Raw genomic sequence first — 45,578 nt, 5'->3', positions numbered from 1 at the left:
CGTGGTCACCGAGCCGGGCCGCAAGCTGAACCCCATGGACTCGCCGACGCTGCTGGCGGGCCTGGTGCGCCGCTACCGCCTGCGCAACCTCGTCCACGCCTACAGGCACTTCGACGACGAGGCGTTCGCCGTGGCCGTCGTGAACCTGTTCGGGGAGGGCGGCGCGTCCGCGGCCGCGGAGGCCGTGGAGGCCGCGGCGAGCGTGGCGCGGGGCTGACCGACGTCCTAGCGCGCCGGCGGGACCCGGCAGCGCGCCGTGGCGCGGACCCGAACGGCGCCGGCCGCGGGTAGCGCCGCCGGGACCCAGACGGCGCCGGCCGCGGGGGCGCGGACCCGACGAAGGCGACGACCCTACGCGGTCGCCAGACGTCCTCTGTTGCGTTCGCGATGCAGGATGCTGCCATGGCAACTGCGGTGGCGCGGAAGCAGGAGGAGCTGTTCCGGCAGGTGTTCGACGCCGACTACGGCTCCGTGGTGCGGGCGATCATCGACCACCGCCTCATCGGCGACCAGGACCTGCTCAAGGTCGTCGACGGCCTGCTGCGGGTCTTCGACGTCAGCAAGGCGGACGTCTACGAGCTGCTCGGGGTCTCGAGCAGCCGCGTGAGCAGGCGCCCGGTGATGGACGTCTCGACGCTGGACCGCGGCAGCGCAGCTCTGAAGCTCTTCGCGCGCGTCGCGGCCATCATCGGCGATGAGGCCGCCTCGGACTGGTTCCGCCGGCCGCACGAGCACCTCGGCGGCAAGCGCCCGTTCGACCTGCTGCGGACCAGCCTGGGGCAGCAGGAGCTCGCCAGCATGATCACGGCGCTCCAGGACGGGGCCTACCTCTGAACCTGGCCTACCGCCTGGCCCTCACCGACTCCCTCGCGCAGGCGTTCTCCCCGCAGCGTGTTCCTGCGCGTGCCGTCGGTGGTCGCCCCCGCCAGCCTCGACTACCTGATGAACCCGGACCATCCGGACTTCGGTGCCGCGCTCAGGCGCAGGTCGTCGCGTCCCTGCGGTCTCGATGAGCGCACGAGGGACCTCGTCACCCCGGCCCGCTCGACCACGGCGCCGTGGGCAGCCCCCAGCCGCGGTGGATCGCCATCATGCGCAGGAAGAAGCAGAGCCCGGCGCCGACGACGAACGTCGCCAGCCACGGCCAGCCGAGCGCGTCCCCGACCACGACGACCAGGCCGGCGGCCAGCGCCGCGATCGCGTAGAGGTCGCTCTTCAGCACCGCCGGGGTCTCGTTCACGAGCACGTCGCGCAGCATCCCGCCGCCGATGCCCGTGAGCATGCCCATCACCGGCGCCATCACCGGGCCCAGGCCCACCGAGAGCGCGGCCAGCGTGCCGGTCACGGCGAAGAGCGCCAGGCCGCCGGCGTCGAAGTAGAGCACGAGCCGCCGGCGCCGGTCGATGTCGGGGTACCAGAGGAAGACGACCACCGCGGCCAGCACCGACACCGCCAGGTAGCGCCAGTCGCTGAGGCTGCCGGCCGGGAACCTGCCGAGGATCATGTCGCGCATGATGCCGCCGGCGTTGCCGGCGGCGAAGGCCAGCACGGCGAGGCCGAACAGGTCCACGCGCCCCTTCACGCCCGCCACCCCGCCCGAGAGCGCGAACACGAACGTGCCGACGAGGTTGGGGACCAGCACGGCCTGGCTGAGGAGGACCGCCGTCATCCGCTCGACGCCATGTTCCACGGCTGACCAGGCTATACGGCGAAGCCCTGGGGCCGCCGTAGGGCGGACGAGCCGCAGTCGCGGCGCGCCCCTCGCCTGCACCCGCGCCCTGACAGGCGATAACCTTTCGCATGCCACAGGCGCCCGCGACCGACCCGTCCGCGAACCACGCCACCGCCGGACGTCTCCGCTCACCGCTGCCCTCCCCCCGCACCGTCGCCGACCCTGGCGCCCTCGAGCGCGACCTCAGGGCGTCCGTGAGGGGCGAGGTGCGCTTCGACGCCAAGGCCCGCGCGCTCTACGCCACAGACGCCAGCCCCTACCGCATCGCGCCAGTCGGCGTGGTCGTGCCCCTCGACGAGGACGACGTCCGCGCCGCCGTGCGGGTCGCGGCCAAGCACGGCGCGCCGATCCTGCCCCGCGGCGGCGGCACGTCCCTGGCCGGCCAGACGGTCGGGGAGGCGCTGGTCATCGACATGTCGAAGCACCTCACCGCGGTGCTCGATGTGAACCCGGAGGAGCGCTGGGTGCGGGTGCAGCCGGGCGTGGTCCGCGACCAGCTGAACCGCGTCCTGGCGCCGCACGGCCTGCAGTTCACGCCGGACGTCGCCACGACCGACAGGGCGAACGTCGGCGGCATGGTCGCGAACAACTCCTCCGGCACGCACTCGATCAAGTACGGCAAGACCGTCGACCAGGTCATCGCCATGCGCGTGCTCCTGGCCGACGGCACCGAGCTCGAGCTAGGGCCCCTGAACCGCGCCGAGCTGGCCGCCAAGACGGCGGACCAGGGACGCGAGGGGCGCCTCTACCGCGAGGTCGTCCGGATCGTCAGGGAGAACGAGGACGAGATCGCCGCCCGCTACCCGAAGGTCATGCGGCGCGTGGGCGGCTACAACCTCGACGAGCTCGTCGGGGACGGGCCCTTCAACCTCGCCAAGCTCGTCTGCGGCAGCGAGGGCACGCTGGCGCTGATCCTCGAGGTGAAGCTGGCCGTGCACCGCCTCCCGCCCAGGCGCGTGCTCGACATGCGCCACTTCGACACGCTGGAGAAGGCGCTGACGGCCGTGCAGTACATCAACCGGCACGGACCGGCCGCCGTGGAGCTCCTAGACCGCGACCTCTTCGAGCTCGGCAAGCACAACCCGCACATCGCGCCGCTGACGTCGTGGGTCGAGGGCGACCCGGCCGCCGTGCTGCTCGTGGAGTTCGACGGCGAGACCGACGAGGAGCTCGACGCCCAGCTCGCCTCCCTGGCGGACGACCCCGAGGTGAGCGCGCTCTCCTACGCCTCGCACGTGGCCAGGCACCCCGCCGAGCAGCGCGACATCGTCGAGCTCCGTCGCGCCGGCCTGGGCATCTACGCCACGATGAAGGGCAGGCACAAGCCCACGCCGTTCATCGAGGACGCCGCGATCCCCGTCGACAAGCTGCCCTTCTACATCCCCGAGGTCATCGAGGTGTGCCGCCGGCACGGGGCGCGCACGGTCATGTACGCGCACGCCTCGGTGGGCGTGATCCACGTGCGGCCGCTCATCGACCTCAAGTCGGGCGCCGGCGTGGAGGCGTACCGGCGCATCAGCGAGGAGGTCTTCGAGCTCGTCGTCAAGTACGGCGGCTCCTGGAGCGGCGAGCACGGCGACGGCCTGATCCGCTCCTACCAGAACCGGCGCCTGTTCGGCGACAGGCTCTACCAGGCGTTCATCGAGGTCAAGCGCGCCTTCGACCCCGACTGGCTGATGAACCCGGGCAAGGTCGTCGAGGCGCCACCGCTGACCGAGAGCCTGCGCTACGGGCCGGACTACCCCGAGGTCGCGGTGGCCACGACCCTCGACTTCTCCGACCAGGAGGGGTTCCTGGGCGCGATCGAGGCGTGCACCGGCGTCGGCGCCTGCCGCAAGGTCGGCGTGGGCACGATGTGCCCGAGCTACATGGCCACGCGCGACGAGGACCACTCGACGCGCGGGCGCGCGAACGTGCTCAGGGAGGCGATCACCGGCGGCCTGCCCGGCGGGCTCACCAGCCGCGCGGTCTACGAGGTCCTCGACCTCTGCCTCGAGTGCAAGGCCTGCAAAGCCGAGTGCCCCAGCCAGGTGGACATGGCCAAGCTCAAGTACGAGTGGCTGCAGCACTACCACGACGAGCACGGCGTCTCCCTGCCCACGCTGGCCTTCGCGAACGTCGGCCGCGTGGCGCCGCTCGGCCAGGCGCTGGCGCCCGTGGCGAACGCGCTGCTGCCGCTGAAGCCGGTGCGGTGGCTGCTCGAGAGGACCGTGGGCGTCGACTCTCGGCGCACGCTGCCGCGCTACGCCGGCGAGCGCTTCGAGCGCTGGTTCGAGCGGCGGCGCGGAGCGGGCCGCGGGGGGCTGGTCGGCGACCGGCGCGCTCACGAGGACGCCGCGGACGATGAGAACGGCGCGGACGACCCGGAACGCGCCGCCGCCACCGGGACGAACGGGCGCCGCGTCGCGCTGTTCGTCGACACCTGGACCCGCTACAACGAGCAGGGTCCCGGCAAGGCGGCCGTGACGGTCCTCGAGGCCCTCGGGTACGACGTGGAGCTCGTGCCCTACGGCTGCTGTGGGCGCCCGCAGCTCTCGAAGGGCCTCGTGCGCCGCGCGCAGAGCATGGCGCGGGAGAACGTGGCCAGGCTGAGGCGCTACGCCGACGAGGGCGTGCCGGTGCTGGGCCTCGAGCCGTCGTGCGTGGCCGCCTTCCGCGACGACTACCCCGACCTCGTGCCCGGCGCGGAGACGGAAGCCGTGGCCGCGAGCGTGCGCATGGTCGAGGAGTTCCTGGCCAAGGAGTGGACGTCGGGGCGCCTCAAGCCCGAGCGGTCCTTCGCCCGCGCCGAGGGGCGCCTGCTGTTCCACGGTCACTGCCAGCAGAAGGCCGTGCTGGGCACGAGCTACGCCACGGCCGTGCTGGGCTGGGTGGCCGACGAGGTCGAGCCCCTCGACGCCGGCTGCTGCGGCATGGCGGGCTCGTTCGGCTACGCCCACCACGACGTGTCCATGGCCATCGGCGAGCAGCGGCTCTTCCCCGCCGTGCGCGAGCACGATGGCGTCACGGCCGCGCCCGGCTTCTCGTGCCGCCACCAGATCGTCGACGGCACCGGGAAGCGGGCCCTGCACCCCGTGGAGGTGCTGGCGGCGCGGCTCAAGGCGGGCGGTGCCGACGCGGAGGGCGACGCGCCCGGAGCGTGACGCCTGAAGCCACGGCGCGCGGCGGCGCCCTTAGCATCTGGGGCCATGGTCGTCACGCGTAGCTCCACGGCGGCGCCCGCGGCGACCGGCCAGGACGAGTCGCCGCTGCGCGTCTGCTTCGTCAACGACACGTCCCGCAACCCGAACTGGGGCTGCCGGGCCACCACGGGCGCGCTCAAGGACGCGCTGGCGGAACGCGGCGCCGAGGTCGTGTCGACGATCTACCTCGAGGAGATCCTCTCGTTCGCGCCGCGCGACAGCCGCCGCTGGCGCCGGGCGGCCGCGCGGCTCGACGCCTGGCTGCCGCGCCGGCCGATCGTCCGCGAGGTCGCGCGGCGCGCCTTCCAGAAGGTCGCGCCGCGCATCCCCGACGTCGTGCCCCTGGACGCGCGCGGCCTGGGGGACGCCGCCCTGGCGATGGCCCACGGGGAGATACTCGAGTTCGCCGCCGAGCGCCTGGCCGCCGCGGACGCCGTGCTGATCAACGGCGAGGGAGCGATCTACGACCTGCAGCGCAAGGGCCGCGCGCTGCTGCTCATGGCCCACTTCGCCAAGCGGCACCTGGGCAAGTGGGTGGGGCTTGTCAACCACACCGCCGACCTCTCCCACCCCGGCATGCGCGCCTTCGCCGAGGCCGTCTACCCGGAGCTCGACGACGTGACGTTCCGCGAGGCGCGCTCGCTCCACGAGTGCGCGGGGTTCGTCGCCGGTCGCCTGGTCCCCGACGCCGCCTTCGCCTACGAGCCCGCCGCGAGGGAGGCGTGGGCGACCCTGGCCGGCAGGCCGGGCCATTACGACGTCTGGCCAGACAGGGCGCGGTTCGACCCGAGCAGGCCCTACGTGGTCGTGGGCGGCAGCGCCCAGTTCGCCTGGGCCAGGAGGCGCGACCCCCACATGCCCGATGCCCACCCCACCGGCGACCCCGTGCCCGGCTTCAGGAGCCTGGTGCGGGAGCTGAGGGACCGCGGCCACCAGGTGGTGCTCACGGCCTCCGACAGGCCGGACGAGGCGGCGTTCCGGTCGCTGGCCGACGAGCTGGCAGCGCCCCTGGTCGCCACGGCGACGCCGGTGCTGCAGGCCGTCGACCTCATCGGCAACGCCGCGGCTTACGTCGGGGGACGCTGGCACCCCGCGATCTTCGGCCTCAGGGGCGGCACGCCGTTCGTGCCGCTGTCGAGCAACTCGTTCAAGCTCGCCGCCCTGGCCGACATGGTGGGGCTGGAGAGCCCCTCGTTCGACGCGATGGACCTGGCCGCTTCGGTGGGGCAGGTGGTGGACCTCGTCGAGCGGCACGTGGCCGCGGGCGCGGCGCTGCGGACGCGGCTGCGCGAGCAGGCCGCCGGCTTCGCGTCCGCGAGCCGCGAGCACGTCGCGCGGCTGCCGGTCCCCGCGCCGGCCTGAGCCTTGGGGACGCGGGTCCCAGCCGGCGCGGACGGGCCCGACGCCCGCGGCTTCGCGGCCTTCGCCGACGAGCTCGCCGCCGGCTACCCGCCCGCCTTCGCTCACCTGGCCTGGCAGCTCTACCGCCTCACGCGGGGCGACTCGCCCGTGGGACCGCTGCGCGCCAGGCAGCGGGCCTTCGCGCCGTTCACCCTCGAGTACCTCTTCGCCGCGCCGCGCCCGCCGCTGCCTGAGGACCGTCGCGCCGACGTGCTCGTGACCTTCTTCCCCGCGCGGCCCGACTACGCCGGGCTGCTCGCCCCCGTCGCCGCGGAGCTGACGCGGCGCGGCGTCGCCGTGGGCACGCTCCTGCCCACCGAGTCGGCGGACCCGGGCCTGCCCGGCCCGGCGCTGCGCCTGGGCTCCTACGCCGGACCGCGCGCGTACGCCGCGGCCAGGGCGCGCTGGGCGGTCCTGACCGGCCACGCCCGCCGCTTCGCCGCGCGGCACGGCCTCGACGCCGAGGGCAGGGCGGCCCTCGCGCTCCTGCTGCACAACTACGCCTGGCAGGAGGCGACGTCGCGGGCCGCGCTGGAGGACGTGCGTCCGCGCGTCGTGCTGGGCCTGCACTTCATGACCGACCCCGGCCTGCGCGCCGGCGTGGAGACGACGCGCGCCCGGCCGAGGCCGCGGGTCGTGCTGCTGCAGCACGGGCTCTTCAGCGGCGAGTGGCCGACCCACGACTTCCACGGCGCCGACCTCGTGATGCTGTGGGGCGAGGCCTCGCGCGAGGAGCTGGCGCGCTTCCCCGACCCGCCGGCGGCGGTCGTGGTGGGGAACCCGCGGCTGGCCGGCGCCGGGAGGGTGGGCCCCGCCACCGTCGACGACGCCCCCGTGGTGCTTGTGGCCGGCACGAACGGCGACCCCGAGGTCTCCCGACGCGCCCTGAGCACGGCGCTGGGGGCGCTGAGGGAGCTGCCTGGCGTGAGGGTCCGCGTGAGGCCGCACCCGCGCGAGCCGCGCTCGGTTTACGAAGGCGCGCGGGCGGACGGCCTCCTCACCGACGACATGCTCGACGCGTCGCCCGACCCCTACGACGCCGTACGGGGGGCCAGCGTGGTCGTGGGCACCTTCTCGACGCTGCTGCCCGAGGCGATCGCGCTGGGCGTGCCGGCGGTGCAGGTCGTCGAGGACGGCGCGGACCTGTGGTGGACGGGCGGCATGGCCGCCGCCGCGAGCCCCGCCGACCTGCGCGCCGTGGTCGCGCGCCTGGTGAGCGACGAGGCCTACCGCGCCGACGTCCTGGCCCGCGAGGCGCCCACGGCGCGCGCGGCGTTCGGGGAGCACGCGCGCGCCGCGTCCCTCGCCGCCGACGCTGTGCTGGACGAGATGGAGCGGGGCTAGCGGACCGCCGGACGCGTCCTAGCGGCGCGTGCCGGGCGCCCGTGCGCCGCGAGGCCGCTCGGGACGCCGCGCCCGGCTACTCGGGCAGCTCGGGGGCCTTGCGGCGCCTCGCGCCCTCCAGCGCCACGGCGAGGCCGGCGCCGGCGGCGGCGAGCATGACCAGGGCGATGATGTTGAGGACCAGCTTCGAGGGTGACGGCTCGAACGGCAGCGCCGACAGAGCGAACAGCAACCCGAGGACGCCCAGGACGGTGGGAACCAGGAAGCGGCCGTCGCCCAAGCGCGGCCGGGGCTCGTTGTCCATGTCGGGCATCATACGCCTCCGTCCTCCCGAGCCGTGCCCCCGATCGCGGGGCCGGTCCGCCTCACATCTCCTCCGGCGCCCGCACCCCCAGCAGGCCCAGCGTGGCCTCCAGCGTGCGCCGCACGGCGTCGACGAGCAGCAGCCTGGCCTCGCGCAGCCCCGGCTCGGCCCGCAGCACCTGCGTGTCCGGCCGTCCGGCAGCGTCCTTGTGGTTGTAGTAGGCGTTCCAGGCCGTGGCCAGGTCGAGAGCGTACTGCGCGACCGTATGAGGCGCCAGCTCCTCGGCGGCCGCCTCGACGACCCGCGGGTAGCGCGCCACGACCTGCGCCAGGCGCACCTCGAGCCGCCCCATGGCGCCGAAGTCCGCCGACCTCTCCGCCTCGGCCAGGGTCAGGCCGGCCGACTCGGCGGCGCGGAGGATGCTGCAGGCCCGGGCGTGGGCGTACTGCACGTACGGCGCCGAGTCGCCCTGCAGCGAGAGGGCCTGGTCCCAGCGGAAGTCGATCGTCTTCCTGGCCTCGGTCTTGAGCATCGCGAAGCGCAGGGCGCCGATGCCGACGGCGCTGGCGACCTCGTCGACGCTGGCCAGTCCGGGGTTCTTCTCCTCCACCACGGCGCGTGCCCGCCGCGTCGCCTCGACCGTGACCTCGTCTATCGACAGCGTGATGCCCTTGCGCCCGCTCATCGGCCGGCCCTCGAGCGTCACGACCTCGTAGGCGAGGTGGTGCGAGTTGCGGTAGGCCTTCTCGGCGCGCGGGTCGCCGGCGAGGGCGAGGGCGGTGCGGACGATCGTCTGCGGGTGGCTCTGGCGCACGTCGACGACGTTGATGATCTCGTCCGCGTGCGCGAAGGTGCGCCCGTCGGGGTGCGGCTCGCCCAGTGGGCTCGAGGAGTAGAGCGGCGCGCCGGACGGCTGCACGGCGAAGCGCGTGAAGGTGAGCCCCTCGAACAGGCCCGCCTTCCAGAACTGGTACCCGATGTCCTTCGCCACGTACATCGCGTTGCCGTCGGAGCGCACGAGGACGACGTTCGGCTCCTCGAGGCCGGGCAGGAACGACGAGACGTCCATGACCAGCGCGCCCGCGTACTTGCCCTCGGTGGGCCTGTGCGTGTAGCGGCTGTTCTCGAGCACCTCGAGGCCGCGGTGGAGGAAGCCGGCCTGGACGACGTCGGACTCCCAGACGAGCAGGTCGTACTCGGCGCCCAGCGCGTTGAACGTCTCGAGCTGCGCCCTCACGACCCTCTCGACCTCGTGCCGCAGCTCGCCGCGCTCGAGGCGGTGCATGACCTCGTTGACGCCGCGCTCGATCGCCTCGCCGTCGTGCTCCTTGGCCTGGCCGAGGCGCACGTAGAGCTCGCCGAGCCAGTGGTCGTACTTGCGCTGCGGGGAGCTGCCGGGGGCGTCGTGCCTGGCGTTGAAGTAGGTCACGGCGAAGATGCTCTCGGCTGCCTGACGTCCCGTGTCGTCGATGTAGTTCTGGACCTCGACCTCGTGGCCCACCGCGCGCAGGATGCGGGCCGTGGCGTCGCCCAGCACGATGTTCCTCAGGTGGCCGACGTGGGCCTCCTTGTTCGGGTTCACGCTGGTGTGCTCGACGACGACCTTGCGCCGCTCGGCCGCCTGAGGGGCGCGCGGGCCCGCCGCCACCTCGGCGACGAACGCCCCCGGGTCGAGGACGAAGTTGATGTAGGGGCCCACCGCTGCGGCGGACGCGACGCCCTCGGGCAGCTCGAGCCTGGCGACGATGTCGGCGGCGATCTCAGGCGGCGGACGCCGCAGCGTGCGGGCGAGCGCGAAGGCCACCGGGGTGCCGTAGTCGCCGGGCTTGTCTGCCGGCACCTCCTGCAGCGGGACGTCGCCCTCGAAGCCGGGCGCCAGCGTGTCGATGACCGTGCGAAGCGAGCGGGACAGCGCCCCTAGGGCGTCCTTCATGACGCGCCAAGTTACCACGGGGGGTTATAGTTCCCTGCGCCCGCCCGTCGGCGGGGCACCCCAGCGACGGGCGTGTCGGGCGCCCCATATCTGAGTCAGTTGCATCTAGTAAACTTGAGCCGTGCGCGCTCAAGTGACTCCGGCCGCAGCGCCTAAGGGCGGCGCCAACGCGCCGGGGCGACACCGTTCTTCCCAGCCCGTTCGGATAAGGTGACCAACATGGCCGAGCCAGGCACTGACTTCGAGTTCCAGCAGCCCGTACCGGTCTGCCCGGTGCGCGGCTCGGTGCTCTACCCGACGATGGTCATGCCGATCGACGCCGGCAGGCCCGTGAGCATCAGGGCGATCAACGCCGCCCTCGACCGCGACCGCACGATCATCATCGTCAGCCAGAAGGACAGGGACGTCGAGGAGCCCACCCCGGACGACCTCTTCCAGGTGGGCACCGCCTGCAACATCATGCGGATGAAGAAGAACCCGGACGGCACGATCCAGATGCTCGTCAGGGCCTTCGCCCGCGTGACGATCCACGAGTACAAGCACGAGGGCGGGCTCATCGAGGCCGTCGTCTCGACCCGCGAGGTGCCCGACGGCAACGAGGTCGAGCTCGTCGCGACCTTCCGCGAGCTCCGCGAGAAGTTCAAGGACCTCGTCGAGTCCGGCAGCCGCACGGTCCAGAGCGAGGTCGCGCAGTTCGTCATGAACCTCGAGGACCCCGGCCAGTTCGCCGACTACGTCGCGTACCACCTCGACTTCAAGCTGGCCGACAAGCAGGCCGTCCTCGAGGCCCCGACGGTGACCGAGCGCCTGCGCAAGGTCCTCATCCTCATCGACACCGAGATCGAGCTGCAGGAGACGCAGCGCCGCCTCCAGCGCGAGGTCAAGGACGAGATCGACCGCAACCAGCGCGAGTACTTCCTGCGCGAGCAGATCAAGGCGCTCCAGAAGGAGCTCTCCGGCTCCGACGACGAGGAGGACGAGGTAGAGGCCTTCCGCGAGAAGCTCGAGGCCCTCGAGCTCCCCGAGATCGTCATGAAGGAGGCCCAGCGCGAGCTGAACCGGCTGGCGCGCATGCACCCCGACTCCGCCGAGGCGTCGGTGATCCGCACCTACCTCACGACGATCGTCGAGCTGCCGTGGAACAAGCGCACCGAGGACCGCCTCGACCTCGCCGAGGCCGCGCGCATCCTCGACGAGGACCACTACGGCCTCGAGAAGGTCAAGGACCGCGTGCTCGAGTACCTCGCCGTGCGCAAGCTCAAGGCCGAGCGCGCGCAGCGCGGCGAGCTAGACGCCTTCGAGGTCAACAAGGGCCCGATCCTGCTGTTCGTGGGCCCCCCCGGGGTCGGCAAGACCAGCATCGCGCAGTCGATCGCCAAGGCCCTCGGGCGCGAGTACGTGCGCATCAGCCTCGGCGGCGCGCGCGACGAGTCCGACATCCGCGGGCACAGGCGCACCTACATCGGCTCGATGCCCGGCCGCATCCTCCAGGGCATCAGGCAGGCGGGCGCGAAGAACCCCGTCTTCCTGCTCGACGAGGTCGACAAGCTCGGCTCCTCGTTCCAGGGCGACCCGTCCTCGGCGCTGCTCGAGGTGCTCGACCCGGCGCAGAACGCGAACTTCGTCGACCACTACCTGGGCGTGCCTTTCGACCTCTCCGAGGTACTGTTCATCGCCACAGCGAACTACGAGCAGCAGATCCCCGAGGCCCTCTACGACCGCATGGAGGCCATCGAGTTCTCCAGCTACATCGAGCAGGAGAAGCTCGAGATCGCCAAGCGCTACCTGCTCCCCAGGCAGCTCGTCGAGAACGGCCTCAAGCCCGAGCAGGTCACCATCACCGACGGCGCCATCAGCCGCGTGATCACCTCGTACACGCGCGAGGCCGGCGTCCGCAACCTCGAGCGGCTCATCGGCACGCTGGCCCGCAAGGCCGCGCGGCGCATCGCGCAGGGCGAGGCCAAGCGCGTGCGCATCACCGAGCGCAGCCTCGAGCAGTACCTCGGCGCCCAGCGCTTCACGCCGGAGTCCGAGGCCGACGACGACCTCGTGGGCGTCGCGACCGGCATGTACTACACGCCCGTGGGCGGCGACATCCTCTTCGTCGAGACGTCGATCACCCCAGGCAAGGGCGGCCTCGTGCTCACCGGCCAGCTCGGCGACGTCATGAAGGAGTCGGCGCGCGCCGCGCTCACCTACGCGAAGTCGAGCGCCGACCGCTTCGGGATCTCCACGAAGGACCTCGAGGAGCGCGAGATCCACATCCACGTGCCCGCGGGCGCCACGCCCAAGGAGGGTCCGAGCGCCGGCCTGGCCCTCGCGACCTCGCTGATCAGCGCCCTCACCGGCACGCCCGTCCGCAAGGACGTGAGCATGACCGGCGAGATCACGCTGCGCGGACGGGTGCTGCCCATCGGCGGCCTCAAGGAGAAGATCCTGGGCGCGAAGCGGGCGGGCATCAAGCACATCGTCTTCCCCGAGAAGAACGAGGCCGACATGAAGGACATCGCCCCGCACCTCGTGCGCTCGCTCGAGCTGCACCCGGTCGAGGACATCGACCAGGCCCTCGACGTCGCCCTGGTGGGCGGCCTCGCCGCGCTCGAGAAGCGCGGCCGCCAGCTCGGCCCCAGCGGCAAGCCGCGCCCGCGCCAGCGGCGCAAGGAGGAGGCCGGCGTCGTCGCCTGAGCTCGGCGGCGATGAGCCCCATGCAGAGCGGCGCGACCCTCACCGGTCGCGCCGCTTCCCCTTGGCCGAGGGGGGCCGTGGCGCGGACCCCTCGTCGGCGAGGGGGCCGCTTCGACGCGAGGCGCCCCGCGGAGGGCCGGCAGGTGGTCGGCGAGCCCCACCCCGGTCGGCCGACGGGCTAGCCTCTGGGTTATCGTCACCCCCATGCGCCGGCCGCTGATAGCGGGCAACTGGAAGATGCACAAGCTGCCCAGCGAGGCGGCCGCCTGGACGCGCGAGCTGCTGGCCGGGCTGGAGGCGCTGGAGCCGCTGCCCTGCGACGTCGCGCTGATGGTGCCGTACACGCACCTGCCCGGCATGGCGCGGCTGACCTTCGGCACCGCCGTCGCCCTGGGCGCGCAGGACGTGTCGGCGCACGAGGAGGGCGCCTACACCGGCGAGGTCTCGGCGGCGATGGTCGCCGACACCGGGGCCGCCTACGCGGTCGTGGGGCACTCCGAGCGCCGGCAGTACCACGGCGAGGACGACGAGCTGGTGCGCGCCAAGGTGCGGTGCGCCCTGGCGGCGGGGCTCGTCCCGGTGCTGTGCGTGGGCGAGACGCGGGAGCAGCGCGACGCCGGGGAGGCCATGGGCGTGGTGCTGGGCCAGCTCCGCGGCGCGCTGGAGGGCCTCGTCTTGCCGTCCCCCGACCGCCTCGTCGTCGCGTACGAGCCCGTGTGGGCGATCGGCACGGGCCTCAACGCCACCGCCGCCGACGCCCAGGAGATGTGCGCGGCCGTGCGCGCCGAGCTGCGCGAGCTGCTGCCCGGAGGGGGCGACGTGCGGGTGCTCTACGGCGGCAGCATGAAGCCCGCGAACGCCGCCGAGCTGCTCGCCCAGCCGGACGTGGACGGCGGCCTCGTGGGCGGCGCCAGCCTCTCGACCTCTGACCTCCTCGCGATAGTCGCCGCGTGCGGCCAGGAGAGACCATGACCATCGCAGACCCTGCCAAGGCCCACGTGGACGAGGCGCTCGACGTCCTCAGGGGCGCGATGAGGGAGCGCGGCGTCGACGCCATGCTCGTCACCTACCCGGCGAACGTCAGGTACCTCACCGGCTTCTCCTCGCCCGAGGACGCCACGCTGCTGGTGCTGCCGGACGCGGCCGTGATGTTCACCGACGGGCGCTACACGGCCCAGGCCGCCGAGGAGGCGCTGGTCCCCTACGAGATCGTCGTCGGTGCCGACGCCGACGCGCGCCTCGCCGAGCTGGCGGGCGGCCTGCGGCTGGGCGTGGAGGCCGAGCACGTCACGCTGAAGCGCAACGCCAAGCTCACCGAGCTGCTCGGCGCCGCGCCCGTGCCCCTCGAGGGCCTCGTCGCGGAGCAGCGCCTGGTGAAGCGTCCGCACGAGGTGGACATGCTGCGCGAGGCCGCCCGCATCACGGACGCGGCCTTCGCGGCCGTGCTCGAGTTCGTGCGCGAGGGCGTCACCGAGGCTGAGGTCGCCCTGGAGCTCGAGCGCGCCATGCGCCTCGCGGGCGCCGACGGGCCGGGCTTCGACACCATCGTGGCCTCCGGCGTCCGTGGGGCCATGCCGCACGGCACGGCGTCGCAGAAGCGCATCGGGCGCGGCGAGCTGGTCACGATGGACTTCGGGGCCGCGTTCCGCGGCTACCACGCCGACATGACGCGCACGGTCGCGGTCGGCGAGCTCGGGCCCGAGGAGCGCCGCATGTACGAGGCCGTGCTCGAGGCGCAGGAGGCGGCCGTGGCGGCGGTGGCGCCCGGCAAGGGCGGCCGCGAGCTCGACGCCGTGGCGCGCGACGCGCTGGCCAGGAACGGGCTGGCGGAGGCGTTCGCCCACAGCCTCGGTCACGGCACGGGGCTCGAGGTGCACGAGGGACCGCGCCTGTCGCAGCGCTCCGAAGACGTGCTTCGCCCCGGCATGGTGGTGACGGTGGAGCCGGGCGTCTACGTCCCCGGCTTCACCGGCCTGCGCATCGAGGACCTGGTCCTGGTCACCGAGGACGGCCACGAGGTCCTGTCGCGGAGCCCGAAGCACCTGATCGCGCTGTGAGGCCGGTCCGGCGGGCGGACGTCCCCGCGGCGACGTCCTGGCGGCGGCGTCCGCCCGCGCGGACACCTGGCGCCGAACGCGGCTACGACGCGACCAGCTCCCGGGCCGCGGCCAGCACGGCCGCCACGTCAGCGGGCGTGGGCGCCTCGCAGTAGACGCGCAGCAGCGGCTCGGTGCCGCTGGCGCGGAACAGGACCCACGCGGCGACCTCGCCGCCCCTCTCCAGGTTCAGCTTGAGCCCGTCGAGGTCCTCGGCGCTCTCCACGCGCCAGCCGGCGATCGCGGTCGGGGGGTCCGCGAGACGCTCCCGCACCGCGGCCATCGCCTCCTCGCCGCCGAGGTGCAGGTCCAGCCTGTCGTAGGCGTGGCGCCAGCCGGTCTCGCGCTCGAGGCGCGCGAACGCCTCGGCCAGGCCCTCGCCCGAGGCGACGGCTGCCTCCAGCAGCACCAGGGCGTTCGCCAGGCCGTCGCGCTCGGGCAGGTGGGCAGACAGACCGATGCCCCCCGACTCCTCGCCGCCTATCAGCACCGGCTCGCCGGGGCCGAGCATCGCGTCGACGATGTGCTTGAAGCCCACGGGCGTCTCGGTCACGCGCAGCCCGCGCGAGGCCGCCAGCCGCTCGATCACGCGGCTGACCGTGAACGTCTTGACGACCCGGCCGCGGCCGCCCTTGCGGTGCAGGTGGTCGAGCATCACGGCGAACACCTGGTGGGCGTCGAAGAACCCCCCGCCGGGCAGGACCACGCCGAGGCGGTCGGCGTCGCCGTCCGTGACCGCGGCGAAGACGGGCCCGCCGGAGCGCTCGGCGGCGTCGGCCATCAGCTCCGCCGTCGCGACCACGTTGGCGGGGATCGGCTCGGGGTTCACGCCGTGGAAGAGCGGGTCTGGCCGGCCCCGCACCTCGACGACCTCCAGCGCGCCGGTCCGGGCGGCGAAGCCGGCGAGCCAGCCGGCGCCCGCGCCGCCCATGGCGTCGTGGACGACGCGCGGCGCCGCGGCACGCAGGGCCTCCAGGTCGATGAGTGCGGAGAGCGCGCCGTAGTACTCGTCGCGCACGTCGAAGGCGCCGAAGCTCCCGCCGCCCTCGGGCACCGGGCCGGCCGGCACGCGGGCGGCGACGTCCTCGTAGATCGCCTGCGTGGCGGTGCCGCCGTAGGGCCCCTTGAGCTTGAAGCCGCCGTACCTGGGCGGGTTGTGGGAGGCCGTGATCATCACGCCGCCGGCGGCGCCGTAGCGCCTGACGGCGAACGACAGCGCCGGCGTGGGCAGATAGTCGGCGCTGACCCGCGCTTCCAGGCCGCGCGCAGCCAGGACCGCCGCCGCCTGCTCGGCGAACTCGCGGCCGAGGAAGCGCGTGTCGTAGCCGACCAGCACGAGGCCCCCGCCGCGCGCGGCGAGGTGGTCGGCGTACGCGGCGGCGGCGCGCCTGACGTTGGCGAAGGTGAAGCCGGCGGCGATGACGTCGCGCCAGCCGTCTGTCCCGAAGGCTATGTCCATCCTCACGAGCGGCCGCGACGGGCGGCCCCGGCCAACCTATCACGCGCGTTGTAGGCTCCCTGCCGTGAGCCTCGTCGTCAAGTACGGCGGCAACGCCATGACCGACCCGGCGACGAGGGCCGCCGTCGCCGCCGGCATCAGGCGCCTGGCCGCGCGGGGCACGCCGCCGGTCGTCGTGCACGGCGGCGGGCCGTTCATCGCCGCGGCCCTCGACGCGCGCGGCATCGAGCACCGCTTCGTGCGCGGCCTGCGCGTCACCACGCCGGAGGCGATGAGCGTCGTCGAGGACGTGCTGACGGTGCTCGGCAAGCGCCTCGCCGAGGAGATCGGCCCCGCCGTGGGCCTCACGGGACGCGACGCCGGCCTGCTCGGCGCCGCCGCGGCCGAGCCGGAGCTGGGCCGCGTCGGCCACGTGCGCAGCGTTGACGCCCGCGTCCTGCTGGCCCTGCGCGCGGCGGGACTGGTGCCCGTCGTCGCCAGCGTGGCGCGGGAGCTACCGCGTGCCGGCGCCGCGAGCGGGAGCGACGCGGGCGGGGAGGCTCCGTCCGCTGACGCCGAGGCGAGCGGGGCCCTCGGCGACGCGCCGCGCGAGGCCGGACCGGCCCTGAACGTCAACGCCGACGAGGTCGCCGGCGCGGTGGCGGGCGCGGTCGGCGAGGGCGTGTGCTTCCTCACGAACGTCCCCGGGGTCCTCGACGACCCCTCCGACCCCGCGAGCCTGCTGCGCGAGCTCACGCGCGACGAGGCGCTCGCCCGCATCGCCGACGGGCGCATCGCCGGCGGCATGGTCCCGAAGGTCGAGGCGGCGCTGGAGGCCCTGTCCCGCGGGGCGTCGTTCGCGGTGGTGGCCGACGGGCGGCACGCGGACGGCGTCGAGCGGGCGCTGGCCGGCGGCGGCACGAGGATCACCGCCGGTTAAGTGTCCCGTAAGACCGCCGCTGCTACATATCGGCCATGCCTAGCTTCGCCCAGGTGCCCACAGCCGATCTGGAGCGTGAGGCCGCCCGGCTGCAGTTCCGCATCATCCACGGGGTCGCCGACGACCTCGACATCGAGAACTTCTACCTGATCATGATGGAACTCGGGTCGCGCGAGATGTTCAACACCGTGCTGGACCCGCGCGACGGACGGCCCTGAGACCCGTCGGGAGGACCTCCCCGCGACCCGCGCGACGGACGACCGCGGGCCGACGCTCCCCGGCTCACATGCCGCCCTCACGTTCCGTCGTCAGCGTCACGGAAGCAATGAAGAACCTCTTGTAAAATAGAGCGCCGCTTCTGGTATCTTGGCTGGCAATGTCAGCCGGGCGCCTCCTTCCCCTCCTCTGCCTCTGTGCCTTGGCGACCTCGGTTGCCTACGCCCAATCGGTAACGGTCCAACCACACGACACCCTCTGGAGCATCGCGCAGCGAGCGGGTACCGACGTCGCGACGCTCAAGGAGCTCAACGGCCTCACCGGCGACCAGATCAGGCCGGGCCAGGTCCTCCGGCTCCCGGGGAGCGCGGCGCCCGCGGCGCCGGCGCGCACCGTCACCGTCCAGGCCGGTGACACGCTCTACGACATCGCGCTGGCGCACGGGGTCAGCGTCTCCGACCTCATCGCCTTCAACGACCTCGACGGCACCCTGATCCACCCCGGGCAGGTGCTGCGGCTCGACGCCGGCGACAAGGCGCTCGAGCCGCTCGTCGTCGAGGTCATGCCGGGCGACAGCCTCTGGTCGATAGCGCGCGCCTACGGCACCACCCCGCAGGCCATCGCCGACGCCAACGGCATCACCCTCGCCACGGTCATCAACCCGGGCCACCGCCTGGTCGTGCCCGGCCAGTACGCCGCCGGCGGACGCGACGTCGGCGGCGCCGTCGCCCAGACCGTCACCGTCCAGAAGGGCGAGACCCTGTGGACGCTGGCGCGGGCCCACAACACGACGGTGGCCGCGATCATGAGCGCCAACGGCCTGAAGAGCGAGCGCATCTTCGCCGGCCAGCAGCTCCGCATCGTGCCGGGCAACGAGATCGCGGCGGGACGCGCCGTCACCGGCGACGCGGCCACGCCGCCCGCCGTGACCGGCCTGATCTGGCCGCTCGTCGGCACCATCACCTCCCGCTACGGCTACCGGTCGCTGCGCATCAACGGCTCGAACTGGCACGGCGGCGTCGACATCGACGGCCACACCGGCGACCCGGTGGTCGCCGCCGCGCCCGGCACCGTCACTTACGCGGGCTGGTACGGCGGCTACGGCTACCTCGTCATCGTCGAGGACGGCGACACCGAGTACTACTACGCTCACGCGTCCGAGGTGCTGGTGAACGTCGGCGACGTGGTCGCGGCCGGGGACACGATCGCGCTGGTCGGGAGCACCGGCAACTCGACCGGCTCCCACCTCCACTTCGAGGTCAGGGTGGCCGGCGACACCGTCGACCCGCTGCCGCTCCTCGAGGCCACGGCGCAGCGCTGACGACGGGTAGCCGAGCGGTGGACGGGCGAAGCGGAACCGAGGACTTGTCGTGCGCCTCGTCGTCGTAGGCGACATCCACGTACAGCCCGAGAAGCTCTGGACGATGCTGCGCGACGCGGGGCTCGCCGACGAGCGGAACCGCCCCACGGACGAGCTGCGCGATGGCGACGTCAAGCTCGTGCTGCTCGGCGACCTCGTCCACGCCAAGAGCCGCGAGCGCTACGCCGAGCTGATCAACGTCAGGCGCTACGACGAGTACAACCCCCGACACCTGGAGCGCGCGGAGAAGGCCCAGGAGCGCTTCCTGCGCGAGGTCAAGGGCTTCCAGGACCGCGTGCCGGACGACCGCATGGTGATCCTCATGGGCAACCACGACTTCAACGCGGTCACCGAGGACCAGGGACCGCTGCGCACCGACGACGTGGCCCACCTGGAGTGGAAGCCCGGCCACGGCAACCCGATGGACCCCGACCTCAAGGAGTGGATCCTCTCGTGGCCGTACGAGCTCGTCATCGACGGGCTGCACCTGGCGCACGTGGGCCCGCTGCCCGAGCACAACACCTTCGACCAGGGCTTCTACCTCGAGAACCGACGGCGCTGGATCCAGGAGGACCGCGACTTCCTCGAGGGCACCGGCTACCGCCTGGGCGTCTACGGCCACACGCCCGTGCGCGGCGGCGTGAACGTCGCCTCGCAGGGCCGAGCCCTGCTCCTCGACACGAACGGGCACAGGGACGAGTACGTCTACCTCGACGCCGACGTCCGCGAGGACGGCTACCGCCTGCGCCTCAAGGGCCTGTTCTTCGACGAGCTGATCCCGCGGGAGCCGTAGACCGCAAGTGCCGCCGGGCCGTGCGAGGCGGGGACGAGCGGCGGGAGGCGCCGCGGCCCGGCCCGCGCGCCGGGTCCGTCCGGGGCCGCGTCACGCCTGCACGTCGGGGTCGGGGGCGCTCAACGCCGCCTTGGCCAGCCCCAGCAGCCTGATGCGCTCCTCGAGGCCGTGCCGTCCGCCGTTCACGGCCTCCGTGACGGCGACCGGGTCGTCGCGGTCGCAGAGGGCGTTGATGCCGCGCGACCGCCAGTACCAGCCCGCCGCGAGGGACGCGAAGCGCGGGGTCGCCAGCAGGTCGGGCGCGGCCTCGAGGTCGACGCCGAGGGACCCGCCCACGTCGCGGTACGTCTGCCTCCCCGTCACCTGGAGGATGCCGCGTCCGCGGAAGCGCCAGCCGTCGCCCGACGCCTCCGGCCCGTTGCCCATCCTGTCGGCGTAGACGTAGTTCGCGATCCGCTCGGGCTGGCGCGCGTACGCCTCGGCGCGCGCCGCGTCGAAGCGCCGCGGCCAGGTGGCGAGCAGGCCGCGAGCGCTGTAGTTGAGGTTCTCGACGAGGACCGTGTAGAGGGCGGACTCGTGCGCCGTCTGCGCCAGGAAGTGGGCGATGCGCAGCGGGGTGGTGATGTCGAAGCCGCGGCAGGTCTCGTTGAGCGGGCCGAAGAACTCCTCCGCCTCGGCAGCGACCACCGCGGCCAGGACCGCGAGGCCCACGACGCGGCCCTCCTCGGCCTCCGCGGGCGGCGCGAACGTCCCGCCGCCCGCGGAGCGCCGCGCGCGCTCGTCCGCCAGGGCCTGGCTGAGCGCCTCCATGCGCGACGCGACCTCGTCGGTCCTGTCCACCCACTCCGCCTGCGAGCTCCCGTGGTCGTCCACGCCGCCTCCTGCCCCACGCCTCAGCCTGGCACCGCCGGGAGCGGCGGTCTAGGGCCTCAGGCCTCGCCGCCGGCGAACAGCTCGGCGAGCTGGTCGGCGCACTTGCCCCAGCCCTCGTAGAAGCCCCTCTGCACGTGCTCCTCCTGGGCCTCGGCGGACCAGTGCCTGACGCGGTAGGTAGCCTTGGTCCTGCCGTCGCCGAGGTCCTCGAAGCTGAGGTCCAGGGTCATGTAGGGCTGCTCCGACGGCACCCAGGCGCTCACGTAGGCGTCGGTCGAGACGAGGCGCCGGCCCGGCACGACCTCGAGGTAGACGCCGCGGTTCGGGTAGTCCTTGCCGTCGGGCCCGCGCATCACGATCGTGCTGGAGCCCCCCGGGCGCACGTCGAGCTCGGCGATGGGCGTGGTGAACGGCTTCGGCGCGAACCACTTCTTCAGCACCGCCGGGTCGGTCCACGCCCTGTAGACGCGGTCGGGGGTGGCGTCGAAGACGCGCTCGAGCACGAGCTCGTGGCGGGCGGTCGGCATCGTCTGCGTGTCGGTCATGTCTTACCCTTCTCCTTCTCGGTCGTCCTGCCCGCTAGTCGGGCAGGTCCTCTGCGTTCCTGAGCAGCTCCTCCAGCCTGTCCATGCTCGCCTCCCACTCCTCGCGCCGCCCCCTGAGCCAACGACCGGCCAGCTCGAGGCCCTCCGGCTCGAGTCGGCAGGGGCGCTTCTGGGCCACGCGTCCGCGGGAGATGAGCCCGGCGCGCTCGAGCACCTTCAGGTGCCGGGACACGGCGGGGAGGCTGATGCTGAGCGGTGCCGCCAGCTCGTTCACCGTGGCCTCGCCCCGCGCGAGGCGCGCGAGGATGGCGCGGCGCGTCGGGTCGGCCAGGGCGGCGAACGTCAGGCTCAGCTGGTCGGCGGCGGGCACTTGTTTAACCTCCTCGTTAATTAGCGTGGTGGTTAAGTTAGCCCGGCGGCTTCCCCCTGTCAAGCCCGGCGCAGTCCGCGGGGCACGCCGCGAGTCGTCGGCGGTGCCGCGCGGCGCCGCGCGCCCGGGCCGTCAGCGCTCGGCGCGCGTCTCGTAGTTCGGGCTGAGGACCACCCAGGTCCTGTAGCCGGCCAGGTCGATGCGCTGGCCAGACTCGCTCACGAAGCCTATGCCGCTGCCGTCAACGACCTCCCAGGTGCCGTCGACGGCGCGTCCGGAGAGGTAGAGGGTGGCGGGCCCGCCCTCGAGCGGTATGTAGAGACGCCCGGCGTCGTCGTCGGGGATCGGCGCGACCTGGATGTCGCCGACCAGCACCGCCTGGGTCTCCAGCACCTGGCCGTCTGGCTGCACCGCCGGCTCGCCGGCGCGCACCCAGCGGTAGCGGCCGGTGGTCTCGTTGAAGCGGAAGCCTGACGTGTAGGCGCCGTAGCTGACGGTCACCTCGGCCACGCCGCGCGCCTCCTCTGACGGGCTGTAGACGGCCCTGGCGACGAGCCGGACCCGCTCGGGGGCGATGCGGTTCACGGCCTGCCTGAGGTCGGAGCCTGCCGAGTAGAGGTTGTAAGGCGCCGAGCGCTCGTCCGAGCGCGCGAACAGGTCTCCGGACGTGTAGGCGTTGAGCGTGGGCACGGTCGCGCGCGCGATCCTGACCATCGCGTCCGGCGAGCCGCCGTCGTGGACGAGCACGGCCTGGCTGCGCTGGGCGAGGTCGACGAAGTACGGCCGGGCGCTGCGGACGGGCCCGACACGCTGCGGGTCCTGGGAGTCGAAGAACGCCAGGAGCCGGGTGATGCCGCCCTCCACGGGCATCTCGACGACCATGCTCGACTGCGCCAGGCCGCTCTGCGGGTAGCCGTTGGCGTTGTCGATCACCACCGCCAGCGCCCTGTCGCGCTGCTCGGCCATGGGCGGCGGGGACGGCGGTCGGCGGGCACCGTCGCCCTCGCCGACGCCATCGGGACCGGCGGCCAGGCCGCGCGCGGCCACCGTCGCGTCGGGGTCGGGCGGGCCGGCCTGTCCCGGGTTGATCGCGTTGCCGCCGGGCTGGCGCGGCGACTCGACGGTCGCGCGCACGTCGGCCGCGCCCTCGGCCACCGCGCCCTGCTGCGGGGCGCCGGGCGCCTGCTGGCCCCTGACCGTGGCGCGGAGCCGCGGCGCCTCCAGCGGGCGCGGGTTCGCCACCCGCACCGAGGGCGTCACGTCGAGCGGCACGCCGGCGCCGACGACGGCGCTCACGCTCGGCTCCGCCAGGCGACGGGTGCCGGAGACGCTGGCCGTGACGCCGGGCGCCGCCAGGCTCACCGGCGCGGACACCGCGGCGCCGACGCGGCTGGCGTCGAGGGGGACGGCCTCGGCCACGGCGGCGCTGACCTCCGGCGCGGCCACGGGCACCGTCGAGGCGACGCTGGCGTCGACGCTGGGCGCGCGCAGGTCCACGGGCTCGGCCACGGCGGCCGTCGCGTCGGGTGCCGTCACCTCGCGGGCCTGGGCCGTGCTCGCGGAGGGCGCCAGCGCCAGCGCCCGCGACTCGGTCACCTGCGCCTGGAGCTGCGGCTCGGGGATCGTCACGGGGGCCGGGGTCTCACGGTTCGGCAGGACCTCGAGCTCCACCTCGGGTAGCTGGCTGGCCGGCGCCTCGGCGACGGGCAGCTCCGGCGCCGCGGCGGCTACCTCCTGGGGACGCGGCGGGGGCGGCGGCGCGACCGCGGCCTCGACCGGCGGTTCCTCGGGCGCCGCCGCGACGGCGGGCGGCGCCTCCGGCGCCGGCGGCTGGACCGTCACCTGGTCGAGCTCCTCGTCGGCCGTCTCCTGCTGCGGCGCAGCCAGAGCCTGCGGGTCCCCGGCCTCCGCGGACCGCACCTGCGGCTCCGGGGCCTCGACCGTCGGCTCCTCGGCCGCGGCGGCCTCGGTGTACTGCTCGGACTCGGCGGGCGTGCCCACCTCGATGACGATGAAGCTGGGCACCGGCCTCGGCTGGGGGCGCGTGACCACGTAGAGGATCAGGAGCAGCGCCGAGAGGTGCAGCACCAGCGACAGCAGCGCCGCGCGCCGCTTGTCGGGGTCCCGCCACACGCTCGACTCCCTCCCGACCATGGCCGCCCCTCAGTCGCCCGTCGCGATGACGATGCGCTCGGCGCCGGCCTGGCGCAGGTAGTCCATGATCCGCACGGCCTGGCCGTGCGGCGTGGCGCTGTCGGCTCGCAGCACGACGGACGTCTGCCCGCTCTGCGCGATGGCCTGGCGCACCAGGCCGGGCAGGTCGCTCTCGGCCACCCTGGTGCCGCCGAAGAACACCTCGCCCAGGCCGTTGATCGTGACGGTCGGCAGGTCGCTCGTCGCCGCCTGGGCGGTCTGCGCCTGCGGCAGGTCGACCGGCAGGCCGGACTCGACGGTGATGAAGGTCGTCGTCAGCATGAAGAAGATGATCAGCAGGAAGACCACGTCGACCATGGGGGTGAGGTCCATGGTGGCGTTGGCCGTGAGCGACCTCCTCCGGCTGCGGCGGACGGTCATCTAGACACCCTGCGTGAGGTCGATCGGGCGCGGCCTGGGAGCGTCGGACTCCTCGCGGGCCCTGGGTTCGCCCTGGACCCGCGGCGTCGGCGCCGGGCGCGCCTGGCGCTCGGCCGCCTGCGCGTCGTCGCGCCGCGAGGCCACGGCCTGCGCGATGTTGCCCATCAGCTCCTCGCGGCGCCTGTCGATCTCGACGAGTATCGCCTCGACGCGGCTGGCGAGGTAGGCGTGGCCCATGATCACGGGGATCGCCACGATCAGGCCGGCGGCCGTGGTCACCAGCGCCTGCTGGACGCCGTAGGCCACGACCGAGGGGTCGCCCGTGCCGTAGCGGGAGATCTGCCCGAACGAGATGATCATGCCGGTGACCGTGCCGAGCAGGCCCAACATGGGCGAGACCTGGGCGATCGTCGCCAGCGGACGCAGGCCGCGCGCCAGCGTCTGCTCCTCCTGGATCGTCGCCTCCTGGAAGGCGGCCTCGACCGCCGGGCGCCCGTAGGGCAGCTTCATCAGGGCCGCGCCGAGCACGCGCGCCACCGGCCCGCCGTGTTCCTCGCAGGCCGCGAGCGCGAGCTCCAGGTCCCGCTCGCGCACGGCCGCGTTGACCCTCACCATCAGGTCGGACGTGTCGGTCCGCTCGGCGCGCAGCCTGAAGTACCTGTAGAAGAAGACGTACACGGCGTACAGCGAGATGAGGACGATCGCCGCGAGGACGGGACCGCCGCTGACCAAGATGTTCATTCACCACTCCTCATGAGCCTCTCCTGAGGCTACGGACGGGGCTCGTGAACGCGATGAGATGGGTGAAGGAGTGAGATAGTCGACGTCAGCCGGTCGTCCGCATGCCAGCAGATATGCCGATCAGCGACACCCGGACAGCGTAACTCAGGGGCTGCCTGTCGATGGAATCCTCGGGTGACGCTCTCAGGCGCCGCAGGAGCTCGACCTGGAGGTGGCTGATCGGGTCGACGTAGGGGTTGCGCAGCTCGATCGACCGCGCGAGGACGGGGTCGTTGGCCAGCAGCCGGGCCCCGGCGGCGCGCTCGACCTGCGCCACCGACAGCTCGAACTCCTCCAGCACGTCTCCGCCGAAGCGGCGGGCCAGCGCCTCCGGCGCCAGCGTGAGGTAGCTGCGGAAGACGTCCATGTCGGCCTTCGCCAGGCTCATCTGCGCGAAGTCCACGACGGTGCGGAAGAACGGCCACTCGCGGTAGAGCTCGGCGGAGAGCCCGTCGGGGAGCGCGGCCAGGCCCGTGCCGACGCCGTACCAGCCGGGGAGGTTCGCGCGGCACTGCGTCCACGCGAACACCCAGGGGATCGCCCTCAGCTCCTCGAGCGAGCCGCCCTTCCCGCGGCTTGCCGGACGCGACCCCACGTTCAGGCGGCCGATCTCGTCGATCGGCGTGACGGACCTGAAGAAGTCGAGGAAGCCCTCGCCCTCGACGAGCGCCCTGTACTTCGCCCTGCCGGCCTCGGCGACGCGCTCGGCCGCCTCGCGGTACGAGGCGGGCAGCTCGGTGCGCTCGCGGGCGTCGCGGGCCGAGGAGAGGATGAACGCGTGCACGACCTGCTCGAGGTGGCGGTGCGCCAGGTCGGGGTCGGCGTAGCGGTCGGAGAGCGCCTCGCCCTGCTCCGTCATGCGCATGCGGCCGCCCAGGCTCCCGGGCGGCTGGGCCAGGATCGCCTGGCCGGCCGGGCCGCCCCCGCGGCCGATGCTCGTGCCGCGCCCGTGGAACAGCCGGAGGGGCACGCCGGCCTCGCGCGAGACGCGCGACAGGCCCTCCTGGGCCTGGTAGAGGGCCCAGTTCGCGGCCAGGAACCCGACCTCCTTGTTCGAGTCCGAGTAGCCGATCATCACCTCCTGCACGCCGCGGCGCGCGAGGTGGTCGCGGTAGACGGGCAGCTCGTAGAGGCGGCGCATGACCTCCGGCGCCCGCCGCAGGTCCGCGAGCGTCTCGAAGAGCGGGGTGGCGTCGATGTCAGGCAGGCCGGCCTCCTTCGCCAGCAGCAGCGCCTCGAGGACGTCGGACGGCGCGTTCGTGAAGCTGACGATCGTCGCGCCCACCGCGCCCGCGCCGAAGCGCTCGCGCTGCTCGCGCAGCACTCCCAGGGAGCCCAGTGCCTTCGCCGTCTCCGCGGAGAGCTCGGCCCAAGGCGGCACCAGCGGCCGCGGCGAGCCCAGGACGTCGCAGAGCAGAGCCACGCGCTCGGCTTCGGGCAGCGCGGCGTAGTCGGGCGTCAGGCCGGCGAGCGCGAGCAGCTCGCCGACCACGCGCTCGTGCACGGTCGAGTGCTCGCGCAGGTCGAGGGGCGCCAGAGCGAAGCCGAACGCGTCCGCGCGGTAGCGGGCCGGGCGCACGAACACGGCGGCCAGGCGCGCGGCCTGCGCCTGCGCCAGCGTGTCCTCGACCAGGCGGAGGTCGTCCGCGTAGCCGGCGGCGCCGCCGGGGTAGCGGCCCTCCTCCGCCAGCTCGGCGCTCAGGAAGCGGTGCACGTGCTCGAGCTTGCGGCGGAACGGCTCGCCGGGGAAGCGGCGGCTCTCCCCGTGCCGCTCGTCGAGGCGCGCCAGGTCGTCGCGGAACGCCGCGCTCAGCGCGACCCTGTCCTCGTGCTGCGAGAGGCGCTGCACGAGCAGGTCGACGTCGGCCAGGTAGCGTTCCAGCGCGACCCGGCTCTGCAGGGCGTACGCCTCGCGCGTGACCTCGGGGGTCACGTAGGGGTTGCCGTCGCGGTCGCCGCCGATCCACGACCGGAAGCGCACGATGGGGCGCATCTGCCCTCCCCTGCCGCCCTCGGGGCCGTAGTACTCCGCGAGGGCGTCGTCGACGTCGCGCATCAGGCGGGGGACGGCGTCGAGGAGCGAGCGCCGGTAGTAGTAGAGGGCGCTCTTCACCTCGTCGAGGACCGTGGGGCGCTCGTCGTTGACCTCGCGCGTCAGCCACAGGCTGGTGACCTCGGCGTAGATCTCGTCGACGAGCTCCTGGCGTCGCTGCGGGCCCAGGCGGGTCTCCCCGAGGTGGCGCAGCGCGGCGGAGATGCGCTCGAGCTTGAGCCGCACCGTGTAGCGCCGCACCTCCGTGGGGTGCGCCGTCAGGGTGAGCTGCACGTCCAGAGAGTCGACGAAGCGCCGCGCCTCCGCCGCCGACCAGCCGCTGTCGCGCAGCGACCTGATCGCCGCCGCCACGCTCTCGCTGCGCGGGCTCTCGCGCGTGGCGGAGATGCCGCGCTCGCGGTTGACGCGCACGCGGTGGACCTCCTCGGCCAGGTTCACGAGCTGGAAGTAGACGGTGAAGGCGCGCAGCAGCTTCTCGGCCGTGGACGTCTCGAGGCCGCGGAGCAGTTCGTGGAGCTCGGCGCGCTGGGCCGAGGTGTCCGCGCCGCGGGCGGCGCGGATGGCCTTCGTGAGGCCGCGCACGCGCTCGACGAGCGCGAAGAGCCCCTCGCCCTCCTGCTCCCGCAGCACGTCGCCGAGGCAGGTGCCGAGGAAGTCGACGTCGGCGCGGAGGCGCTCGAACCCCTCCGGCGCCTCGCCGGGCGCGGCGGGGCGGACCCGCTCGGCGGGGTCCGGGAGGTCGGCGGCGTGCCCGGCGGCGTCGGCGCCGCCCGACGCGGACCCTGCCCCGTGGGCGGCTGCGGGTACGGCCCTGCGCTCGTCCCTCACGCCTCGCCCCCGACCGGCTGCTCGCGCCGCTGCGGCACCCAGAGGCGCTGCACCGACGTGGCGCGGGTGCCGTCCACCTCCACCGCCAGGGCGCAGACCGTCGCCGGTCCCTCGGCGGGCCGGTAGCGGCGCGGCAGCTTCGTGACGAGCCGGTGGAAGACGTCCTCGTAGCGCATGCCGATCGAGGACCCCTGCACGCCGGTCATGCCGACGTCGGTGATGTAGGCGGTGCCCTTGTACACGGTCTCGTCGGCCGTCTGCACGTGCGTGTGCGTGCCGACGAGCGCCGCGACGCGGCCGGCCAGGTGGTGCAGCATGACCTTCTTCTCGCTGGTGGCCTCGGCGTGGAAGTCCACGAGCACCGGCACCCCGGGCGGCACCCTCTCCAGCGCGTCGTCGACGGCCCTGAACGGGTCGTCGACGGGGTCCATGAAGATCCGCCCCATGACCTGCACGACGGCGACGCGTCCGCCGTCCCGCGACGGGTAGACGTGGGAGCCGACGCCGGGCGTGCCGACAGGCAGGTTCGCCGGACGCAGCAGGCGCGGCGTCTCCTCGAGGAGGGCCAGCACCTCGGTCTGGTCGAAGGCGTGGTTGCCGAGCGTGACGACGTCGGCGCCGGCCTCGACGAGCTGCTCGAAGTGCCGGCGCGTGATCCCGAAGCCCCCCGCGGCGTTCTCGCCGTTGACGACGACGAGGTCGAACTCCTCGCGGCGCTCCCTGACGAACGCGGTCGCCGCGACCATCCCGGGTGTGGCGAACACGTCGCCGACGAACAGGAGACGCACGCGGCCACGATAGCAGGGGCCGCGGGCGCGCTCGTCCGTGCTAGATTCGCGCTCGTCATGCGCTTCGACGCCGTCGACAGGCGGATCATCGAGATCCTGCGCGAGGACGGGCGGGCGAGCCACGCCAGCCTCGCCAAGGCCGTCGGCCTGTCGGCGCCGGCCGTCGGGGAGCGCGTGCGCAAGCTCGAGCAGGCGGGGGTGATACGCGGCTTCCGCGCCGTCCTCGACCCCGAGGCGCTGGGGCTGCCCGTGACGGCCTTCGTGATGATCGCCCCCCAGCCGCGCACGCCCGCCCGCGACCTCGTCGCCCGCCTGGAGGCGCTGCCCGAGGTGGAGGCGCTCTACGCCGTCGCCGGCGTCTACTCGTTCATGGCCAAGGTCAGGGCGCAGTCGACGGCCGAGCTCGACGCCTTCCTCGACCGCCTCTTCATGCTCGAGGGCGTGGAGCGCACGGAGACGACGATGGTCCTGCGCACGGTCGTCGAGCGGGCCATACACCTGCCCTTCGCGGCCGAGGGATGAGCCGCCGCACCGTCAGGCCGCTCCGGGAGAGCGACTTCGACGCGGCGATGGCGATCCGCTCGTTCGCGTTCGGCCATCCACTGGATGGCGAGCACAGGTCGTTCCTGGCCGCGCCGCTGGCCGGGCATCCCCCCTTCAAGCCGCACAACGACCACTTCTAGGCGCCGGTGCGGAGCGGGGCGCGGGCCCCACGCGCTCACTCCGTGACGGCCTCCAGGAACCACTCGGGCAGGCGGTGCCGCTGGCGGCGCAGGAACGCCGGGAAGTCGGCGTCCAAGAGGTACGTCACGGCGTGGTCCTCGGCGCTGCGGACCGAGCGCCCGTAGGCCTGCACGACGGTGAGGCAGGTGCGCCAGTCGTACCAGTCGCGGTCGCGCTCCATGCGCGCCGCCACCTGCCTGTCGCCGAGGAACGGGTAGGGCACCTTGCACAGCACCTGCCACCTGGCCAGGTCGTCGGCGAGGTCGATGCCCTCGGTCATGCTCGGCGTGATGAGGATCGTCGGGTCGGGCGACGAGAGGTGCTTCGCCAGGGCGGCCTCGCGGCCCGCAGCGTCGACGTGCGTGACGACGCGCCAGCGCTCGCTGGGCGCGATGTGCTTCGACAGGTAGCTCGCGATCATGTAGGAGTGCGCGTGCACCACGCCCTTGTCGCCCGCGTGGTCCCGCGCCAGCTCCGAGACCGCGTCGGCCAGCAGGGGCAGGTCGCGCTCCTGGTAGCGCCGCGTCAGGCGCGCCGACGGACGCAGGACGAGAGGCCTCCGCGACGCCGGGAACGTGGAGGGTACCCGCACCACGGCGGCGTCGTCCTCGCTCAGCCCCAGCGACCGCAGGAACGTGGGCGCGTCGAGGATCGTCGCGGACATGAACAGCACGCGCTCGGCGTGCGAGAACACCATGTCGTCGGCGAAGGCCGCGACCTCGACTGGCTTGAACGACAGGGTGGCGCCGTGCTGGTCCCGGCCCCGCTCCACGATCCAGTCGACCTCGCCGCTGGCGTGGCTCTCGAGCAGGAACCGCAGCCGGGCGTGGCTCGAGTCGAGCCACTGGCGCACGCGCAGCTGCTGCACCGCGGCGGCGTCGGTGGCGTCGCCCTTCATCTCCTTGTCGATCTGTCGCGCGCGCCTGAGCATGTCGGGCAGGAGGGCGTCGACGAAGTCGAATGCCACCTCGTCGCCGAGGTCGGGGGGCAGGGCGCGCGCCAGCCCGGCCCTGGTGAGCATGCCCTCGCTCACGCCGACCTGCACGAAGGCCATCAGCGCGGCCTCGGTGTTGTGGGCCTCGTCGAGGACCAGCAGCTCCCGCTTCCCGAACCCGCCGGCGTAGTTCAGCTCGGCGAGGAAGTAGGCGTAGTTCATCGTCACGACGTTCGCGGCCATGGCGACGTCCTTCGCCACGAAGTAGGGGCAGTCGTCGCAGGCGGTGAAGCGCCGGCCAGTGAGGCAAGGCGCCGCGGCGGCGTGCGTGTCGGCGACGAGGCAGGGGTAGTTGGCCCGCCCCTTCATCATCGCGAGGTCGTCGAAGTCCCTCAGGTACTGGTCCTGGAGGACCTTCTGCGCCGTGAGCACGAACGCGCTGCCCGCCTCGCGCGCCAGCGTGACGCCGATCGCGCTCTTCCCCGAGCCCGTGGGCGCCTCGAGGACGACGAAGCGCTTGCCGGCGGCGAAGGCCGCCCGCACCGCCTCGAGCGCCTCGAGCTGTCCTGCGCGGTAGGAGCTGAACGGGAACTCCCCGCTCGCTTGCGGCATGCTCACGAGCGAGGCTATCACGGGCCGCCGGGGCTGCCGCGACCGGCGCGGCACCAGCCCAGCCGGGCCCTCCGTGCCGAGCGCCGCGGACCGCGCCAGACGACCCCGAACGACGCCGGCGCCGCGGGACGAGAACGCCGACGACCGTGGTCGTCGGCGCATCGCGTGGTGCCGAGGAGGGGATTTGAACCCCTACAGCCTTGCGGCCACTAGCCCCTCAAGCTAGCGCGTCTACCAGTTCCGCCACCTCGGCGCGCCGCTTGTGAGCGGGCTCAGACGCAAACACCATGCTATCGCCGCGGCCGAGGGAGCGTCAAGGTGAAGTGAGGGCCCAGGACCCGCGGCTCGTGGCGCGAGCGCACGCCGCTCCCGGTCGGCATGCGCGCCTCCTCGGGCAGGGACGTGGTTGGTACCCGTAGGTCGTGCGCGACACGTTGCTGGGGGCGATGAACGGCGTCGCCGTGGGAGCGGGCATCGCTCTGGCGCTCCTCGCGGCCGAGCGGGCCTTCGGACCGCCCACCGGGGTCAGGTCCTTCGTGGGCGGCGCGGCTCTGGCGCTGGGGGCGCTGCTCAGCTCGTCGAACCTGGCGCGCGCGCTCGCGCCGTCTACCCGGCCGTCTCGCACCGCGGCGGCCGGCGACGGCGGGGCCGGTGCCTCTCGCGGGCGTCCCCCTCGGCCGTTCTCGTGGGGAGCGTCTATACTCCGGTCGCAAGCACATGGGAGGTACGGCATGAGTTGGTCCACCCGGCTCGTCAAGCTCGTAGCTGTGCTCGCGCTCCTGGGGTCCGCGCTGGCCCAGCCCCCGGACAGCCTCCGCATCATGGCGCCGGCCGCTCCCGGCGGCGGCTGGGACGGCACGGCCAGGGCCATGCAGACCGCCCTGCAGCAGGCCGGCCTGGTCGAGAACGTCGAGGTCTTCAACGTGCCGGGCGCCGGCGGGACGATCGGGCTCTCGCAGCTCGCCACGGCCGAGGCCGACAGCGAGGACCTGCTGATGGTCATGGGCCTGGTCATGGTGGGCGCGATCCTCAGCAACGACTCGCCCGTCACGCTCGCGAACACCACGCCCATCGCCCGGCTGACCGCCGAGTACGAGGTCATCGTGGTGCCGGCCGACAGCCCACACCAGACCCTGCAGGACCTCATCGACGCCTTCAGGGAGGACCCGGGCGCCGTCTCCTGGGGCGGCGGCTCCGCCGGCGGCACCGACCACATCCTCGCCGGGCTGCTGGCGAACGCCGTCGGCGTGGACCCCACGCTCGTGAACTACGTCGCCTTCTCGGGCGGCGGCGAGGCGCTGGCCAGCATCCTGGGCGGCCAGGTGACAGCGGGGATCTCGGGCTACTCCGAGTGGGCAGGCCAGATCGAGTCAGGCGACCTGCGCGTCCTCGCGATCTCCGCCCCCGAGCCCGTCCCCGGCATCGACGCGCCCACGCTCCGCGAGGCCGGCGTCGACCTCGAGCTCGCGAACTGGCGCGGCGTCGTGGCGCCGCCCGACATCTCGGACGAGGCGCGCGAGCGCCTGGTCGAGCTCGTCGACCAGCTCGCCCAGAGCGAGGAGTGGCAGCAGCAGCTCGAGCAGTTCGGCTGGATCCCGGCCTACATGTCCGGCGACGAGTTCGTCGCCTACCTGCAGGAAGAGGACGCGCGCGTGACGGAGGTCCTGCGGGACATCGGCCTCGTCGAGTGACGGCGTGGAGGTAGGCGCGAGGCGCCGCTCCCTCCCCTGGGGCGACCTGCTCGTCGCCGTGGGGGTCCTGGGCCTCGGCGGCTTCTTCCTCGAGGGCGCCCTGTCGCTGCGGGTGCTGCCGTCCTACGCCCGCATCGGGCCGCGCTTCTTCCCGGTGCTCGTCGGCGTAGCGCTCTCGGCCTGCGGCGCGGCGCTCCTCGTCCAGGCACTGCGCGGGGTGAGGGGCGTGCCGGAGGAGGCCGAGGACGCCGAGGCGAGCGCCGCCACCGACTGGGCGCCCGTGGCCGTGATCGTCGCGGCGCTCGCGCTACACGCGCTGCTCGTCAGTCGGCTCGGGTTCGTGCTGTCCTCGGCGCTGCTCTACGCCGGCGTCGCGCTGGGGTTCGGCGAGAGGCGCCTGTGGCGGTCCGGCGCCGTCGGCCTCGTCCTGGCCCTGGCCGCCTACCTCGCCTTCACGCGGCTGCTGGGGCTGCGGCTGCCGGCCGGGGTGCTGCCGCTGTGAGCCCGGCGGCGCCCTCCCGGCCTCTCGACGACACGGGAACGTCCTCGCGCCGCCGCGCCCGCGGCAGGAGGAGCGCGGCGTGACCGAGACGCTCCAGGCGCTGCTCCACGGCTTCTCGATCGCCCTCACCTGGCAGAACCTGCTGTGGGCGCTCGTGGGCGTGACGCTGGGGACGATGGTGGGCATCCTGCCCGGCATCGGCCCGGCCCTGACCGTGGCGCTGCTGCTGCCCGTGACCTTCGACCTCGACCCGATCGGCAGCTTCATCATGTTCGCCGGCATCTACTACGGCGGCATGTACGGCGGCTCCACGACGTCGATACTGCTGAACACGCCGGGCGAGTCGGCGAGCATCATCACCGCCATCGAGGGCAACCAGATGGCGCGGAGAGGCCGCGGCGCCGCGGCGCTGGCGACGGCGGCCATCGGCTCGTTCGTCGCCGGCACGATCGCCACGCTCGGCCTCACGTTCGTGGCGCCGGTGCTGGCGCGCCTCGGCCTGGCGTTCGGCCCCGCCGACTACTTCGCGCTGATGGTGCTGGCCTTCACGACCGTCACGGCCGTGCTGGGCTCGTCCCTGCTGCGCGGCCTCACCAGCCTGTTCATCGGCATCGGCCTCGGCTTGGTGGGCATCGACCAGCAGAGCGGTCAGGCGCGCTACACGCTCGGCAGCCTCGAGCTGCTCGACGGCATCAGCGTGATCGTCGTGGCCGTGGGCCTCTTCGCCGTCGGCGAGACCCTCTACGTCGCCTCGCGGCTGCGCCGCACGCCGGCCAAGGTGGAGGCCATCAGGGGCTCGGTCTGGATGAACCGCGAGGAGTGGGCGCGCTCCTGGCGCCCGTGGATCAGGGGCGCGCTCCTCGGCTTCCCGCTGGGCGGCCTGCCGGCCGGCGGCGCCGAGATCCCCACGTTCCTGTCGTACAGCCTCGAGAAGCGCCTGTCGAGCAGGCCGGAGGAGTTCGGCAAGGGGGCCATAGAGGGCGTGGCGGGGCCGGAGGCGGCGAACAACGCCGCGGCCGCGGGGGTCCTCGTCCCGCTGCTGACGCTCGGCATCCCCACGTCGGCGACGGCGGCGATCATGCTCGCCGCCTTCCAGCAGTTCGGCCTGCAGCCGGGACCGCTGCTCTTCTCCCGCGCGCCCGACCTGGTCTGGGGGCTCATCGCCAGCCTCTACCTCGGCAACTTCATGCTGCTGGTGCTGAACCTGCCGCTGGTGGGCATCTGGGTGCGGCTGCTGACGATCCCGCGGCCGCTGCTCTACGCCGGCATCCTCCTGTTCGCCACGCTCGGCGTCTACAGCCTCGGCAACTCCGTCGTCGACCTCATCACGCTCTACGTGATCGGCGTCCTCGGCTTCCTGATGCGGCGGTTCGGCTTCCCCGTGGCGCCGGCGGTGATCGGCATGATCCTCGGTCCGCTGGCCGAGCAGCAGTTCCGTCGCGCCCTGGCGATAAGCCAGGGCGACTACTCAGTGTTCTTCACGCGGCCGCTGTCGCTGACGCTCCTGGTCCTCGCCTTCCTCGCCCTGGTCGTGCCGGCCGTGCTCGACGCCCGCGCCAGGCGCGCGGCGGGACGCGCGGACGTCGGCGTCCCCAACGGCTAGGCACGGGCCCGGCCCCGCGCCGACGTTCGGGTACGGGCCCGGCGGGCGTGGCTTGGCCCGCGCGCCGCTCCTGAGCTAGGCTCGACGCGTACGTGAACGCTAGGGGGTGGGGTGATGGACCCGGGCCGCTTCAGGGCGTGGAGAGCGGTGCGCGAGGCGTGGTCGCTGATCGGCGGCACCAAGCGCGTGTACGTGGCGATGTCGGTGACCGTGTGGGCCGTGGGGACCCTGGTGAGGCTGGCGCTGTGGGTCCTCCTGCCCGAGCAGGGCGCGCCGGCCGGACAGGCGGTCGATGCTGGCCTCATCGACCTCAGCTTCGCCTTCGGCCTCAGGGTCGAGGTGCTGGGGTTCGAGGTCTCCCCCGGGGCGCCCGCGGTCAGCGGCACGCAGTGGTCGGCTCTGGCGCCGGCGGCGGCCGGCCTCGTCACCGCCGTCTTCGGCGGGGCGTTCGCCGCCTACGCGCTCAGGCGCGCCGAGGGGCTGCCCGTGTGGTACGGCATGCTCCTGCGCTACGGGCGCTACGCCCCGAGCCTGGTCGGCCTCCAGCTCGTGGCCATAGGGCTCGGCGCGGCGCTTGGCTACGTGCTGGTGGCGCTGCTGCGGCCCGCCGCCGACCTCCTCCCCTCTACGGCGTGGGCGACGGCGCTCTTCGCCGTCCCCGTCGTCGCCTCGATCGTCTTCCTCGACCTGGCCCTGATGTTCGCCGGCCTCTACGTCGTCGACCGCGACCTCGGGCCGTTCGCGGCGCTGGGCCGGTCCGTCACGTTGTCCTTCCACAACCTCGGCCAGACCGCGCTGCTCTGGCTGGTCGCGCTGGTCGCCGAGCTGGCGGGCTCTCTCACCCTGGGCATCGCCAGCGTGTGGCTGGCGCCGCTCGCCGCCGTCGCCCAGGGCTGCGCCTTCAGGGACGCCGTGGGCGTCCACACGGCCGGCGAGCCGCTGCCGCTCGACGCCGTTCCCGGGCGTCCGGCGCTCGGAGAGGGCGCATGACCCGGGAGGGCGAGGGGGTGCCAGCGTGGAGGTAGGGCGGTTCGAGGCGTGGCCCGCGGTGAAGGAGGCGTGGCGGCGGCTCGCGGGCGCCAGGCGCGCGTTCGTCTACATGAGCCTCACCGCGGCCGCCGTCGGCTGGCTGGTGGACACCGCCCTCGACGGCGTCCTCCCGCCCGCGCGCGTCGAGCTGGTGACGCCGGAGAGCGGCGTCGAGGTCCCGGTCCGCGGCGACCGCCCGCGGCTGACGGCCGAACCGTTCGCGATCGTCGTCGGCCCGAGCGCGGACACCGCGCGCCCGTGGCTCGAGCAGGTCGCGTTCGCGGCGTCCAACGCGCTCTTCGCCGGCGCCTTCGCCGCCTACGGTCTGCGCCGGGCCGTCGGGCAGGGCGTGAGGTACACCATGCTCGCCGAGCACGTGCGCTTCTTCCCCACGTTCCTGGTCTACGGCCTGGCCGTCCTCGTCGCCAGCGAGGCGGTGGGCGAGGGGCTCGGCGGCCTCGTCGCTGCGGCCGCCGGCGTGGCGCTGGCGTTCGCGCGGTTCTTCGTGGTCGACCGCGACGCCGGGCCCCTGGACGCGCTGCGGGGCAGCCTCGCCCTGATCGGCCGCAACCTGGGGCAGGCGCTGCTCCTGCAGGTCTCCGGAGGGGCAGCCGTGCTGCTGGCCCTCGTGCCCCTGATCCTCGCCCGCGTGTGGGGCCCGCCGGCCTTGGTGTGGTCCGTGGCCGCGCTCACGTACCCCGTCGTGCTGCTCGTCCGCGCCCTGTTCACGATCGCCGAGGCCTGCGCCTTCAGGGAGGCCGTGGGCGTCCACACGGCAGGGGGCCCGCTGCCGGTGGAGGGCGTCCCCGACCGAGGAGGGCTATCCTCTGGCGCGTGACGCTGAGGAGACGCCAGCGCGTACGCGAGGTCCTGAGCCGCCGCCAGCCCGACCTGACCGTCATAGCCGAGCACGTCCACAAGCCGCACAACCTCTCGGCGGTGCTGCGCTCGTGCGACGCCGTGGGCATCGGGACCGTCCACGCCGTGAACCCGACCGGCGGCGTGCCCACCTACAGCGCCACCAGCGCCAGCGCCGAGAAGTGGGTCGAGCTGCTCGTCCACGGCGACGTGGCCGGCGCGGTGGCGTCCGTCAGGCGCTGGGGCGCGCGGGTCTACGCCGCTCACCTCTCGCCCGAGGCCGTCGACTACCGCGAGGTCGACTACACGCGGCCCTGCGCCCTGCTCCTCGGCAACGAGAGGGACGGCGTGTCGCCCGAGGCGGCCGCCCTCGCCGACGTCCACGTGGTCATCCCCATGCTCGGGATGGTCAGGTCGCTGAACGTCTCGGTGGCGGCCGCGGTGATCCTCTTCGAGGCGCAGCGCCAGCGGCTGCGGGCCGGGCACTACGACGCGCCGCGCCTCTCCCCGGAGGAGATGGCCGCCGTCGAGGAGCGGTGGCTGGCGCGCCGCGACTGACGGTCCGGTGGACGCCGAGGCCGTGTCCCCGCGCCCACGGCGAGCGTCCCCGCGGCGGCCGCCCACCGTCCACTAAGTGAAACCCTCTCACGTTGTCTTCCCCTAACCTCTCTGGCATGAGGGTCACACGCACGAAGGCAGTGGCGGCAGCGGTGCTCGTCTCCTTGCTGGCCTGCTCGGCCACGGCGCAGCCGCGGCTCGTCGAGGTGGCGAGCGGCTTCGCGAACCCCGTGGCGATCGCCAACGCGGGCGACGACAGGCTGTTCGTGGTCGAGCAGGGCGGCACGATCCGCGTCGTCCGCGACGGGCAGGTCCTCGACCGGCCGTTCCTCGACATCACCGACCGCGTGCGCGCGGGCGGCGAGCGGGGGCTCCTCGGCCTGGCGTTCCCGCCTGACTTCGCCGACACGGGCAGGTTCTACGTCTACTACACCGACCTCGACGGCGACTCGGTGCTGTCGCGCTTCATCGCCGATGGCGACACCGCCGACGCCGGCAGCGAGCAGGTGCTGCTCACGCAGGAGCAGCCGTACGCCAACCACAACGGCGGCCAGCTGGCGTTCGGCCCCGACGGCTACCTCTACCTCGGCCTCGGCGACGGCGGCAGCGGCGGCGACCCGCACGGCAACGGCCAGGACCTCGGCACGCTCCTCGCCAAGCTCCTACGGCTCGACGTCTCGGGCGACGACGCCGTGGCGCCGGACGACAACCCGTTCGTCGGCCGCGAGGGGGCGAGGCCCGAGGTCTGGGCCTACGGCCTGCGCAACCCGTGGCGGTTCAGCTTCGACCGCGAGACCGGCGACCTCTACATCGCCGACGTCGGGCAGAACGCGTACGAGGAGGTCAACCTGCAGCCGGCCGACTCGACGGGCGGCGAGAACTACGGCTGGAACGTCATGGAGGCCGAGAGCTGCTACCAGCCGCGGACCGGCTGCGACACGTCCGGCCTCGTGCTGCCGATCATCAGCTACCCGCACTCCAGCGAGTGGGGCGCCTCGATCAGCGGCGGCTACGTCTACCGCGGCAGCGCGCTGCCCGACCTGGCGGGCGCCTACGTGTTCGCCGACTACGTCTCGGGGCGCATCTGGCGCGCCGACCGCGCCGGCGACGAGTGGGAGGTGACGCTGCTGCTCGAGACAGGATTCAACGTCTCGACGTTCGGCGAGGACGCCGCGGGCGAGCTCTACGTCGCCGACCACCAGGGCGGGGTGATCTACCGACTCGGTCAGTGAGGCGCTGACCGGCGGGCCCGCGGGGCGGCCTACCCGCCAGCGGCCTGGGCGCGCCCCGCGACGACGCCCTTCACCAGGGCGCGCGCGACGACCTCCTGCACGGCGATCGACAGCGCCTGCATCGGCACGCGCGGCCCGCTGCAGGTGGAGAGCACGAACGCCGTGTCGCCGTCCATGACCGTGTGCGACGGGCGCGTCACGCGGGCTATGCCCACGTGCGCCGACAGCGACAGGGCGTGCGCCTGCGCCTTCGTGACGGGCGCGTCCGTGGCCACCACGACGAGGGTCGTGTTGGCGCCGGGCAGCACCGGCTCGGCGCCGGCGGCGGCCAGGCCCAGCAGGTCGGCGTGGCCGGCGACGAGCGACCCGTCGTCGGGGTCGACGAGGTTCCCGACCGCGTTGCTCACGGCCAGCGCGGCGACCACGGCCCCTCCCACGTCCACGGCGTGCGAGCCGAGGCCGCTGGGCGAGGCGTGCTCGATGCCGCGGAGCTTGCCGACCGTCGCTCCCGTGCCCACGCCCACCCTGCCCTGCTCGACCGGTCCGCCGTGGGCGGCCTCGCAGGCGGCGCGTCCCTCGTCCTGGTCGGGTCGCACCCGGGGGTCGCCGGTGCCGAGGTCGTAGATCACGGCGGCCGGCACGATGGGCACGCAGGCGTAGCCGGTCTCGTAGCCGCAGCGCCTCTCCTCCAGCCAGCGCATGACGCCGGAGGCGGCGGCCAGGCCGAAGGCGCTGCCGCCCGTCAGGAGGACGGCGTTGACCGTGTCGACGGTGCGGTCGGCCTCGAGCAGCACCGACTCGCGCGAGCCCGGCGCCGGGCCCAGCGCCCGGCCCGAGGCGATGCAGCCCTCGGGCGGCGCCAGCACGACCGTGCAGCCGGTGCGCGCGACGGGGTCGGTCCAGTGGCCGACGGTCAGCCCGTCGACGGCCGTGATCGTGTCGTTGGCGGCCAGGCGCTCGGCTCCCAAGGCCTACCCGGCTCCCGCCGCCGGCAGGTACTGCAGGGCCTCCTCCGGCGAGACCTCGATGATCTCGATGCGGTCGGCGGGCGTGTCGACGGTGGCGCGCAGGCCGGTGGCCGTGTCGATGGGGATCTTGAGCCTCACTACGGGCGCGAGCTGCTGCGCCGCCAGGTCGTCGCTGCGCTTGAAGGCCGCGTTCACGCCGGTCTCGGACGGCGCCCCGGTCTTGAGGTCGATCTTGTGGAACACGATGCCCTCCGGCACGGGGAACGTCTCGCCCGCGCCGGAGCGCCCGCGCAGCGCCGCCGTCACGAAGTCGTTCCACACGTAGATGGGCTGGCGCGAGCTGTTGACGAGGTCGACGGTGCCGTCGCTGAGGGTCATGCGGCTGGGCAGGCTCGAGTTGTCGTCGTTGCCGATCCACACCGAGGCGACGAGGCCGGGCGTGATGCCGACGAACCAGATGTCGACCTCGTCGTTCGTGGTGCCGGTCTTGCCGGCGATCCACCGGCCGGGCACCGAGGCGCGGTTCGACAGGCCGTACGCCGGGTCCCTGTCGACGACGTTGCCGTGCAGCATGTCGAGCATGATGTACGCCGTCTCCTCGCTCCACACCCGGGCCGAGTGCGGCGAGGCCTCGTAGATCACGTTGCCGTCGGCGTCCTCGACGCGCTGGATGAAGTACGGCTCGGTGTAGACGCCGCCGTTCGCGAACGCCGCCATCGCGGCCGTGTGCTGCAGCGGCGTGACCACGAAGCTGCCCAGGGCCATCGCCGGGTACGGCATGACGTCGTAGCCGAGCTGGCGCGCCTTCTCGGCGACGGCCGTGGCGGTCGCCGCCTCCAGCGCCTTCACGGCCGGGATGTTGCGGCTGCGGTTGAGGCTGGCGCGGATGGTCTGCGGTCCGTCGTAGGCCTCGTCGTGGTTCTTGGGCTCGTAGGGCGGCTGACCGGGGACCTCGAACTGTGCGGGCCCGTCGACGAGGATCGTCGCCTGGTTGAAGCCGCCCTGCTCGATGGCCGTGGCGTAGACGATGGGCTTGAACGAGCTGCCGGGCTGCCTGCGCGCCTGCGTGGCGCGGTTGAACTCGCCGGGCGGCACGCCCTCCTCGAGCTTCTGGCCGACCATCGCGAGCACGGCCCCGGTGCTCGGGTCGATGGCCACGATCGCCATCTGCGCGCCCTCGGGGATCTCGGCCTCCAGGCTGGCCTGGTTCGCGGCGAGCTGCGCCTGGACGTCGATGGTGGTGATGACCTTGAGGCCGCCCGAGCCGAACACCACGCTCTCGCCGTAGCGGTCGGTGAGCCAGTTGCGGACCGCGATCACCACGTCGCGCGAGAGGTCGGAGCTGACGGAGCCCTGGACCAGCACGTCCTGGTCGGTCCTGGTGGCCGCGAGCACCTCGCCGTTCTCGTCGTACTCGACCTCCCAGCCGAGCGGCTCGAGGGGGTAGCGCCAGGTGCGTTCGGCCATCTCCCGGCTTATCGTCCCCTGCCTGACCATCTTGTCGAGGACCTCGCGCATGCTGGCCCGCGTGCCGAGGAAGTCGTCGTGGCGCGCGTTCGGCGACGGGATCAGGCGTGCGAGGTAGAGGCCCTCGGCGAGGTTGAGCTCGCTGGGCTCCTTGCCGAAGTAGGCCTGGGCGGCGGCGCGGATGCCGTAGACGTTGCCGCCCCAGAACACGACGTTGATGTAGCGCTGCAGGATCTCCGACTTCGTGAGCCGGCGCTCGAGCTCCAGCGCCAGCATGATCTCCTTGACCTTCCGCTCCAGCGAGCGCTCGCTGCGGATGTCGAAGAGCAGCGTGTTCTTGATCACCTGCGTGGTGATCGTCGAGCCGCCGCGCTGGGCGTCGCCGAAGAACTCCTCGTAGGCGGCGCGCACCACCGCCGGCAGGTCCATGCCGTAGTGGCTGAAGAACTGGTCGTCCTCGTAGGCGACGATCGCCGCCAGCGCCGCGGGCGACACCTCGTCGAGGCCCACGGGGATCCGGTTCGTGGAGATGCGGCTCTCGCCCTCGGCCGGCACGATCTGGCCGATGCGGGTCACGCCGTCGGAGGCGTAGACGATCGACGTGGACGTGTACTCGAGGGCATCGAGGCTGTCAAGGGACGGCAGCTCGCCGGACCACTTCAGCGCCGACGAGGTGAGCAGCGCGAGGAACGACAGGGCCGCCGTGAGCACGAGCAGGAACAGCCCTTGGACGAGCTTCACGCCCGCCATGCTACCAACCGCCCCGCTCCCGCTGGCCGCCTCGGCGGACCGGCGCGCGCCGGGCAGGTCGGGCGAGGTGACGTGCCGCGCCGGCAGCCTCGAGGCGGACCTTCGCGCGTCGGGGCCGGGCCCTCAGGCCGCGGCGGCGTCGCGGGTGAAGGCGACGTACTCGTCGAGCTTGGACAGGCCCGCGCCGCTGCGCAGCGCCTCGAGCGCCGCCGCCACGCCCGAGCGGAGGTCGGGCGCGAGGCCGGCCAGGTAGGCGGCGGCGCCGGCGTTCAGCGCCACGACCTCGCTGGCCGCCGCCGGCGCCCCGCCGCCCAGGACGCGGCGCATGATCGCGGCGTTCTCCTCGGGCCCGCCGCCGGCGAGCTCGTGGGCGGGGTGCCGTCCCACGCCCAGGTCCTCCGGCGCGACCTCGTACTCCTCGATCGAGCCGTCGGCCCTCAGCTCGGTGACGCTGCTGGGGCCGGTCACGGTGAGGTCGTCGAGCCCGTCGCCGTGCACGACCAGCGCGCGCTCGACGCCCAGGCCGCGCAGCACCTCGGCCAGGAGGCGCGCCAGGTCGGGCGAGAACACGCCCATCAGCTGCCGCTGCGCGCCCGCGGGGTTCGTGAGGGGGCCCAGGTTGTTGAAGATCGTCCGCGCCTTGAGGTCGGCCCTGATGGGCGCGACGAAGCGCATGGCCGGGTGGTGGTTGCGGGCGAAGATGAAGCCCACGCCGACCGTCTCGATGGCCCTGGCGACCGCGTCGCCCGTGAGGTCGAGGTTCGCCCCCGCGGCCCTCAGCACGTCGGCCGAGCCCGAGGGGCGCGTGACGCCGACGTTGCCGTGCTTGGCCACCCTCACGCCGAGCGCCGCCGCCAGGAACGTCGCCGTCGTGCTGACGTTGAAGACGTTCAGTCCGGTGCCGCCGGTGCCGCAGGTGTCGACGAGCGGTCCGTCGACGCTGACCCGCACCGGGACGGCGCGCTCGCGCATCGCCTGGGCGAACCCGATGATCTCCTCGACGGTCTCGCCGCGCGTGCGCAGCGCCGCCAGCAGGGCCGCGGCCTGCACCTGCGAGAGCTTGCCGTCCATCAGGCGGCCCATGACGTCGCGGGCCTCGTCGCGCTCCAGGGTCTCGCCGTCGAAGACGCGCCCCAGCAGCGACGCGACGTCGAACTCCTCGCTCATGCCGAGGGAGTCTACCGCGTGACGGCCGCTGACCGCGGCGCGGCGCCACGGAGCTCGTCGCGGGCGCCCCTGGCGTAGGCGAGCTCGTAGCGGCGCACGTCCGGGTCGAGGAGCCGCGCCCACGGCCCGCCGAGCGCCGCCCGCTTGAGGGCGAGCAGCCAGGGGTGCACGCCGAGCGCGAGGGCTACGTCCGGCCGCTGATGCCGCCGCCAGACGCGCACGTGCGCCCGGCCGGCCAGGTAGGCCTTGCGCTCGTCGTCCCACACGCGTCCGTGATGGTAGGCGTCGCCGCCCGGCACGTGGCGGAAGCGCAGGCCGGCGTCGCGCAGCCTGAGCGCCAGCTCGGGGTCCTCGCCGCCGTAGTCGCGCCAGGCGGGGTCGTAGCCGCCCACCGCGCGGAACGCCGCGGCGGGCAGGCTGGAGTTCGCGCCCGTGAGGTTGAACCACCAGGCGCGGCGACCGAGGGCGGCGGGGCGCTCGAACGGCTCGGCGCGGCGGCCGCGCCTCAGCTCCGGCGGCAGGCGCAGGGGACCCACGCCGACGGCGCGCGGCGTCGCGTCGTGGAACGCCAGGTGCGCCGCCAGCGCGCCGGGCGCGGGCAGGCAGTCGTCGTCGCTGAGGAGCAGGACGCGTCCGCGGGCGCCCTCCGCCGCCAGGTCGCGCGCCCGGCCCACGGGCTCGTCGCTGCCGCCCCCCACCCACACGGCGAAGGGCAGCGCCAGGGCCTCCAGCGCCTCCCTCACGACCGCCACGTCCTCGGGCGGCTCGTTCAGCCACAGGCGCCACTCGAACTCGGAGGGCGGGAGCGTCTGGGCGGCCAGCGACGCGGCCTTGCGCAGGAGCAGCTCGTGGCGCCCGCGGCTGGCGGTGATCACGCTGAGCGCCGGTCCGGCGCCGCCGGAGGTCACGGCAGCGCGCGCCGGCGGACGGGCCGGCGCGCCTCCCTCACCCGCCGCCCAGCGAGGAGAGGAACGTGCCGAGCATGGCGGCGCCGTCCTGGGTGAGGATGCTCTCGGGGTGGAACTGCACGCCCCACACGGGGTAGGTCTCGTGGCGCACGCCCATGATCACGCGCTCGTCGCCGTCCTCGGTCCAGGCGTTCACGACGAGGCCGGGCGGCGCGTCCTCGAGCACCAGGGAGTGGTACCGCCCCGCGGTCAGGGGCTGGGGCCTGCCGGAGAAGATGCCGGTGCCGTCGTGGTGCACGCGCGAGGTCTTGCCGTGCATGACCCGTCCGGCGCGCACGACGCGTCCGCCGAACGCGGCGCCGATCGCCTGGTGCCCCAGGCAGACGCCGAGGATCGGCAGCTTGGGCGCGAGGCTCCGCACGAGCTCCACGCTCATGCCGGCGTCGTCGGGGGTGCAGGGGCCGGGCGAGATGACCACACCGTGGGGGGCTAGCTCCTCGACGTCGGCGACCGTGAAGGCGTCGTTGCGCCACACGGTCAGGCGCGCCCCCAGCTCCGCCAGCCCCTGGACGAGGTTGTAGGTGAACGAGTCGTAGTTGTCGACGACGAGGACGTGCTTGCCGGCGCCCGGCGCCTCGGCGGGCGCCCGGAAGCCGACCGAGCCCGGCGCGACCGTCGCTCCCTGCAGGCTCACGCCAGGCCCTCCGTGGCCATCTCGACAGCGCGCCTCAGCGCCGCCAGCTTGTTGAGCGCCTCGCGCCACTCGTTCGCCGGGACCGAGTCCGCCACGACCCCGCAGCCGGCCTGCAGGTGCATCCTGCCGCCGGTGACGACGACCGTGCGCAGCGTCAGCGCCATGTCCATGTCGCCGGTGACCGAGACGTAGCCGAACGCACCGGCGTAGGGGCCGCGCCTGACGGGCTCGAGCTCGTCGATGATCTCCATCGCCCTGATCTTCGGGGCGCCGGAGGCCGTGCCCATGGGCAGGGTCGCGGCCAGCGCGTCGAGCGCCGTCTTCCCCTCGGCCAGCTCGCCCTCGACGGTGCTGACGAGGTGCATCACGTGGCTGTAGCGCTCGACGCGCATCAGGTCTGTCACCCGCACGGTGCCGGGCCGGCAGACGCGCCCGAGGTCGTTGCGGCCGAGGTCGACGAGCATCACGTGCTCGGCCCGCTCCTTCGGGTCGGCCAGCAGCCGTTCGGCGTTGGCGCGATCCTCCTCCTCGTCGCCGCCGCGCGGGTAGGTCCCGGCGATCGGCCGGGTCTCGACCCGCCGCCCGGTCACCTTGACGAGCGGCTCCGGCGATGCGCCGGCGATCTCGAAGTCTCCGAAGTCGAGGAAGTACATGTATGGCGAGGGGTTGATCGCCCGCAGCCCCCGATAGATCGAGAACGCCTCGACGGGGCAGTCGGCGCTGAAGCGCTGGGAGGGGACTACCTGGAACGCGTCGCCCGCGCGGACGTACTCGACGATCCGCGCGACGTTCGACTCGAACTGCTCGCGGGTCAGGTTCGACCCCCACTCGACCGACCCGTTGCGGGCCCCGGCCGGATGGCTGCGAGAGCGGCCTGGGATCGCGCCGCGGAGACGCTCGCGGGCCGCTTCGATCAGCCCGACGGCGCGCTCGTACGCGGGCCCGATCCCGTCCGCGCCGCTGAACGCGAGAGCGATGATCGAGACCTCGTGCTTGTGATGGTCGAAGGCGACGATCAGCTCGCAGACCATCAGCGCCAGGTCGGGGAGCCCGAGCGGGTCGGGGTTCGGATCGCCGAGCGGCTCGACGGTGCGGACCAGGTCGTAGCCGAACAGGCCGACGGCGCCGCCGGCGAACGGGAGCTCATCGGCATCGGCGAGGTCGAAGCGCTCGAGCGCGGCCGCGACGGCAGCGTAGGGGTCGGGTGCAGGGCTGCGGCGGGTCGGCTCGCCCGCGGTAGCGGCGGCGCCCTCCCATTCGAGCAGCTCGCCGTCGGCCCAGCGGATCGAGAGGTGGGGGCTGAAGCCGAGGAACGAGTAGCGGCCGAGCCGCCCGCCCTGCTCGGCCGACTCGAGCAGGAAGCAGGGGCCGCCGTCGCGCAGCTTCAGGAAGGCGGAGACGGGGGTCTCGGTGTCGTCGACGAACGTCGCGACGACCGGAACGACGTTCCCGGCCCCGGCAAGCTCGCGGGCCTGCTCGAGTGTCGTGACGTCCGCGCTCACGCCCGGCTCAGCCGTCGCGGCGGCGCGCGTTCAGGACCGTGGCGGGCGCTTCGATTCCGAGACCGCGGGAGGCGAGCGATACCTCGAGGTGGTAGAGCAGGTCGGCCGCCTCCTCGGCAACGCGTTCATCGGACTCGCCGGCGAC

40 protein-coding genes and 1 tRNA gene are annotated in these 45,578 nt (G+C 73.6%); 21 read left to right on the top strand and 20 right to left on the bottom strand.

The genetic code is table 11. The features are described 5' to 3' along the window. The coding region (locus VF202_13780) for a hypothetical protein (protein HEX7041182.1) at positions 1 to 217 on the top strand (217 nt) is incomplete at its 5' end. A gap of 185 nt (positions 218 to 402) precedes the next feature. Continuing rightward, a complete protein-coding gene (locus VF202_13775; protein ID HEX7041181.1) occupies positions 403 to 834 on the top strand; it encodes an antitoxin Xre/MbcA/ParS toxin-binding domain-containing protein in 432 nt (143 codons plus the stop codon). A gap of 196 nt (positions 835 to 1,030) precedes the next feature. Here VF202_13775 and VF202_13770 read toward each other — a convergent pair whose 3' ends face one another. After that, positions 1,031 to 1,690: a trimeric intracellular cation channel family protein gene (locus tag VF202_13770; GenBank protein ID HEX7041180.1), complete on the bottom strand. Its 660-nt coding sequence runs from the start codon at positions 1,688 to 1,690 to the stop codon at positions 1,031 to 1,033. A 110-nt stretch (positions 1,691 to 1,800) separates the two neighbouring features. Between VF202_13770 and VF202_13765 the strand changes: the two genes are divergently transcribed. From VF202_13765 to VF202_13755, 3 genes are read left to right on the top strand one after another with little or no spacing between them, the layout of a single operon-like run. Further along, the gene (locus VF202_13765) at positions 1,801 to 4,875 is read left to right on the top strand and encodes an FAD-linked oxidase C-terminal domain-containing protein (GenBank protein ID HEX7041179.1); all 3,075 of its coding nucleotides are present in this window, start codon (positions 1,801 to 1,803) and stop codon (positions 4,873 to 4,875) included. A 45-nt stretch (positions 4,876 to 4,920) separates the two neighbouring features. Continuing rightward, complete coding sequence (locus VF202_13760; protein HEX7041178.1) at positions 4,921 to 6,276, top strand: polysaccharide pyruvyl transferase family protein; 1,356 nt, start codon at positions 4,921 to 4,923, stop codon at positions 6,274 to 6,276. A gap of 3 nt (positions 6,277 to 6,279) precedes the next feature. Then, positions 6,280 to 7,659 (top strand): hypothetical protein, encoded by a 1,380-nt coding sequence (locus VF202_13755; protein HEX7041177.1) that lies wholly within the window; start codon positions 6,280 to 6,282, stop codon positions 7,657 to 7,659. Between the two features lie 76 nt (positions 7,660 to 7,735). Here the strand turns inward: VF202_13755 and VF202_13750 are convergent, their stop codons facing one another. Then, positions 7,736 to 7,963 carry a hypothetical protein gene (locus tag VF202_13750; protein ID HEX7041176.1) on the bottom strand — a complete coding sequence of 76 codons (228 nt, stop codon included), beginning with the start codon at positions 7,961 to 7,963 and terminating at the stop codon, positions 7,736 to 7,738. A 61-nt stretch (positions 7,964 to 8,024) separates the two neighbouring features. Then, complete coding sequence (locus VF202_13745; protein HEX7041175.1) at positions 8,025 to 9,896, bottom strand: arginine--tRNA ligase; 1,872 nt, start codon at positions 9,894 to 9,896, stop codon at positions 8,025 to 8,027. Between the two features lie 219 nt (positions 9,897 to 10,115). Between VF202_13745 and lon the strand changes: the two genes are divergently transcribed. The 3 genes from lon (at position 10,116) to VF202_13730 (ending at position 14,638) form a co-directional block, all read left to right on the top strand. Continuing rightward, positions 10,116 to 12,581, top strand: coding sequence for an endopeptidase La (gene lon, locus VF202_13740; protein HEX7041174.1), 2,466 nt, complete (start codon positions 10,116 to 10,118; stop codon positions 12,579 to 12,581). A gap of 204 nt (positions 12,582 to 12,785) precedes the next feature. Continuing rightward, on the top strand, positions 12,786 to 13,553 hold the full coding sequence (gene tpiA, locus VF202_13735; protein HEX7041173.1) for a triose-phosphate isomerase: 768 nt from the start codon (positions 12,786 to 12,788) through the stop codon (positions 13,551 to 13,553). Continuing rightward, positions 13,550 to 14,638, top strand: a complete 1,089-nt coding sequence (locus tag VF202_13730; protein ID HEX7041172.1) for a Xaa-Pro peptidase family protein — start codon at positions 13,550 to 13,552, stop codon at positions 14,636 to 14,638. The genes tpiA and VF202_13730 overlap by 4 nt, the downstream gene beginning before the upstream one ends. An 82-nt stretch (positions 14,639 to 14,720) precedes the next feature. Here the strand turns inward: VF202_13730 and VF202_13725 are convergent, their stop codons facing one another. Next, on the bottom strand, positions 14,721 to 16,136 hold the full coding sequence (locus tag VF202_13725) for a phosphoglucomutase/phosphomannomutase family protein (protein HEX7041171.1): 1,416 nt from the start codon (positions 16,134 to 16,136) through the stop codon (positions 14,721 to 14,723). Between the two features lie 64 nt (positions 16,137 to 16,200). Between VF202_13725 and VF202_13720 the strand changes: the two genes are divergently transcribed. The 4 genes from VF202_13720 (at position 16,201) to VF202_13705 (ending at position 19,424) form a co-directional block, all read left to right on the top strand. Beyond that, on the top strand, positions 16,201 to 17,055 hold the full coding sequence (locus VF202_13720) for an acetylglutamate kinase (GenBank protein ID HEX7041170.1): 855 nt from the start codon (positions 16,201 to 16,203) through the stop codon (positions 17,053 to 17,055). A gap of 53 nt (positions 17,056 to 17,108) precedes the next feature. After that, on the top strand, positions 17,109 to 17,273 hold the full coding sequence (locus tag VF202_13715; protein ID HEX7041169.1) for a hypothetical protein: 165 nt from the start codon (positions 17,109 to 17,111) through the stop codon (positions 17,271 to 17,273). Between the two features lie 200 nt (positions 17,274 to 17,473). Continuing rightward, entirely contained in the window at positions 17,474 to 18,592 is a 1,119-nt protein-coding gene (locus VF202_13710; GenBank protein HEX7041168.1) for a LysM peptidoglycan-binding domain-containing protein, read from the top strand. Between the two features lie 49 nt (positions 18,593 to 18,641). Continuing rightward, the gene (locus tag VF202_13705; GenBank protein HEX7041167.1) at positions 18,642 to 19,424 is read left to right on the top strand and encodes a metallophosphoesterase; all 783 of its coding nucleotides are present in this window, start codon (positions 18,642 to 18,644) and stop codon (positions 19,422 to 19,424) included. Between the two features lie 90 nt (positions 19,425 to 19,514). Here VF202_13705 and VF202_13700 read toward each other — a convergent pair whose 3' ends face one another. From VF202_13700 to VF202_13665, 8 genes are all read right to left on the bottom strand, one after another. Continuing rightward, positions 19,515 to 20,297, bottom strand: a complete 783-nt coding sequence (locus VF202_13700; protein HEX7041166.1) for a glycoside hydrolase family 19 protein — start codon at positions 20,295 to 20,297, stop codon at positions 19,515 to 19,517. A gap of 56 nt (positions 20,298 to 20,353) precedes the next feature. Beyond that, entirely contained in the window at positions 20,354 to 20,842 is a 489-nt protein-coding gene (locus VF202_13695) for an SRPBCC family protein (GenBank protein HEX7041165.1), read from the bottom strand. 34 nt (positions 20,843 to 20,876) lie between these two features. Beyond that, a complete protein-coding gene (locus VF202_13690; protein ID HEX7041164.1) occupies positions 20,877 to 21,212 on the bottom strand; it encodes a metalloregulator ArsR/SmtB family transcription factor in 336 nt (111 codons plus the stop codon). Positions 21,213 to 21,344: 132 nt separating this feature from the next. After that, positions 21,345 to 23,366 (bottom strand): DUF3048 domain-containing protein, encoded by a 2,022-nt coding sequence (locus VF202_13685; protein HEX7041163.1) that lies wholly within the window; start codon positions 23,364 to 23,366, stop codon positions 21,345 to 21,347. A gap of 9 nt (positions 23,367 to 23,375) precedes the next feature. Further along, entirely contained in the window at positions 23,376 to 23,786 is a 411-nt protein-coding gene (locus tag VF202_13680) for a biopolymer transporter ExbD (protein HEX7041162.1), read from the bottom strand. Then, entirely contained in the window at positions 23,787 to 24,527 is a 741-nt protein-coding gene (locus VF202_13675) for a MotA/TolQ/ExbB proton channel family protein (GenBank protein HEX7041161.1), read from the bottom strand. It abuts the gene before it with no gap. Between the two features lie 85 nt (positions 24,528 to 24,612). Then, positions 24,613 to 27,447, bottom strand: a complete 2,835-nt coding sequence (ppc, locus tag VF202_13670) for a phosphoenolpyruvate carboxylase (GenBank protein HEX7041160.1) — start codon at positions 27,445 to 27,447, stop codon at positions 24,613 to 24,615. Further along, positions 27,444 to 28,235 (bottom strand): TIGR00282 family metallophosphoesterase, encoded by a 792-nt coding sequence (locus tag VF202_13665; protein HEX7041159.1) that lies wholly within the window; start codon positions 28,233 to 28,235, stop codon positions 27,444 to 27,446. Before VF202_13665 ends, ppc begins: the two co-directional genes overlap by 4 nt. Positions 28,236 to 28,292: 57 nt before the next feature. On the opposite strand from VF202_13665, the gene VF202_13660 reads away from it, so the two are divergent. Then, positions 28,293 to 28,757: an Lrp/AsnC family transcriptional regulator gene (locus tag VF202_13660; GenBank protein HEX7041158.1), complete on the top strand. Its 465-nt coding sequence runs from the start codon at positions 28,293 to 28,295 to the stop codon at positions 28,755 to 28,757. After that, on the top strand, positions 28,754 to 28,918 hold the full coding sequence (locus VF202_13655) for a hypothetical protein (protein HEX7041157.1): 165 nt from the start codon (positions 28,754 to 28,756) through the stop codon (positions 28,916 to 28,918). The genes VF202_13660 and VF202_13655 overlap by 4 nt, the downstream gene beginning before the upstream one ends. Positions 28,919 to 28,953: 35 nt before the next feature. Here the strand turns inward: VF202_13655 and VF202_13650 are convergent, their stop codons facing one another. Both VF202_13650 and VF202_13645 read right to left on the bottom strand, forming a co-directional pair. Then, positions 28,954 to 30,504, bottom strand: coding sequence for an ATP-dependent DNA helicase (locus VF202_13650; GenBank protein ID HEX7041156.1), 1,551 nt, complete (start codon positions 30,502 to 30,504; stop codon positions 28,954 to 28,956). A gap of 166 nt (positions 30,505 to 30,670) precedes the next feature. Continuing rightward, positions 30,671 to 30,757: transfer RNA gene (locus VF202_13645), tRNA-Leu, on the bottom strand. Positions 30,758 to 31,235: 478 nt separating this feature from the next. Between VF202_13645 and VF202_13640 the strand changes: the two genes are divergently transcribed. The 7 genes from VF202_13640 (at position 31,236) to VF202_13610 (ending at position 37,977) form a co-directional block, all read left to right on the top strand. Next, the gene (locus VF202_13640) at positions 31,236 to 32,195 is read left to right on the top strand and encodes a tripartite tricarboxylate transporter substrate binding protein (protein ID HEX7041155.1); all 960 of its coding nucleotides are present in this window, start codon (positions 31,236 to 31,238) and stop codon (positions 32,193 to 32,195) included. A 4-nt stretch (positions 32,196 to 32,199) separates the two neighbouring features. Next, on the top strand, positions 32,200 to 32,697 hold the full coding sequence (locus tag VF202_13635; protein ID HEX7041154.1) for a tripartite tricarboxylate transporter TctB family protein: 498 nt from the start codon (positions 32,200 to 32,202) through the stop codon (positions 32,695 to 32,697). 79 nt (positions 32,698 to 32,776) lie between these two features. Continuing rightward, a complete protein-coding gene (locus VF202_13630) occupies positions 32,777 to 34,300 on the top strand; it encodes a tripartite tricarboxylate transporter permease (protein HEX7041153.1) in 1,524 nt (507 codons plus the stop codon). A 114-nt stretch (positions 34,301 to 34,414) separates the two neighbouring features. After that, positions 34,415 to 35,290: a hypothetical protein gene (locus tag VF202_13625; GenBank protein ID HEX7041152.1), complete on the top strand. Its 876-nt coding sequence runs from the start codon at positions 34,415 to 34,417 to the stop codon at positions 35,288 to 35,290. 25 nt (positions 35,291 to 35,315) lie between these two features. Next, on the top strand, positions 35,316 to 36,167 hold the full coding sequence (locus VF202_13620) for a hypothetical protein (protein HEX7041151.1): 852 nt from the start codon (positions 35,316 to 35,318) through the stop codon (positions 36,165 to 36,167). Further along, positions 36,164 to 36,745, top strand: coding sequence for a tRNA (guanosine(18)-2'-O)-methyltransferase TrmH (trmH, locus tag VF202_13615; protein HEX7041150.1), 582 nt, complete (start codon positions 36,164 to 36,166; stop codon positions 36,743 to 36,745). Before VF202_13620 ends, trmH begins: the two co-directional genes overlap by 4 nt. 116 nt (positions 36,746 to 36,861) lie before the next feature. Continuing rightward, the gene (locus VF202_13610; GenBank protein ID HEX7041149.1) at positions 36,862 to 37,977 is read left to right on the top strand and encodes a PQQ-dependent sugar dehydrogenase; all 1,116 of its coding nucleotides are present in this window, start codon (positions 36,862 to 36,864) and stop codon (positions 37,975 to 37,977) included. Between the two features lie 29 nt (positions 37,978 to 38,006). Here the strand turns inward: VF202_13610 and VF202_13605 are convergent, their stop codons facing one another. The 6 genes from VF202_13605 to trpE form a co-directional block, all read right to left on the bottom strand. Further along, entirely contained in the window at positions 38,007 to 38,945 is a 939-nt protein-coding gene (locus VF202_13605; protein HEX7041148.1) for a P1 family peptidase, read from the bottom strand. A 3-nt stretch (positions 38,946 to 38,948) separates the two neighbouring features. After that, positions 38,949 to 41,153, bottom strand: coding sequence for a transglycosylase domain-containing protein (locus VF202_13600; protein HEX7041147.1), 2,205 nt, complete (start codon positions 41,151 to 41,153; stop codon positions 38,949 to 38,951). 132 nt (positions 41,154 to 41,285) lie between these two features. Beyond that, positions 41,286 to 42,329, bottom strand: a complete 1,044-nt coding sequence (gene trpD / locus VF202_13595) for an anthranilate phosphoribosyltransferase (GenBank protein ID HEX7041146.1) — start codon at positions 42,327 to 42,329, stop codon at positions 41,286 to 41,288. Between the two features lie 11 nt (positions 42,330 to 42,340). Then, positions 42,341 to 43,237, bottom strand: a complete 897-nt coding sequence (locus VF202_13590) for a galactosyltransferase-related protein (GenBank protein ID HEX7041145.1) — start codon at positions 43,235 to 43,237, stop codon at positions 42,341 to 42,343. A gap of 37 nt (positions 43,238 to 43,274) precedes the next feature. Then, positions 43,275 to 43,931 (bottom strand): aminodeoxychorismate/anthranilate synthase component II, encoded by a 657-nt coding sequence (locus VF202_13585; GenBank protein ID HEX7041144.1) that lies wholly within the window; start codon positions 43,929 to 43,931, stop codon positions 43,275 to 43,277. Further along, positions 43,928 to 45,433 (bottom strand): anthranilate synthase component I, encoded by a 1,506-nt coding sequence (trpE, locus tag VF202_13580; GenBank protein ID HEX7041143.1) that lies wholly within the window; start codon positions 45,431 to 45,433, stop codon positions 43,928 to 43,930. Before trpE ends, VF202_13585 begins: the two co-directional genes overlap by 4 nt. Between the last annotated feature and the right edge of the window lie 145 nt (positions 45,434 to 45,578).

The sequence above is a fragment of the Trueperaceae bacterium genome (genome assembly GCA_036381035.1).
Lineage (GTDB): Bacteria > Deinococcota > Deinococci > Deinococcales > Trueperaceae > DASRWD01.
Note: the sequence above shows the minus strand (reverse complement) of the source record. Positions and strands in the feature narration are given on the sequence as shown.

Excerpts from the sequence above, each read along its gene's own strand:
- VF202_13775 (HEX7041181.1), top strand. The coding sequence starts at position 403 with ATGGCAACTGCGGTGGCGCGGAAGCAGGAGGAGCTGTTCCGGCAGGTG.
- VF202_13765 (HEX7041179.1), top strand. The coding sequence starts at position 1,801 with ATGCCACAGGCGCCCGCGACCGACCCGTCCGCGAACCACGCCACCGCC.
- VF202_13760 (HEX7041178.1), top strand. The coding sequence starts at position 4,921 with ATGGTCGTCACGCGTAGCTCCACGGCGGCGCCCGCGGCGACCGGCCAG.
- VF202_13750 (HEX7041176.1), bottom strand. The coding sequence starts at position 7,963 with ATGGACAACGAGCCCCGGCCGCGCTTGGGCGACGGCCGCTTCCTGGTT.
- VF202_13745 (HEX7041175.1), bottom strand. The coding sequence starts at position 9,896 with ATGAAGGACGCCCTAGGGGCGCTGTCCCGCTCGCTTCGCACGGTCATC.
- lon (HEX7041174.1), top strand. The coding sequence starts at position 10,116 with ATGGCCGAGCCAGGCACTGACTTCGAGTTCCAGCAGCCCGTACCGGTC.
- tpiA (HEX7041173.1), top strand. The coding sequence starts at position 12,786 with ATGCGCCGGCCGCTGATAGCGGGCAACTGGAAGATGCACAAGCTGCCC.
- VF202_13730 (HEX7041172.1), top strand. The coding sequence starts at position 13,550 with ATGACCATCGCAGACCCTGCCAAGGCCCACGTGGACGAGGCGCTCGAC.
- VF202_13725 (HEX7041171.1), bottom strand. The coding sequence starts at position 16,136 with ATGGACATAGCCTTCGGGACAGACGGCTGGCGCGACGTCATCGCCGCC.
- VF202_13695 (HEX7041165.1), bottom strand. The coding sequence starts at position 20,842 with ATGACCGACACGCAGACGATGCCGACCGCCCGCCACGAGCTCGTGCTC.
- VF202_13685 (HEX7041163.1), bottom strand. The coding sequence starts at position 23,366 with ATGGTCGGGAGGGAGTCGAGCGTGTGGCGGGACCCCGACAAGCGGCGC.
- VF202_13680 (HEX7041162.1), bottom strand. The coding sequence starts at position 23,786 with ATGACCGTCCGCCGCAGCCGGAGGAGGTCGCTCACGGCCAACGCCACC.
- VF202_13675 (HEX7041161.1), bottom strand. The coding sequence starts at position 24,527 with ATGAACATCTTGGTCAGCGGCGGTCCCGTCCTCGCGGCGATCGTCCTC.
- VF202_13660 (HEX7041158.1), top strand. The coding sequence starts at position 28,293 with ATGCGCTTCGACGCCGTCGACAGGCGGATCATCGAGATCCTGCGCGAG.
- VF202_13655 (HEX7041157.1), top strand. The coding sequence starts at position 28,754 with ATGAGCCGCCGCACCGTCAGGCCGCTCCGGGAGAGCGACTTCGACGCG.
- VF202_13650 (HEX7041156.1), bottom strand. The coding sequence starts at position 30,504 with ATGCCGCAAGCGAGCGGGGAGTTCCCGTTCAGCTCCTACCGCGCAGGA.
- VF202_13640 (HEX7041155.1), top strand. The coding sequence starts at position 31,236 with ATGAGTTGGTCCACCCGGCTCGTCAAGCTCGTAGCTGTGCTCGCGCTC.
- VF202_13625 (HEX7041152.1), top strand. The coding sequence starts at position 34,415 with ATGGACCCGGGCCGCTTCAGGGCGTGGAGAGCGGTGCGCGAGGCGTGG.
- VF202_13610 (HEX7041149.1), top strand. The coding sequence starts at position 36,862 with ATGAGGGTCACACGCACGAAGGCAGTGGCGGCAGCGGTGCTCGTCTCC.
- trpD (HEX7041146.1), bottom strand. The coding sequence starts at position 42,329 with ATGAGCGAGGAGTTCGACGTCGCGTCGCTGCTGGGGCGCGTCTTCGAC.